This window comes from Pseudomonas sp. TNT3, from assembly GCF_010095445.2.
GTDB lineage: Bacteria > Pseudomonadota > Gammaproteobacteria > Pseudomonadales > Pseudomonadaceae > Aquipseudomonas.
Map to the genome: position 1 here is coordinate 1 of NZ_WFGV02000021.1, position 57077 is coordinate 57077.

The following is a 57077-nucleotide window of genomic DNA, read 5'->3' on the forward strand; positions in this document are numbered from 1 at the left end:
CGTTTGGCCGACGCTGACGCCGGAGCCGACACTGCGCACCCGACCCTCGAAGACCTCGCCCGGCAAGGCATCCAGCACGATCGAGACCGGTGTATCGGGTTTGAGCAGGCCGAGGTTGTTCTCGGTCATGTCCGCGCTGATCCACACGTCGTGGATGGCGATCAGGGTCATCACTGGCGCGCCGGCCGCCGCGAACTGCCCGACGTCGGTGCGCAAATCGGTGACCAGTCCATTGGAGCGTGCGCGAATTTGCGTGTTGGCCTGGTCGAGCTCGGCCTTGGCCAGCGCTGTGGCGGCGCTGCGCAGCAAGGCGTTGTCTTGTTCATTGCCACCTTCCTGTTCGCGCGCCCGTTGAACTTCGGCCCGTGCGGCGGCTACCTGGCTGACGGCTTTTTCACGATCGGCCCTTGAGACCTCGAGCAGGCGTACCGAGATGGTGCCAGGGTCATCGCGATACAAGCCTTCAAGACGCTGATTCTCCTGACGAGCCTTGAGCTCATTGGCCTGGGCGGCACGCAGGTTGGCTTGCGCGGCGGCAATCCCGGCGGTGCTGGCGCCGACTTGGCGGCGGGTCGATTCAAGGTCCGCACGGGCGCGGTCGGCAGCTATCTGATAGGGCTGCGGGTCGACTTCGAACAGCACATCACCGGCCTTGACGTCCTGATTGTTGCGCACGTTGACCCGAATCACCCGGCCCGCCACTTCGGAAGCCACCGGAATCACAAAGGCGCCCACGCGTGCCTGTTGGGTATAGGGCGTGAAGCGATCCGCCAACAGGTACCAGGCGAGGCTCAGGATGATCAGCAGCAGGACCCACTTGATGCCTTTTTTTGCCGGATCGGCAGGCGGTTTGGCAATCTCGGGGGAGGGCGCGGGCGCTTCACTCATGATTATTCACCTTTTCCGGTTGCGCAGGCGCGGGCTCATCGAGCAAGTCGCCCCAGTCCGTGCGTTGTTTCATCTGTTGACGGGTGGCGTCGTCGACCCTTGGGAGAGCGCTGTACCAGCCACCGCCCAGGGCCTTGTAGAGGGCAATCACGTTGCTCACGGCATTGCTGCGGCTGACCAGGTAATTGTCCTGTTGTTCGAGCAATGCGCGTTGCGCATCCAGCACGCGCTGGAAGTCGGAATACCCTTCGCGGTATTGCGAGCTGGCCAGCACCAGAGACCGCTTGGCAGCGGTTTCTGCCTGGCTCAGGATCTGCTCGCGTTCCAGGGATTTGATCAGGCCGACGGCAGCATCATCGGCCTCCCGCGCGGCCTGGCGAACCTTGTCGCGGTAAGCCTCGATCAGTTCCTGCAATCGCGCATCCTGGAGCCGTACGTTGTTGCTGATCTGGCCATGGTCGAACAGGTTCCAGCGCAGGCTGGGCCCCCCCACCAGGTCCAGGCTTCGCGACGTCCCGCTCAAGGTGTCAGCCGACCAGACGATACTGCCGAGCAAGGTCAGCGAAGGGTAGAAGTCGGTTTCAGCCACGCCGATCAGGGCTGACTGCGCGGCGACGTCAAGCTCGGCTGCACGTACATCGGGCCGGCGCAGCAACAGGCTGGCCGGGACATCCTGGAGCACCGCACGGTCGACCAGGGGGATCAGGCCTTCATGGTTCGCCAGTGGCGGCAGCGCGCCGGGAGGACGCCCGATCAGGACGGCCAGGGCGTTGCGGGTTCGCGCGAGCTGGTCTTCGAAACCGGGAATGGTGCTCAGCGTGCCAAGGTACTGGGACTTGGCTTGTTGCAGGTCGAGCTCGGCGTTCTGCCCGCTCTTGAACAGTTTTTCGGTGATTTCAAAATTGCGCTTTTGCTGGCTCGCGTTGGCTTGGGCGACGCGCAGACGGGCTTCGGTGGTACGCAGCGAATAGTAGGTGTCGGCCACTTGTGCCCGCAGCAATACGAGCACGTCTTCATAGTTGGCTTGTGCGGCGAAGTAGCTGGCGTCGGAAGATTCGATGGCACGACTGAAGCGCCCCCAAAAATCCAGTTCCCAACCGACATCGAAGCCGGCGCTGTGCTGCCAGAAATGGTTGTCCTGCGGATTATTGCCACCCGATTGCCGGCGATTGACGTACAGGCTGTCGGCGCTGGCCTGCTGCAGTTGCGGATAGCGCCCGCTCTGGGCAATGCCCAACTGGGCGCGGGCTTGCATCACCCGCAATCCGGCGATTTTCAGGTCTGAGTTGTGCGCATCGGATTCGGCAATCAACTGGTCGAGCAGCGGATCATTGAACACGTGCCACCACTGACGGATATCCGGGTTCGGTCCCCGCTGGCTGGATTGCTCGATAGCCGCAGAGCTCCAGTGATCGACCCACGGCTCAGCCGGCGACTGGAAATTGGGGCCCAACTGCACGCAGCCACCCAGCGCTAAAGCACCGACCCACAGGACATGTTCCGGACGAATCAGCAGGGGGCTTTTTGCTTGCATCGAATGTTTTCCAGCGGCCGGATTCCAAGGGAGCATAGACGTCCATTCGCGCCTCGTCCGGTGTTACCCAATCGGCTCCGCTTTACAGCTCATTTGCCCGGCTCCCGGCTTTTGGAATAGCACGTCATCGGCGCTTTGCCAGAAACTGTAAAAACCCGTGCCGTCCTTGCCGCTGTATCGAATCCCCGAGCCACCGGGTTCCTGACTCAGGGTCATCGAGGTGCTCGCCCACCGGAGGTAGACAACGCCGGGATCGGCGTTGAAGAAAGTGGCGGAGATCAACACATTCAACCCGGCACATTTGAAGGCGAAGGGGCCCTCGGTGAGCCTGTCGGGGTCGCGGGTTCTGACAATGGCCGAGCCCTGGCGCAACTGGTAGGCGCGTTCGGCATAACGACCCACGGCGCAGGCTTTGGGATTTGCCTCGCTCGCACACTGATTGCGTAACAGGGTCCAGAATTGCTGATCGGTGATGACCTTTTCGGGAGGCGGAACCGAACGCTCGTCCGTCAGCGCCAGGCGATACAGACGATTCAATTCCAGGTCCATCCGCGCCAGCTGAGCATCGCGGCAGATCAACTTTTCAACCGGCGCTGTTGCTGTGGCGCAGTCGAAACTGGTCTTGAACATCGGCGCAGAAGTCGCCGCACTCGAACCGGTGACCATCGCCGCACAGATGACAAAATAACCTGTGCACTTGCCCGTAAGCATTTTCATGATCGATCCAGGTTGATTGGAAATCGGTACCACCAGGGTGAGCCACGTATTCCAGCCGTCCTGTCATCGAGGTTGCTCTTTGCATGGCAGGAAGGTTGCTGGCGCAGAATTGTATAGTAGCCACAGATGTGAAAAGCCAACGTGCAGGTGCTGGACGGCTTGCAGAATGGCCACCACTTTAGTCGTCTGTTTAAGCTGATAACACCAACGACGGTGAGTCTTATTCTATTTAATGGCTATCACCGTTAATATTAACCGCACGTGTTCAGTCTGATAATGCGTGGTATGGTTAGCCTTAAGATAGATAACGCTCATCGTGGTGCGCTTTATGAACGAATTTTTTCCGGTGTCCTGCGCCGATACGCTCAGCAAAATAGGCCTATTGGTCAAATCGAGACGTCTGGCATTGGGCCTGCGCCAAGCTGACTTCAAGGCGAGCCTGGGCATTTCCGAACACACGCTGCGCAAAATCGAGAACGGATCGGCGCTGGTCGACCTGCGATCGTTCATGCTCGTCCTGTGGCGCCTGGGCATCAACGAGACCGTATTCCACTCGCTGGAAGGCATCGAAACCACTTCGCAGGTCGCCCGTTACGTGACGGATGAGGACGCCTACCAGAGCATCGCCTCCAAGCGCGTGCGGTTGCCGAAACCCAAAGCGGAGGACTTCTGATGTCCCGTGCCTACATCTACATGGAGCACCCGGACACCGCAGAGATGCTGACCCTTGGCAGGCTGACACTGCAGGGGAAGTCTGGCGAATTCATTTATGCCCCTGACTATGTAGAGCGAGGTGGCTGGGTTCCGGATCCGGTCAACTATCCGTTGCGCGCCGAAGCCTACAAGGGCATTACCAAGAACCGCGGCATACCCGGGTTTATCAACGATGCCATGCCGGACGGGTGGGGCGAGCGCTTGCTCCAGCGCGCGTTCGGTCAAGTGCTGGCGCCGATCGAGTTTCTGCTCAAGTCCCCCAACAACGACCGCGTCGGCAACCTGCTGGCCGGGACAGCGACGGTTCCCGCACCCGGTCTGGGCGACGGTCCGGTACCCACGCTGAAAGGGTTGGCGAAATTCATTGAAGCGTGCGAAGCGGTGTATGACGGCCAACTGGACGATCAGTCGGTCGCGATGCTCAACATCCGCCACCAGCGTTCTGCGCTGGGCGGTGCGCGACCCAAGCGCACGTTGCAGGATAACGGGATGTTGATTCTGGCCAAGCCGCGAGACCGGTTCGATCAGTACGATTTCCCCTCGATCGAATACGCCTGCATGACGTTTGCCGCCTCGAAGGGAATGAACGTCGCCAAGACTGCGCTGCACGCCGAAACGCCCTCGACCCTGTTGATCGAGCGTTTCGACCGTACACCGTTGGCCGACGGCGCCAGGCGCATCCCGATGCTCAGTGCGCTCACCTTGCTCGACTCGGAGTGGAACGAGCAGTACCACCGCGACTGGCGTTATGCGGCAGTGGCCGATGAAATGCGCCGGCGCGGTGTCCCGGATGGCGATCTGCACGAGCTGTTCAAACGCATGTGCTACAACGCCTTGGTGGGTAACAGCGACGACCATCCGCGTAACCACTCGATCATCTGGCTTGCCGGACAATGGCGGCTCTCGCCGATGTACGACGTGTTGCCGATTGTCGATGAGGGGCCTGCGCAGACCCTTTCGATGGCCGTTGGCCGCGACGGTAATCAGATCAATCGCGCCAACCTGCTCAGCCATCACACACACTTTGCGCTGACCCGCGACCACGCGGAACACGTGCTGGACGAGGTCATCGGCTGGGAAGAAGAGCTGCAAGACTATTACTCGCGGTGGGTGCGCGGCGAGGAGCTGGAGAGGGTTCGGGATACGGTGAGCGCAGCGCGAATGCGGTAACTTGCTCCCCCCGAGTCAGCCGTCATTGATCATTGAGGGAGAAGGGCGCACGCGGTCTTCCCCGTGCGCTCTCGATAAATGGCCTCGATTCAGTACGGGCTTACTCCAGGCGCTCAATGTCGACGGAGTCACCCGATTTCATATCCAACTGAGAACGCACGTCTTCGAACATTTCGTCGTAGGGCTTGTGGATCGAAGCAATGCTGCTTTTGTCCTTCGGAATACCGTACTTCTCCGCAATTTTCGTGACGTTGCTGGCGAAGTTGTAGGCCTGATCCTTGGGCAGAAAAAACGTCTCAGTCATTTCCTTGCCCTGAATGGTGCCGTGCATAGTGAACTGCATGCCCTTGCCCTCCTTGGGATCCGTTGCGAGTTCATAGTCGATGCACAGGTTGTAGCTGACATCCTCCTTGTTCAGCGCGTGTCGCTCGATGTGCAAGTGACCTTGCTCAAACGTTGCCATGGACGTCTCTCCTTATAAGTAGGTAATGCCCGGTGTCGCCGTGCTGATACGCGTGCCGGCTGTGCCCTGGACGATCGCTTCAATGTCCGACAGTGAGCCGATCACCGCGACTTTTCCAGTATGGCGCGCGAATTCGCAGGCTGCCTGCACTTTCGGTCCCATGGAACCGGCAGCGAAGCCGAGTTTCTCTATGTCGTCCGGGTGCGCCTGGGCGATGCTTTTCTGCGTCGGTTTGCCGAAGTCGATAAATGCAGCGCTGACGTCAGTGGCGATCACCAGCAGATCGGCGTCAAGCTGTTCGGCCAGCAGCGCCGAACACAGGTCTTTATCGATCACCGCTTCGACGCCTTCCAGTTTGCCGGGTGAGGTGTACATCGTCGGAATGCCGCCACCCCCGGCGCAGATCACGATGCTGCTTTTTTCCAGTAACCATTTGATCGGGCGGATTTCGAAGATGCGTTTGGGTTTGGGACTGGCGACCACTCGCCGGTATTTATCGCCGTCAGGGGCAATGGCCCAGCCTTTCTCGGCAGCGAGTTTTTCCGCCTCGTCCTTGGTGTAGACCGGGCCGATGGGTTTGGTGGGGTTCTTGAAAGCCGGGTCGTTGGCGTCCACTTCGACCTGGGTCAGCAACGTGGCAAACGGCACTTCGAAATCCAGCAGGTTGCCCAGTTCCTGCTCGATGATGTAGCCGATCATGCCTTCGGTTTCTGCGCCGAGTACGTCCAGCGGGTAAGGCGATACCGAGGTGTAAGCGGCTGCCTGCAACGACAGCAGGCCGACTTGGGGGCCGTTGCCGTGGGCAATGACCAGTTGATTGCCGGGATGGATCTTGGCGATCTGCTCGGTGGCGATCCGGATGTTGGCGCGCTGATTGTCAGCGGTCATGGGCTCGCCCCGACGGAGCAGGGCGTTACCGCCCAGGGCAACGACGATAAGCATGGTGCATGTCCTTCTAGAAGAGAAAGCGGGCCTGTGGGAGCTGGCTTGCCAGCGATGGCATCAGCGCGGTGTCTCTGAAACACCGAGGTGCGGCCATCGCTGGCAAGTCAGCTCCCACAAGGAGCCGAGCCGGCCGTTAGAGATCCGCGAGGGTCGACACCAGAATCGCCTTGATCGTGTGCATGCGATTCTCCGCTTGCTCGAAGGCGATGCAGGCCGGGGACTCGAACACGTCGTCGGTGACTTCGATGCCGTTGCTCAGGTGCGGATACTGCTCGGCAATCTGTTTGCCAACCTTGGTGTCGCAGTTGTGGAAGGCCGGCAGGCAGTGCATGAATTTCGTGCGCGGGTTGCCGGTGGCTTTCATGAGTTCGGCGTTGACTTGATACGGCAGCAATTGCTGGATGCGCTCGGCCCAGGCTTCGACCGGTTCGCCCATCGACACCCAAACGTCGGTGTGGATGAAATCGACGTCCTTGACTGCCGCTTTCGGGTCTTCGGTGAGGGTGATACGCGCACCGCTTTCTTCACCGTATTGTTTGCAGCGAGCCACCAGATCGTCTGCCGGCCACAGCGCTTTCGGCGCGCAGATCCGCACGTCCATGCCCAGTTTGGCGCCGATCAGCAGCAACGAGTTACCCATGTTGTTGCGGGCATCGCCCAGGTAGGCGTAGCTGATCTCGTGGATCGGTTTGTCGGCGTGTTCGCGCATGGTCAGCACATCGGCGATCATCTGCGTCGGGTGGTATTCATCGGTCAGGCCGTTGAACACGGGCACGCCGGCAAACTTGGCCAGTTCCTCGACAATCTCCTGTTTGAAACCACGGTACTCGATAGCGTCGTACATGCGTCCGAGCACCCGGGCGGTATCCTTCATGCTTTCCTTGTGGCCGATTTGCGAGGAGTTCGGATCGATGTAGGTGACGTTGGCGCCCTGGTCATAGGCGGCAACTTCGAAGGCGCAACGGGTGCGGGTCGAGGTCTTTTCAAAGATCAGCGCGATGTTGTTGCCCTTGAGATGCTGCTGCTCGGTCCCGGTGTACTTGGCACGCTTGAGGTCGCGGGACAGGTCGAGCAGGTAGCGCAATTCTCTGGGCGTGTGGTGTTCCAGGCTCAGCAGGTTGCGGTTGTGAATGTTGAAAGCCATTTTGGATCTCCTCGAGTCGGGTAATCCCCTTGGCGACGCCCGACAAGCTCGCACCAAGGTTTATCAGGTTAGTAGTCGATCGGGTCGCGGATAATCGGGCAGGTCATGCAATGGCCGCCGCCACGTCCGCGTCCGAGTTCTCCGGCGCTGATGGTGATGACTTCCACACCGGCCTTGCGCAGCAGGGTGTTGGTGTAGGTATTGCGGTCGTAGCCAATGACCACGCCCGGCTCCACGGCAACCACGTTATTGCCGTCGTCCCATTGCTCGCGTTCGGCGGCAAAGCTGTTGCCGCCGGTTTCAACCACGCGCAGGGACTTGAGATTCAGCGCGGCGGCGACGGTGTCGAGAAAGCTGGCTTCTTCCAGATGAATATCGATGCCGCCGGATTTGCTCTCGTCGGGGCGCAGGGTAAAGGCGACAATCTGGTTCACCACTTCGGGGAAGATGGTCACTACATCGCGGTCGCAGAAACTGAATACGGTATCCAGGTGCATCGCGGCGCGGGACTTTGGCAAGCCAGCGACGATCACTTTTTCAACGGCTTTGTGCTTGAACAGGTTCACCGCCAGTTGGCCGATGGCCTGACGGGACGTGCGTTCGCCCATGCCAATCAGCACGACGCCGTTACCGATCGGCATCACATCACCGCCCTCGAGGGTGGAGTTGCCGTGCTCCTGGTCCGGATCGCCGTACCAGATCTGGAAATCGGCGTTGGTGAATTCGGGGTGGAATTTGTAGATGGCGGTGGTCAACAGGGTTTCCTGGCGGCGTGCCGGCCAGTACATCGGGTTCAATGTCACGCCACCGTAGATCCAGCAGGTGGTGTCGCGGGTGAACTGAGTGTTGGGCAGGGGCGGCAGTATGAAGCTGGAGCGGCCGAGGAACTCGCGGAACATCTCGATGGTTTTGCCGCCGAACGTGGTCGGCAGGTCATCCGCCGACACACCGCCGATCAGGAACTCGGCGGTCTTGCGCGGCTCCAGGCTGCGCAACCAGGAGCCCACTTCATTGATCAGACCCACGCCCACCGAGTTGGCGGTGATCTTGCGCTGCAGAATCCAGTCGAGGGCTTCGGGGATGGCAACGGTGTCGGTCAGCAGGTTGTGCATTTCCAGCACGTTGATATTGCGTTCGCGCATTTTGGTGACGAAATCAAAGTGATCGCGCTTGGCCTGCGCCACCCACAGCACATCATCGAACAGCAATTCGTCGCAGTTGTTAGGGGTCAACCGCTGGTGCGCAAGGCCAGGGGAACACACCATAACTTTTCTCAGTTTTCCCGCTTCAGAATGGACGCCGTATTTCGTTTTTTCCGCGGTCATTTCCGTGATCCTCCGGATAACAAAAAAACACCTGTCGTGGTCAATGCTCAGCCATATTTCATTGTTGTTCTAAAGACTTTTATGTTGCCGGGTGGCAAAACGTCATTGCAGTGAAGTGCCGTACTCACCCATGGGTTAAAGCAAAATTCAAGCGTAGCCGACGAAGCTTAGTCGCTGGTTTGTTTTTTGTGCTTTGTAAGTCACCAGTACTTTCAACATGCCGCTCGACGGCGTATTACAGGCATAAACGCTATTTCTGAGTTGTCGCACTAGAGTGGATGGTTATAAAAGAAAAGTAATTACGTTGATCGGACAAGCAGGTTTTGACTTTATGCATTAACTTAATTAAGTCGCGTAATGGTCACGCTCGGTAGTTGCGCTGGGCAGGGAGGAACAGCAATGCCACAACCGGTGCAAAAACTGCGACTTAGTGCATTGATTGCCTTGGTAGTGGGGTCGATGATCGGCGGTGGGATCTTTTCCTTGCCACAGAACATGGCAGAGCGCGCTGAAGTGGGGGCTGTGATCATCGGCTGGGCGATCACGGCGGTGGGCATGCTGACGCTGGCTTTCGTTTTCCAGACCCTGGCCAATCGCAAACCGGAACTGAATGCCGGAGTGTATGCCTACGCCAAGGCAGGGTTCGGCGACTACATGGGTTTCTCGTCCGCCTGGGGTTACTGGATGAGTGCCTGGCTGGGCAATGTCGGCTATTTCATTCTGCTGTTCAGCACCCTGGGTTTTCTATTTCCCGTCTTTGGCCAGGGCAACACACCCACGGCCATCGCCAGCGCATCGGTGCTGTTGTGGACCGTGCATTTTCTGGTGATGCGCGGGATCAAAGAGGCGGCGTTCATCAACCTGGTGACCACCGTGGCCAAGATTGTGCCGCTGATCATGTTCGTCGTGATTGCCGCCGTAGCTTTCAAGGCCGATATCTTTACCCGTGACATCTGGGGGCGGAGCAACCCGAGTTTTGGCAGCGTGATGGATCAGGTGCGCCACATGATGCTGGTCACGGTGTTCGTGTTTATCGGCATCGAAGGCGCCAGCGTCTATTCGGCCCGGGCGGAAAAACGGGAGGACGTGGGCCGGGCGACAGTCATTGGTTTTCTCGGGGTGTTGGCGTTGTTGGTGCTGGTCAACCTGCTGTCGCTCGGGATCATGGCCCAGCCGGAACTGGCCACCTTGCAGAACCCGTCGCTGGCCGCGGTCCTGGAACATATTGTTGGCCCGTGGGGGGCGGTGCTGATCAGCGTTGGCCTGGTGATTTCACTGTTGGGCGCCTTGTTGTCGTGGGCATTGCTGTGTGCCGAAATCCTCTTTTCCACGGCGAAAGACAAGACCATGCCGGCGTTCCTGACCAAGGAAAATGCCAACCACGTGCCGGTCAACGCGTTGTGGATGACCAACGTGATGATTCAACTATTCCTGCTGATCACGCTGATTTCCGCCGGCACCTATACCAAGCTGATCTACCTGGCTTCATCAATGATTCTAGTGCCGTACCTGTGGTCGGCGGCTTATGCCGTGTTGTTGAGCAGCCGAGGTGAAACCTACGAAAACGCACCGGCAGAACGAATCAAGGACTTGTTGATCGGCGGCATCGCCTTGGGGTATGCGGTGTGGTTGCTGTACGCCGGCGGGTTGAAGTATTTGCTGCTCTCGGCGTTGCTTTATGCACCGGGGGTGATTCTGTTTGCCTTGGCCAGACATGAGCAAAAACAGCCGTTGTTCACCCCGATCGAGAAGGCAGTATTTACCCTCGTGATCATCGGTGCCGGGGTGGCGGCCTATGGTCTTTACAGTCGTCTACTGACGCTGTGACGGGGCGCTTACACGCCATTTTTGGTGCGGCGTTGTTGTCTGCAAGCCTGGTCTACACTCTGTCGACTGACACATCGCAAGGGAGGCAACCATGCTCGATTACTTTGCTCTCGGCATTTTGATATTCGTGGGGCTTGTGTTGTTCTACGGGATCATCGTGCTGCATGACATCCCTTACGATATTGCTAAACACCGTAATCATCCTCATCAGGACGCGATCCATGCCACAGGCTGGGTCAGTCTGTTTACCTTGCACGCCTTGTGGCCATTTCTGTGGATCTGGGCGATGGCGTATCGCGAGGATCGGGGCTGGGGTTTCGGTGACGGGAAGTCACCACAAAGCCACGTCGTGCATCTGGAGCAACAGGTCGCCGAACTGCAACAACGCGTTGAGCAACTGGAGTCGTCAGCAGGAAGGTCGCGGGTCATTCCCACGCCGGACAATCTTGGCGGGGGGATTTGAACCATGGATCTACTGCTCATCCTGACCTACGCCGCCTTTTGCGTCGCGCTGTTCAAGATTTTCCGCATACCGCTGAACAAATGGACGGTTCCCACGGCCGTACTGGGCGGGATCATTATGATCGGCGCGTTGATCTTCACGATGAACTACAACCATCCGTACTCTGAAGTTGCGCGCTCTTATTTTGTCTCTGTGCCAGTGATTCCCGTGATCAGTGGCCAGGTGATCGATGTTCCGGTTCAGACCAACCAGCCACTGGAGAAGGGCGATGTACTGTTTCGCATCGATCCCACACCCTTTGAGGCCCGGTTGAAATCCGTCAAGGCTCAACTGGTCGCGGCGAAAGGCGATCGTTTTCGGATCACTGAGTTGATGAAGCGCAATTTCGGTACCCAGCGCGAGCTCGATACGGCCATCGCCAGAACCGATGATTTGCAGGCGCAATTGGACAATGCGCAGTTCGAACTCGACAACACCACCGTTCGCGCGCCGAGCAAAGGCTTCGTGACGCATGTTTCCCTGCGTCCCGGCATGATGGCAAGCAGGCTGCCCTTGCGCCCCTCGATGGTATTCATTCCGGAGGAGGGGCAGTACTTCGCTGCGTGGATGCGGCAAAACAGCTTGCTGCGACTGTCACCCGGCGATGAAGCCGAAGTTGCCTTCGACGGCATTCCCGGCAAGGTGTTCCAGGGCAGGGTCAAGAGCGTCATCTCCGTCATTGCGGAGGGGCAGGTGCAGCCTTCGGGCACGCTGATCAGCTTTACCGGCTCGCCTCCCCCGGGCCGGGTTCCGGTCATCATCGAAATAACAGATCCCGAATTTGCCCCTTACCGCAGCCTGATGCCGGGTGGCGCCTATGGGCAGGCGGCACTCTATAGCCAACACTTCCACCACATCGCAATGATGCGCAAGATCCTGCTGCGCATGTCGGCCTGGATGAACTACATCTTCCCGTTTCATTGATGTCCGTGCTTGATCTTTCAGGCGGCAAGGAGCATGGCGAAGTAACCGAAGACGGTGAGCAGGATGCCCGACACGGCGAACGCCACCGGGAACCCCACCCACGGCACACTGCTGCCAATCTCTGCAGCCGCCTCGCTGCAAGGGCCGGAGTGGCTGCGAGCACCCGCCATGCCGCCCATCAAGACGGCCGGATTGATCTTCATCAGGTGATAGCCGACGACCCACACCGCAAAGGGTGGCAGCAGGCAGACGACGAAACCCACGGCGAAGATCTGTACGGCGAGGGTGCCCGTGAGCTGGCTCAACAGGGTTGCGCCGGCATTGACCCCGACGATGGCGACGAACACCAGCAGGCCCATGTCTTCGAGGATGTTCCGTGCCGCGTTGGGCGTGTTGCCGAAAAAACGCAAGCGTGAGGACAGCGATGAAACGATGATCCCTGACACCATCAGGCCGCCGGCGTTACCCAGGCCTACGGCAGCGCCAAAGGCCGGGAACTGGATAAGGCCGATCAACAGGCCCAGGGTCATGCCGACGAACAAGGTCAACAAGTCGGTCACGGTGCTGGGGCGGGCGATGACGCCGAACAGTTTGCCAGCCTGCCGCACGGCGCTGGTCAGGCCGGTGACAAATAACACATCGCGACGCTGCAATTGGGTTTCCGGGCCGATCGGCAGAGGGACGCCCCCGCGCTCGAGGCGAGTCAGTTGCAGCTGGCCGGCGAGGCTTTCTCCTCGGAATTCCACAAGCTTCCTGCCGATGACCGCTTTCTCGGTGACCAGAATCTCCGCCTGATCCAGTTGCACGCCTAATGCCTTGGGGTCATGGACTTCCGGGCCGATGACCCCGATGTTGGCAGTGAGGTCCTTGTGCGAGCCGCCCAGGGCGATGACGTCTCCAATTTGCAACTCAATCAGTGGATCGGCCCCGATGGATTCATCTGCACGGCACACATTGACAACGCGGTACTCAGGGAAGCGAGCGCGAAACTCGTTGATGGTCAGGCCGGCTGTTGCGGGATTCTCCAGGCGGTAGGCGCGCAAGCCGAAAGCCACATATCCGGTCAGGCCCATGTCGTCGACTTGAAGAATTCCGTGTTCGGCTTCATAGCGACGCGCCGCTGCCTTGGCATCGACGCCCCACCAGCGAGGCATGTATTTGCACATCAGCACGATGCCGATCGTGCCCCACAAATAGGTGATGCCGTAGCACAGGGTAATCATTGCCGAGACGTCCGCAGCCGTAGTGCCAGGCGGGAGCTGGATGGCGCCCGAGGCCACCGCCTGCTCAGCCGAGCCGATGGCCGAGGACATGGTGGTGGCCCCCGCAAGAATGCCGCCGGCGGCGCCGATCGGTAACTGGAACAGCTTCGTACCGGCCACGACCACCAGCAGGCTCAGCACACTGCAGATGACTGCCAGCAGAGTGAACTTCAGCCCGTCGCCCCTGAGGCTATTGAGGAACGAGGGACCTACCCGCAGGCCAACGCCGTACATGAACAGGTAGTAGAAAAGGTTCATGGTGAACGTGTCGATCTTGAAGGTGACGCCATACAGGGAACCTGCAATGGCCACCGCGCATCCGACCAGGATGGCGCCGGCAACCATGCCTAATCCATAGCCCTTGATTGTGATGCGCCCGACCAGCACCGCCAGGCTGACCACCCCGAATAACAGCATGTAAGGGTTGGCATTGAGAAACGTGAAGAGTGCTTGCACGTATCGATCTCCTTGGGCGGTCCTTCAATGGATCGCTGTGCAGTTGGGTCGGGAGTTGGGTGAGCGGCGCCAGTTCCTCAATATGGAACAGGCGAGTGGCGAGGGGATTGTGCTCGCTGGAAGCTCTTCTTAAGTGAAGCATTACACCCGGAGGCGGCCCGCCGGGTGCAGCCGCTAAGGCAAGGCGTAGGCGCTGAAGAGTTTTTTCGCCGAATCGCTGATGCCTCCCAGGTACTTGTCGTAAGCCTGTTCGATCTCGCCCGAGCGATACATCTCACTCAATACCGTATCGACCAGCAGGCGGAAGTCTTCATCGCCGCGCTCGACCATCATCGACGCCGGCGCGTACTCATAGATACGGCCCAGCACCACCAGCTCGCCGTTGGGGTAGTCCCTCGCGATACGGCTTTTCAGCAGTATGCGATCGGCGAAGAACGCATCGGCTTTTCCGTCGGCGACCAGCTTGATCCCGTCATCGTTATTCTTCACCGTGACCAAGGTGGCGATCACGCCGAGTAAACGCATCTGCTGGCGTACCCACTGCTCCGTGACGCCACCTTCGGCGGTGGCGTAGGTTTGCCTGGCCAGGCCGTTGTTGATTGTCGCTCGCCAGGTTGGGCCGTCATTCGCCACCTCGCCGTTGAGTACCTTGATCAAGGCTTCGGGTGAGTGTTTGTGGACCACGGCAGAGAGTCCCGCCGTGTAGACCGGTATCGAGTAGCTCACTGATTTGCGTCGCTCCAGCGTAGCGGCCGTCGGCGTACAGAGGATGTCGATTCTGCCGGAGCTGACGGCGCTCACCTCTTCGGCAATCTTTATCGCCTCGAGGCGCACCTGCAACGACGGCAGTCCCAGTTCGGTCTTGACCTGGTCAGCGATTTTCAGGCACAGATCCATGGCGTAACCATTGGCCTTGTCACCAACGCGGGTGCTGAACGGAGCGAAGTCCGGTAGGTAGCCCAACGTCAGGGTGTTGCTGGCGCGCACACGCTCCAGGGTATCGGCACCGGCTATCACCGGCAGCATCGAGAGCACGCAAGCGAGCAGCATGCTCAACGGTTTGGTCGATAACAGGTTCATAGGCTGTTCCCCCTATTCAGATCAGCTACCGGTTCGTTGACAAATCGCTTGGCGAGGAAGCCATAGAGCAAGTAGCCGAAGGCCAGGACCAGCGTGCCGCCCATCACCGCATCCTTGCCGCAGGCGTACAAGGCATACAACGAGTAGGCCACCGCAATCAGCAACACCACCAGGTTGCGCGTGTACACCGCAGACCCGACGTTGGCTTTGTGCATGATCACCAGCAGGCCGGTGAGCGCTGTTATGTACGGAATCAAGTTGGTCACTGCCGCCAGACTGACCAGTTTGCTGAACTGCGCAGCGGCATCGGGGGAGATGGTCGACAGGGCCATCAGGGTCTGCAGCACGCCGCAGGCAATCATGCCGACGACAGGCGCGTTCATGGAATTAACCTTGCTGAACAGTTTGAGAAACAGGTTCTGGTCGGCCGTCATCTTGGCGGTTTGCGCCAGCGTAAATTGCCAACCCAACAGCGAACCCACACAGGCCATCACCGCCAGCGCCATGATGATGTTGCCCACCATTGGGTTGAAAATTTTTGCGTAGACCAGCGCGAACGGCGCCGAGGAATTGGCCAGCTCGGCGTTAGGAATGATGCCCTGGATGACGGTGGTCGAAAGGACGTAAACCACCGCTGCGCCGAGCGTCCCGAACAGACAAGCCAGCGGCACATTGCGCTTGGGATTCTCCACCGCATCGGTGGCTTGAGCGGCCGACTCCATGCCCAGGAAGGCCCAGAGGGTCAGCGGGATGGCTTTGGAGATGGCTTCGGAAATGGGCAGGCTATTGGGGTTCCAGGCGGCCACCAGTACATCGGGCTTGAACCAGAACCAGCCAATGATGCTCAAGCCGGCCACCGGTATGATCACGCCCCAGACCGTGAAAGCCCCGATCTTGCCGGTGATGCCGGGTCCCCCGAAGTTGGCGACGATGGTCAGCCAGATCAACCCGACCGTGCCGACGAACAGGGGAATGGCACCGCTGCTTAGCCAGGGAAAAAAAGCGGACATATAACCGACCGCGGAAATGGCCACCGCCACGTTGGCGATCGCCAGCGACAGAAAATACAGGTACGAACACAGGAAAAAGCCTGATTTGGAGTGGGCTTCTTCGGTGTACGCGGACAAACCGCCAGATCGCGGACAGAACACGCCGCACTGAGCGAAGCAATACGCAATGGCCATCGAACCAATTGCAGTAAAGACCCACGACAACAGTGAAACGGCACCCAGTTGAGCCATGTTGGTGGGCAACATGATAATGCCAGACCCCATCATGTTGACCGTGACCAACGTCGTGAGCCCCATCAGGCTCATTTTCTTGCTTGAATCAGCCATCGCACACTCCTTGCTCGGATGAACAGCCGGTGACGCTGGGGCCTGCGGGTTACTGCGCCGCGAGGGGGAAGGGTTGAAACTTATTAGTTGAAACTTTTTTCGTCACGCTCTCAACATGGAGTGGCAAGTAACCCGCCCTCCGAACTCGACATTCAACTCGTGACACCTCACCGTCAGGTGACGAAGATGCCGGGGTTGTACTTACGCAGGTTCAACAGCAGAAGAGGGTAGTCGTTCTTCCTCGGGATGAACTGTTCGTCGTTCAGCGTCGTCGTCGAAGAAATCTCAGGGTGTGCTCGCGAAAGAATTGGCGAGAAGCCGGGAAGGTGATCAGAACCGTATCAAGGGCAACGACTTTCAAAGCACTCATTGAAAAGTTCTCCCAGTCGGCAGTCACGCCGGGGCGTTTCAGGGTAGATGCCTGGCTGTTTACAACGATGAGTTTGAAACCGGAAGATTTGACATATTGTGTATAGATCAAATCAGAGAATCTGATTCCTGATTTACGACGCCCTGACGTCCAGACGCACGTTCAGCGGTCTTACATGCGACCGAAACCATGACACGCGTTCGTCAACTTGATGACATGACAGTCTCGAAACGGACTGCTCTTTCTCGCTAGATCGCTGATTAAACTAAAAAATGCGCAACGCGATGACGCCCTTGTTGAAGACGGTTGCTGTAGTTGAAATGGGAGTGAGGGGGCGTCAGACCGATTGTCGGATCGTCGTAGAAGCAGGCAGTTTTGATAGAGGAGGGTGGCCGCTCACAACATCAGAGGCCGTACGACACAAGATGGAAACCCAGCCAAAAAAAGCTAGGGCGTAAAGCCCTAGCCGATAGCAGTTGTCACTTTTTCTTCTTCGCTGGCTTGTCTGCCTTCTCTGATTTCTTCGCCTTTTCTGGCTTGCTATCAGCTTTTTTTGCAGACTTCTTCGGTTCGGCATCTTTTTTCTTGTCTTTCTTTTCAGAAGATTTCGAAAGAGCCGAGGCCGCTGCTGATTTTTTTTCCGGTGATGCCTTCTTGTCTTTCAATTCCTTGCTGGCTTTAGAAGCTTCACCTTTGGATTTCTTATCGTCTTTAGCCACGTTGACCACCTCTCGGATTATGCCGTTGTTGGCAAATTGCCTATGGGATTTTTCCACAAGCTGATCATTAGGCGAGCGCGTCGAAAAGCGGTTCAACTTTTTTGATGTGTGGCATCACGACCATCGCCGGCGAAAGGACTCCGCGACCTGAACGGTAAGGGGAGTGCGCTAATGGCTATCGGGAGACGAGTTTATTAAATCGCTCACGCGCGATCTGAGGTCATTCAGACTAAAAGGCTTGGTTAAAATCCCGGTGGTCGCATCGACCGTGACCAATCTCGCGCCACCCGCGAAGCCGGTGATAAAAAGCACTTTGAGTTTCGGATACCTGGTCCTGAGTTCGGCCGATAAACCGATTCCGTTCATTGATCCAGGAAGGCCTATATCGGTTAAGAGTAAATCCAGATGCTCGATATTTTCCGCTTGCTTCATTGCTGACACGCTATCGACTGCTTCAATGACGTGATAACCGATTTCGGATAAAAGCTCCGATGTTGTCTGCCGAACGACCGCTTCGTCGTCCACCAGCAAAACAGTTTCATTATTGCCGAATGGCTCTGGCTGATGAGATTTGTCCGAGGCTTTCTGAGCGTCATCAGGAGGCGAATTGTCGACTGGAAAATACAGGGTCACCGTTGTTCCAACACCCACACTGCTGTGAACTTTTACCTGTCCACCCGATTGCTGGGTAAATCCGTAGATCATCGAAAGACCTAATCCTGTTCCTTCACCAATCTTCTTGGTCGTAAAAAACGGGTCGAATATGCGCGACAAGATGTCTGGATTGATGCCAGTACCTGTATCGGTGACGGAGATGCTCACATAAGCCCCAGGTGGCAACATTTTGTCGGAGGAGGACGCTTCATCCATGACGCATCGGTCGACCTCCAGATCAATCGCGCCTCCTTCCGGCATTGCGTCTCTGGCGTTGATCGCAAGATTGAGCAGGGCATTTTCCAGCTGGTTGAGGTCGCACCGGATACGATCGTTTGCACGGAACGAGCACTCGACAATGATGCTGGGCCCGACTGTACGACGAATGAGGTCTTCAAGGCCGGCCACAACTTGGCGAGGTTCCAACAGTTCGGGCTCGAGTGATTGCTGACGAGAAAACGTCAAGAGACGTTGCGTTAGCGCCGCCGCCCGAGAAGCAGAGGTCATCGCCAAGGCGTTAAAGCGAGCCAGGTCGGAGAAACGGCCAGCGTCTATGCGTCGCTGCATCAGCTCCAGACTACCCATGACGCCCGCCAACAGATTATTGAAGTCATGGGCTATGCCGCCTGTCAGTTGCCCGACAGCTTCCATTTTCTGACTTTGCCGAAGCTTGGATTCCATCACGGCGCGCTCATGCTGTTCGTCCTCAAGTTGCTGAGTACGTTGCGCGATACGGTCTTCGAGCAAGTCATTCCATTCGCGCAGTGCGCTTTCCAGCTGTACCCGTTCGTCGATGTCCTCGAAGGTGCCATACCATTGCTCGCATTGTCCGGCTGCATCGAAACTGCATAGCGCCCGAACTCTAAACCAACGGTAATCGCCACCCTGTTTTCGCAAGCGTATTTGTAAATCGAAGGGCTGCAGCGTGCCCAGTGACTGAGTCCACAGTGCGGCGATTGACACCTGATCCGCTGGGTAAGCGGCGTTGGCCCATTCGCGTTCCAATGTTTGCGCAGGTGACAATCCGGTGTACTCATACCAGCGTGGGTCAATAGAGAGAAGGTTGCCGTCCTTGTCAGCAGACCAGGGCCATAGCGGATTCAACTCGGCTGCGATGCGGTAATGTCGCTCGCTTTCACGCAATCTTTGTTCCGTAAATCGCATGGTTTCCTGGGTGTTGGAACGCTTCAACACTGCGCCCAGCAAGTTGCTGTAACCCCGGAGGAAGTCGATATCGCTGTCTGTAAACTCACGGGGAGTGCGACTATCAACCTCGAAGATTCCAAAGGGGCGTTCACCCTTGGCGCCATGGACTAAAACATTGACGAAGGCTTTTACCCCGTTGTCTTTCTGAAAGTCGTGATAACGGAAACGGGTTTCCGTCGCAATATCTGTCGAGACAACGGGCGCATGGGTATTGAGGGAGTACAACTCCGGACTGTCTTCAGATGCTTTTACTCGAACTTTCCCAACGACATCGGGCGCCCAACCCACGCCATTCCTCACGAAGAATGTGATGCCGTCTCCTTCGAGCAGCATAAATTTGGCGAGATTGGTTTCGAGGGCGTCGCCGACTAATCGACAGGCCTCATCGAGGATGTGTTCCAGGTCATCTGACGCCAAGGCAAGCTCGCCAAATTTGGCAAGCACTTTGCGCTGGCGAAGTAGCGTGTCCTCGATTGTCATAGGTTCACCAATGAGGGGTTTTAGTATCCGAGGCCTGAGCGCAGCCCAGGTTCAATTTCCATGATCGGTACGCCCTCCGCTAAAGAACAACGCTTTAGTTGCCGCTTATCAAGTCTAGTAAACATCGAGGCTTTGGTATGGAGATCGGCGTAAGGCTGCGTCGATGGACGTCTATGAACCGTCAGTCGTATGCGCGTGTTCTCAATAGAACCATCCGCGTGAATCCACTCGTCGCGAGCGCTGTAGTTTCATTGTTTCAGGCGGGCACCAACAATCCCGTGATAGTGATCGCATGTCCGGAGGCGGACAGGGGACGAATCGGGGAGGGGAGTTCGCCGACGATAAACAGGACATGTCCAAACCAGGCCAGAAAGGTGGCCAGGCTTCAGGCGGACAACAGTCCCGCAAGCCAGATCAATCGTCCAGCGGTGGACGCGATAGCAATGTTGCTGATGACGATTCATCCGATATGGGGCGCAAAGACGGCGGGATGAGTGGCGGTGGAGGACACAACCCCTAATGCGCGCTGACATGATCAAGCCCCGAACCTTTCGGGCCTTGATTTAGATTTGTAGATCAAACGGCAAACGCGTAACCCGAGGATGTCGACGGTATTGGTGTGCACTGGATGGTGAGCGAGGGTAGGAAGATCCATCATTAAAAAGTCGCCGATGGATTATCAGAGTCGAGATACCTTGAAGGGCGGGTATTTCCAAACAAACATAACTCTACTAAATAGCCGTTTAGTGTAGTTAGCTAACGATCTTCATATATAGGGGCAGGGTGCATCTAACTGATGATTGCAGTCGTGGCTGACAGAATAATGAAAAAGATGATAAACGCTGAAGTTTCAGTCCGCAATTCCTGATGATTAAGCAGCGATACGGAGCGTTTTAGACCCTTGGTACGCCAGGCGGACCGGGTTAACACCGAGGTTCAGAAACTGGATTTTTTTGATTTGTTAAGTAGCGTTAGGAGTAAGTCAGATTGCTGATCAGACATCCACACACTGTAGCCGGCCTACAAGGTGTTGGCTGGCAGGAAATGCTCTCTAGCCGCTGATCGCAGGTACGCGCCTGAACATTCCACACCTGCGTGAAGATTACCCAGCATTGTCTTTCCTGCGTATGGCAGTACTTGAAATCTGCGCACGAGCGCCATGCTGAGTGCCGCAGATTTCACACAGCGACGTGCATGCTGTGCGTATGCCGTTAGTAGATTTGTAAACAACAGGCTGTCCATCAATAGCTGCGTCAAACCAAACGACTCTGTGAATCTAAACACGGGGCACGCATTGCCAGACTCGGAAAAGCTTTTTCGGGATAACTACGCGGAACATCAGCAAATCCATGAGCGTGAAAGAGGTCTGCTGATCACCAGCCAGAAATGTCACGGTGAATGCTTTCCATGCTAAAAACGCCTATATGCGAAATCCGGTCCTGGAGGAGAAAAGCGGGCTTTCAGATCTGCGTGCAACCGGGCTAATCTTGTAACCTGGTATTGCGTGTAATGTATATTATGTTAAATCATGTGTCTGCATTGCTTCTGAGTAGCCTGCTCTTGCTTGCGACTTCGAGAATTGAAACCAATTTCTCCAATCCGCTTCTGAGATCCCCATCTCGCGAGTAAATTGGCGTTTTGAGCCGATGTACCGAACGCTTGAGGAACATCAACAAACAGTCAATCGGCATGGGTTACCTTGGTTTGACGCTCGTATCCTGAGGATTCGCCATGCCTTCTATCCCCACCGAAGTGGATGTCGCCATTATCGGCGGCGGCCAGTCCGCACTCGCCGTGGCTTACTTCCTGCGCAGAACCAAGCGCTCCTTCGTGATCATCGATGCCGAACAAGGGCCTGGCGGCGCCTGGCGGCACGGCTGGAATTCGCTGCGACTGTTTTCACCTTCAACCTGGAGCTCCATCCCCGGCTGGATGATGCCGCCGGTCACGGACGGCTACCCGAGCCGCGACAACGTACTCGATTACCTGCGCCAGTATGAACAGCGCTACCATTTCCCCATCGAACGCCCCTATTGGGTAGATGCTATTGAGCGCCGGGACAATCGCCTGCACGTCAAGGCCCAGGGCCGCAGCTGGCTGGCGCGCACGGTGGTCAGTGCAACCGGTACCTGGCGCCATCCCTTCGTGCCGCGTTACCCCTGCAGCGAAACCTTTACCGGAGAGCAATTGCATTCGGCCCACTACGTCGACGCCAAGCCGTTTGCCGGGAAAAAAGTCCTGGTGGTGGGAGGCGGCAACTCCGGCGCGCAGATCCTCGCTGAAGTCTCCCAAGTGGCCGATGCCATATGGATCACCCCGCAGCCGCCGCAATTTCTCGCAGATGACGTCGATGGGCGAGTGCTGTTCGAACGCGCCACCGAACGCTGGAAAGCCCAACTCGCCGGCATCGTCGTTGAGCAACCGATCGGCGGGTTGGGCGATATCGTGATGGTGCCGCCGGTGCTCGACGCCCGCGAGCGTGGTGTGCTGCACGCAGTTCGACCTTTCCAGCGCTTCACCGAAACCGGTGTGGCGTGGGTCGATGGCTCGCAAACACCGGTCGATGCGGTGATCTGGTGCACCGGTTTCCGCCCCGCCCTCGGCTATCTGGAATCACTGGGCGTGTGCACCGCCGATGGACGTGTCGCCGTCGAAGGCACGCATTCGATTCGCGAGCCGCGCTTGTGGTTGGTGGGTTATGGAGACTGGACAGGCGCCGCTTCCGCAACACTGATCGGCGTCACCCGCACGGCGCGCAGTACCGTTGAGGAGATTGAGCAGTTTTTAACGGCGCAGTGAGTCGGCCAGCCCCGGGTCAGGAGCGCGGGATGGACGCGTTGTTCGTGCTGTCGGTGGCCGTTATAGAACTGGTTTCCATTTTCGGCGTTGCTGCAAACTCGGCAGCCAGGCGCTTGCGGTGGACGGTCGCCATTGCGTTTTCCATCGCAGCATTGACGATACTCCAAACCCTGGAACAACAATTTGCGCTGGAGAAGCTTCATGAATGTCGATTGGCTTAACTTCACTCCCTGGTCATCGCTGGCCGGTGGCGCATTGATTGGTCTGGCTGCCAGTCTCTTCGTCGTTGCCAACGGGCGCATCGCAGGCATCAGCGGTCTGATCGGCAGTCTTTTACAGCATCGCAGCGAGGGAGCCATTGAGAAAGCGCTGTTCCTCCTGGGCCTGCTCATCGCTCCGCTTTTATGGGGACTGTTTGCCACCCTGCCCCATATTGAATTCCAGAGCGGTTGGTTCGGACTAACCATCGCCGGAGTATTGGTGGGCATCGGCACCCGCTACGGTTCGGGCTGCACGAGTGGACATGGGGTATGCGGCCTATCACGCCTGTCGCTGCGCTCTATGGTCGCCACGGTGTGTTTCATGTTCAGTGGTTTCGCTACGGTGTTTGTCTTGCGTCATTTGCTGGGAGGTTGAACTTGATCAAACTGAGTGCATTCATTGCCGGCCTGCTGTTCGGCTTGGGCCTACTTCTGGCAGGCATGGCCAACCCGGGAAAAGTACTGGCTTTCCTGGACTTAGCCGGTGCCTGGGACCCTTCCCTGGCGTTCGTCATGGTTGGGGCAATTGGCGTAGCGATCAGCCCGCTCACCTGGGCACGCCAGCAATCGAGTTCGCTACTCGGAAAACCCATGCAGATACCGATCAAACGTGAGTTGGACTCGCGCCTGATTGGCGGCAGTCTGTTATTTGGCATTGGCTGGGGAATAGCAGGCATCTGTCCTGGTCCCGCAGTGGCCATCCTGTTAACTGGACACTGGCAAGCCTTCGTATTCATGTTAGCCATGCTGGCTGGCATGTTGTTGTTCACTGCGCTGGAGCGCCGGCGCAGCCATTGATAGGGCGATCGCCATGAACGTCGCCTTTGGCTTGAGTGAGTATGCCGTGAGAGCCTCCTGACGCCACCTGTTGTGGGCCTCCCTATGGCACGACGCTGCCCCACTACTCGCTCTGACCACCCGTTCAGGGAACGGCGGCGTCATCTGTCGGTTTGTCAGTAGTGATGAGCCTCTCGATGCCCCAGTCACCAGGCTCGCCAATCCTCGCCGAATAGTTCGGCCGGATGCATCGTCCGGTCGGAGCCATTGCCGCAGACCAGAGATTTCGCCGGACAATACCGGTCGCACCCCCAACAGATCCGTTCGGGGTGCTTGGGGTTGATGGGGAAGTTCTTGGTCATGCCGATCTCCGGTCGTTGAAGTCCATCTGGGTGCCCCCCCGTCGAACCGTTATTCTTACCGGATGCTCATTGGTCTTACTCATGTCAGCCCCTTTTGCCGGACTTGTTTTTCTAGCGCCAATCCAGATAACGAAACAGTTCCTCCTCCTGATCAAAATGCAGTCGCACGAGGGTATCCAGACGAATCAATTGATGCTGGATCTCATCAGTCGGTTGCGTTGCGGGGGCGGCGCTGAAGTCGCTACTCATGCGCGCCAGTAAATGGATAAGTCGAAAGATCTCCCGGTGAACGTGACTCATGGCAGACATCGGGTCCTCGCCTGGCAGGCTTCGCGTCAGCAGGGGGTACAGTGTGTCTTCATCTTCGTGTTCATGCTGCGCCAGTGATGTTTGCAGCTTGTTGACCAGCGCCACCAGGTCGGCTTGTGCTTGCGCAAGTGGGCGCTGGGCGAAGTCGTTGGCCAGTTGGTGCAAATCGCTCAGTACGGTGGAGAGTTGCTGGTGTTCAGCTTGCAGGCGATCAATATTCTCAGCGGTAAGCTTTCGTTTTCTCAGCCCCCGCAACGGCCCCAGTGCCCGCAAGGCGTTAATGATGATCACCACGTCGATGCCCTCCTGCACTACGGCGCCAATCAGCGGCGGCAGGTAACCGAGGGCCGCCACCACCATGGCCAGTAACGACATTCCCATGCCGACCAGCACGCCCTGGCGGGCGATGTCGCGGGTGCGTCGGGCAATGTCCAGCGCCTCGACCAGACGATCCAGACGATCCACCAGCAGCACAACACCAGCGGCTTGTGCAGAAGCAGTGGCACCGCTGGCCCCCATGGCTACACCGACATTGGCCGCCGCAAGCGCGGGGGCGTCGTTGATGCCATCGCCGACCATCAATGTGCTAGTGCGCAGGCTCGCTTGCTGTACCGCACGCACTTTATCCTCAGGGGTCAACCCGGCATGCAGCTCGTCAATCCCGGCGGACAGCGCAATCATCTCGGCGGTTTCCAGGCGGTCCCCGGTTAGCATGACGATCTTTTCGATACCTCTATTGCGCAGTCGACGCAAAGTCTGCGGCGTTTCGCGCCGAACGTTGTCCGAGAAAATCAGCAGGCCCGCGAGTTTCCCATCCACGTCGATGAAGCTACCACTGCACGCCAGGTAATCCATGTGCCGTAGCATGGCGTCGACCCAGTCAGTTCCAGGGGCGTCTTTGTGAGCAAAAGACAACGTGCCGAAACGCACCTGCACGCCATCGACATGCCCAGAAAGTCCAGAGCCCGGGCTTTCTTCTACGTCCTGCGGGACGCTGAGAGGCAATTGACGCTGATGCGCCGCTTCAACAATTGCCTGCGAGACAGGATGCGTCGAGGCCTGCGCCAGTGAAGCGGCCAGGCCAAGCAGGCGCTGCGGATCGGCCAGTCCGTTGACCTCTATCGACTGCAGACGGGCGTGGCCGCTGGTCAGCGTGCCGGTCTTGTCGAGGAACACCTGCTTGATTGCGGCCAACGCTTCCAGGGTCACGCCGTCCTTGATCAGGATTCCGCGCCGCGCGGCCCTCGAAATACCCGACATGATGGCAATCGGTACAGCCAGAATCAAAGGGCAAGGTGTGGCCACCACCAGCACTGCCAGCGCTCGCAAAGGATCTCCACTCAAATACCAAGCCAATCCGGCAAGCAGCAACGTCAGTGGGATGAAGAACAATGCATAGCGGTCGGCCAGGCGAACGAAGGGTGCGCGTGAACGGCGTGCCGCCTCGGCCAGCCGCACTATGCCTGCATAGGTACTCTGCGCGGCCGTTCGCGTGGTGATTAGCAGAATGGGCGCACCGACATTGGACACGCCACTGGACAGTTGCTCGCCCTCTCGACGGGTTACGGGCAACGACTCACCACTGAGCGCCGATTCATCCAGAATCGCCGCAGGACTCAGCAGCCGACCGTCGACCGGTATCACCTCCCCCAGTCGCACCAACAATGTTTGATGCAGTTGGACCTGCTCAACGGGGATCTTGCGCAAGCCACCCTCCTCCTGTAACCAGGCAAAACGTGGCGCCCGATCGATAAGCGCACGAAGCTCGCGCTCGGCGCGTTGCTTGGTGAAAAACTCCAGGGTCCGCCCGGACGCCAGCATTAAGGCGATCACCGCGGCCACCAGTGTCTGCTCGAAGACCAGAGCGGCGGTGATCGACAGCAGCGCGATCAGGTCCACACCAGCCTCGCGCCGGGCCAGACGCCTGACGATTTCAACGAGCAGTACCGCAGACATCACCAGACTGCCTGCTGCCCAGCACATCGATGCCCAATCAGGTTTCTGCGTAATATGCGCGACGCCCCCGGCCAGCAGCGTCAGTGCGGTGAGCAGCAATAGTAGGGGGTCCAGCCACTTACTGAGCATCGAAGTGAGTTCCTCAAAAAAGCGATTCGCATGCCTCGCTGTAAAAACATCTGCCGCTCATCGAGATAGAGCTTAGGACTCGAATGTCTTTCGTGTCCGCCGGTGCGCAGCAATTGAGGCGTTGGACACAAAACATGTCATGGCTGCGCCCGGATGAATCGGCTGCTTTCCCTCTTACTGATCTAGATCAAACCGACGTTGCACGTTCACGCAGAAATTGGGGTCAGCATTCGCACCATCGCCTTCGATGAGTGCAGAAACTCTCGTTTCGTGGAGACTCCCATGGCTACGCAGCTGCAAGGCACCCAACCGGTCGTCCCGCCGACTGCCACCCACCCCCTTGCAGGCAGTTTGCAAAAGGTGGAACCCAAGCGGCTGTCCTTGAGCCTGCTGATTGCCCTGGTGGTCGGTTCGATGATCGGCAGCGGCATTTTCAGCCTGCCGCAAAACATGGCGACCAGTGCCGGGGGCGGGGCGATTCTGATTGGCTGGCTGATCACCGGCGTCGGCATGCTGTCGCTGGCGCTGGTCTATCAGACCTTGTCCAACCGCCAACCGGCGCTGGACAACGGCGTGTTCGCCTACGCCCGCGCCTTGGGTGGCGAATACCTCAGTTTCAACTCAGCCTGGGGCTACTGGATCAGTGCCTGGATCGGCAACGTCAGCTACCTGGTGATTTTGTTCGCTGCGCTGAGTTATTTCTTCCCCCTGTTCGGTGAAGGCAATAACAAAGCTGCGATTGCCGGGGCGTCCGTGGTGCTGTGGTCATTGCACTGGATGATTCTGCGGGGCATGCACACGGCAGCGCGGGCCAACGCGTTGACGACGGTGGCCAAGATCGTGCCGTTGCTGCTGTTTATCGGTGTGGTGATAGCGGCTTTCCAGCGTGAAACCTTCAGTGTCGACTTCTGGGGGGCGCCCGCACTGGGCAGCACCCTCGATCAAGTCAAAAGCACCATGTTGGTGACTGTCTGGGTGTTCATCGGTATCGAGGGCGCCAATGTGTTCTCTGCCCGCGCAGCGGAGCGGGCCAATGTCGGCCGCGCCACGGTCATCGGCTTTGTCATTACCCTGTTGCTGTTGATTGCAGTGTCGTTACTCTCGCTGGGCATTCTCAGACAACCTGAACTGGCCGCACTGAAAAATCCTTCGATGGCCGGCGTGCTTCAGGCCGCAGCCGGGCCATGGGGCGCGGTGCTGATCAGCATTGGCTTGATCATTTCGGTGGGTGGCGCCCTGCTCGCCTGGACGCTGCTGGCGGCGGAATCGGTGTTCACACCGGCCAAGGAAAAGGTCATGCCGGGCGCGCTGGCCGTGGAAAACACCCAGGGTGTACCGGTCAATGCGCTGTGGATCACCAACGGCTGCATTCAACTGTTCCTGTTACTGACGCTGTACTCGAGCGCCAGTTACCTCGCGCTGATTTCCCTGGCCACCTCGATGATTCTGCTGCCGTACCTGTTCAGCGGGCTGTATGCGCTGAAGCTGACCTGGCAGGGCCAGAGCTATGCCGGCCACCGCGCACTGCAACTACGCGACATGGCTATCGCCTCGGTCGCCTCGCTGTATTGCCTGTGGCTGCTGTATGCCGCCGGGCCTAAATACATGTTGCTCAGCGCTTTGCTCTACGCCCCCGGTTCGTTGATTTACCTGGGCACCATGAAGGCTCGTCAGGGGCAACCGCTCAGCGGCCCGGAGACGGGACTGTTGATCATTATCTGGACGGCGGCAGCCTTCGCCGGCTGGATGCTGTGGTCCGGGACGCTGTCGTTGTAGGGGCAGCACCACAGGAAGCCGCCAGCGTCGAGGCCAGGTCGAGTTTCGCTCAGTTCCGCCAGCTCATCTTTGATTTTCTCGAACCTGGGTCGCTGTTCAAGGCGGCCATGGTTTGCCTAAGGATATCCGCACAACCCGCGCACGCATGCCGTTTAAGTTTCCCGACCCTGTAAGCCCTCGTTGTGTAGAGGGAATGAGTTGTCATCTGGAGAATCACTGCAATGACCACGGAAAAAGTTAAGTACGGCGTACATTCCGAAGCCGGAAAACTGCGCAAAGTCATGGTTTGCTCTCCCGGCCTGGCCCATCAGCGGCTGACCCCGAACAACTGCGACGAGCTTCTTTTCGATGATGTGCTGTGGGTCGCCCAAGCCAAGCGCGACCATTTCGACTTCGTCACCAAAATGCGCGAGCGCAATGTCGACGTACTGGAAATGCACAACCTGCTGACCGACATCGTCGCCATCCCTGAAGCCCTGAACTGGATCCTGGAGCGCAAGATCACCGCCAATTCAGTGGGCTTGGGCCTGGTCAACGAAGTCAGCTCGTGGCTGCGCAGCCTGGAGTCGCGCAAGATTGCCGAGTTCCTGATTGGCGGCGTGTCGGCGGATGATCTGCCGGACAGCTTCGGCGGCAAGACCATTCAGATGTTCCGCGATTTCCTCGGCCACTCGAGCTTCATTCTGCCGCCGTTACCCAACACCCAGTTCACCCGCGACACCACCTGCTGGATTTTCGGTGGCGTGACGCTGAATCCGATGCACTGGCCGGCGCGCCGTCAGGAAACGTTGCTGGCCAGCGCCATCTACAAATTCCACCCGGAGTTCACCAACGCTGACTTCCAGATCTGGTATGGCGATCCGGATCAGGAACACGGCAACGCCACACTCGAAGGCGGCGACGTGATGCCCATCGGTAACGGTGTTGTGTTGATCGGCATGGGCGAACGGTCCTCGCGCCAGGCTATCGGCCAGCTGGCGGTGAACCTGTTCAAGCACAACGTCGTAGAGCGCGTAATCGTCGCAGGCCTGCCGAAATCCCGCGCAGCGATGCACCTGGACACCGTGTTCAGCTTCTGCGACCGCGACCTGGTGACGATTTTTCCGGAAGTGGTCAGCCAGATCGTCGCCTTCACCCTGCGCCCTGACGACAGCAAACCGGGCGGTATCGACATTCGTCGCGAAGAAACCAACTTCCTCGACACCGTGGCCAAGGCGCTCAACCTGAAAACGTTGCGCGTGGTGGAAACCGGTGGCAACAGCTTCGCCGCCGAGCGCGAGCAGTGGGACGACGGCAACAACGTGGTGGCCGTGGAACCGGGCGTGGTGATCGGCTACGACCGCAACACCTACACCAATACGCTGCTGCGCAAGGCCGGTGTGGAAGTCATCACCATCAGCGCCGGCGAACTCGGTCGCGGGCGTGGTGGTGGCCATTGCATGACCTGCCCGATCATCCGCGATCCTATCGACTATTGATTCCTGTGCCCTGCTTCGCGCTCATCAAGCGGGGGGCAGGTGGATAACCCAAACTCAAGGAGATCCCATCATGGCCTTCAACATGCGCAACCGCAGCCTGCTCTCGCTGATGCACCACACGACTCGCGAGCTGCACTACCTGCTGGACTTGTCCCGTGACCTCAAACGCGCCAAGTACACCGGCACCGAGCGTCCACACCTGCAAGGCAAGAACATCGCGCTGATCTTCGAAAAAACCTCGACCCGCACCCGTTGCGCCTTCGAAGTCGCGGCCCACGACCAAGGCGCTCACGTCACCTACATCGACCCGGTGTCGTCGCAGATCGGCCACAAGGAAAGCATGAAGGACACCGCCCGCGTGCTGGGGCGGATGTTCGACGCCATTGAATACCGCGGCTTCGAACAGGAAATCGTCGAAGAGCTGGCCAAGTTCGCCGGCGTGCCGGTGTTCAACGGACTGACCGCTGAATTCCATCCGACGCAAATGATCGCCGACACCCTGACCATGCGTGAACACAGCGACAAGCCGCTGCACGACATCAGCTACGCTTACCTCGGCGACGCCCGCTACAACATGGGTAATTCGCTGCTGATGATCGGCGCCAAACTGGGCATGGACGTGCGCATCGCCGCACCGAAAGCCTTGTGGCCGCGCGCTGATTTCATTGCTCAATGCGAAGCCTTCGCCGAAGACAGTGGCGCACGCATCACCATCACCGAAGACCCGAAAGAAGCGGTCAAAGGCGTGGACTTCATCCACACCGACATCTGGGTGTCGATGGGTGAACCGGTGGAAGCGTGGGACGAGCGCATCGAGCAACTGATGCCGTATCAGGTCAACGCCTCCATGATGAAGGCTTCGGGCAACCCGCGCGTGAAATTCATGCACTGTTTGCCCGCGTTCCACAACAGCGAAACCAAGATCGGCAAAGACATTGCCGCGCGCTATCCGCACTTGGCCAATGGCGTTGAGGTGACTGAAGAGGTCTTCGAATCGCCGGCCAACATCGCCTTTGAGCAAGCGGAAAACCGCATGCACACCATCAAGGCGATTCTGGTGTCGGCGTTGGCAGATCTCTAACGGCCACCCTGGCTCCTTGTGGGAGCTGGCTTGCCAGCGATGGCCACACCTCGGTGTTTCAGAGACACCGCGGTGATGCCATCGCTGGCAAGCCAGCTCCCACAGGCCCGCTTTCTCTTCCAGAAGGACATGCACCATGCGTATCGTCGTTGCTTTGGGCGGTAACGCCCTGCTCCGCCGGGGTGAACCCATGACCGCGGACAACCAGCGCGCCAACATCCGGGTCGCCGCTGAGCAGATCGCAAAGATCCACCCTGGCAACCAACTGATCATCGCCCACGGCAATGGTCCACAAGTGGGCCTGCTGTCACTGCAAGCGGCGGCCTACACCTCGGTGTCCCCTTACCCGTTGGACGTGCTTGGCGCCGAAACCGACGGCATGATCGGCTACATCATCGAGCAGGAACTGGGCAACCTGCTGGACTTCGAAGTGCCGTTTGCCACGCTGCTGACTCAGGTCGAAGTCGACGCCAACGACCCGGCGTTCCAGCACCCGAGCAAACCCATCGGCCCGGTCTACACCAAGGCCGAAGCGGAAAAACTCGCCGCCGATAAAGGCTGGGCCATTGCCCCGGACGGCGACAAATACCGCCGTGTGGTCGCCAGTCCGATACCGAAACGTATCTTCGAAATCCGCCCGATAAAATGGTTGCTGGAAAAAGGCAGCATCGTGATTTGTGCCGGCGGTGGCGGCATTCCGACGGTGTACGGCGCCGATGGCAAACTCCAGGGTGTAGAAGCGGTGATCGACAAGGACCTGTGCTCGGCGCTGCTGGCCGAACAGCTGAACAGTGATCTGTTGGTGATCGCCACCGACGTCAACGCCGCTTTCATCGACTTCGGCAAACCCACCCAGAAAACTATCGCCCATGCTCATCCTGATGAACTGGAAAAACTCGCCTTCGCGGCCGGCTCCATGGGGCCAAAGGTGCAGGCAGCCTGCCAGTTCGCTCGCAACACCGGCAAAGTGGCAGCCATCGGGTCACTGGCCGACATTGAAGATATCGTCAACGGCGCAGCAGGCACTCAAATCAGTACAACCGAGGAAGGTATCCGCTTCCGTTGACATTGCTTTGGGGTACTGAAGGGCACCCGCTGATGAGGCTACTCTCGTCAGCGTAATGACCTTCAAGGCTGATCAATTTGGGTTAGTTCGACGCTGTCGCGATGTGCCAGCAGGTATTTGCTGCCGGTGACCGTGCCTGCTGCACCGAGAAATGTCATACGCATGACCGTCTCCTTGAACATTCATGGGAGCGCTATTGATCGCTCCTTTTGGCGCAAGAGCAGTTGATTTTTATCAACAGCGGGCGCGACCGAGTCATCGTTTCAGTCAAACCAAGGCAATGAATTGACGATCGTCAAGCTGCACGGGGCCCTGTTCAGTACGCTCTCGGCAGTACTGCCGATTAACCTGTCGATCCCGTGGTGATAGACCGTGCCCAGCACCACCATGTCGAATGCATTCTGTTGGGCGAAAAGTCCGATCACCTTGTGGGGAATGCCGGTCCGTAGATGTTGGCATTTTTTTTCGATGCCATAACGTTCGACAAGTACCTCAAAGGCCTCCTCCTGGGCATCGTTGACGGCGTCTCTCAAACTGTCATCCAGACTCAGTGTTGGCACACTCCTCGTTGCGTCGCCCATCACCGACCAGTTATTGACATTCAACACGTGCAAGGCAGCGCCACAGGAGGCCGCCAACGTTGAGGCCAGGTCGAGAATCCGGTCATTGAGCCCTTGGGTCAGCTCCTCCAGATGGGACAGATCGATGGTCGCTAGGATTTTCACCGGTTTGGGATTTTTAGCTTCAGTAACCAGATGCAAGGGGGCCGGACAGTTGCGCAGCAACAGCCAGTCCAGGGGCCGATGGAACGCGCGATCGAGTGCCGGTACATGCTGGGTGTCCTTGATCACCAGATCCGCATGGAAGTCATTGATGTACTCAAGCATATGCGCCGGGGTGGATTTGGCCCAGACCACCTCGGTGGTTACCTGCAACCCGGTGCATCGCTGAAACCGGGCTTGCTGCTCCAGCCAGTGTCGATGCACCTGCAAGTAGCCCTCCCGTGCCTGCGCCATCGCATCGTGATCAAACAGCCCGGCCACCGCCAGCGCTTGCACATAGTCGAACGCGACGATGTGCAACAAGGCTCCGGTGGAACAGGCCAGTGCGTGCGCCCGGTCAAACGCCGGCGTGCGGGTCATTTCGCTGGGGGCAATCAATAGAATACGTTTAAGTTTCAGCATCATAGACCTCGTCCCTGGAACGCGTTACCTGCCTGACTGCAAACCGGCTTCCTGTCCGGGACTTCTGGCCGTTGCCTGCGCCTGTTCCGCCTTCATGTCGGCTTATTCATGACTTTTCCCTTTGGTTTATCTCAACCGGAAAAGCTACAGTTCGTTGACCCAAGTATCTGACGTCATCGCCTGCACACTCTGATTTTTGTCAACTAATGGCCCGCTGGCGATTAGTGAGAAACTCACTGAAGCCTTGTTGATTTAGCTCAATGTCTTGGCGCCACTCAGGCGTAAAAAAAGAACCGGGCGCTGTGTCCCGTCAATGGCGGATTACTGGCGCTACGCTACCGCTACCGCCGGAGGTTCGCCATGCTGGCCGTCACGTTGATCAATACGCTGGTGGTCATCCTCGTCGTGGTGATCCACTACGAATGCCTGTTGCGCCTGAACGATTGGCTGCCGCGGCTCAAGCTTTGGAGTCGTTTCAGGATTGTCGTCGGGGTATTCGGCGCGCTGGTAGCTCATGCGCTCGAAGTCTGGTGCTTCGCACTGGTCTATTACCTAATGGTGCGTTCCGGCGAATGGGGCGGCCTGACAGGCAACTTCGATGGTTCGATGCTGGACTGTGTCTATTTTTCCTTCACTACCTATACGACGATCGGTTTCGGCGATATTTCACCCGTCGGTAAACTCAAGTACCTGACCGGCCTGCAGGCGTTGACCGGTCTGGTGCTCATTTCCTGGACGGCCTCGTTTCTATTTCTCGAAATGCAGAAATACTGGAAGAGCAAATAACACGCGCAGGTATACGCTTTGCCAAATCCATCTGTCGGTCTGGCATAAACAGTCTGTGTCTCTTCAGGCTCAGACCGCCAGGACGCTGCAAGGCACTTGATACAAAATATGCTCGGTCGTACTGCCCAACAGCTTGTCCAGCCCATGGGATTGGACTCTACCCATCACGATCACATCCACTTGATGCTCGTTAGCGAACTCGCTCAGCGCCGTGACGACAACCGTTGATACTGGCTCATGATCTGCCTCCAGTCAGGTGGGTATTCGATGTCGCGCGGCCCTGTCGGACCTCAGCGACCCGCCACTGGCGTCCATTGCCAGTTCAGTACCTCGGGCATGTCTTGCCCGTGTTCAATGAGGTAAAGCTTGTGTTTCTCCATGATCGACCAATAGCGCGACCGCGCGGTTTGTAACTGATCGTGCAGCCGGGGCACGCGCTCGATGACATCCAGCGCCAATTGATAGCGATCCAGATTGTTGATCACCGCCATGTCGAACGGTGTGGTGGTCGCGCCCTCCTCCTTGAAGCCACGAACGTGGAAATTCTCGTGATTGTTGCGTTTGTACAACAGTCGGTGGATCAGCGCAGGGTAGCCATGGAAGGCGAAGATCACTGGCTTGTCGACAGTAAACAATTCATCGAACGCACTGTCCGACAAGCCGTGGGGATGCTGGAACGACGGCTGCAGCACCATCAAGTCCACGACATTGACCACCCTCACCCGCAGATCCGGCACGTACTCGCGCAACAGGGTCACGGCGGCCAGGGTCTCCAGGGTCGGGACGTCACCGGCGCAGGCCATGACCACGTCCGGGTCTTGATCATCCCTGCACGCCCAGTCCCATCGACCAATGCCGGTCTGGCAATGACCGATGGCGGCATCGATATCCAGCCACTGCCATTCCGGTTGCTTGCCGGCGACGATGACATTGATGTAGTTGCGGCTTCTCAGGCAGTGGTCAGCCACCGACAACAGACAATTGGCATCGGGCGGCAGGTAAATTCGCGCCACGTCCGACTTTTTATTCGCCACCAGATCGATGAACCCCGGGTCCTGGTGAGAGAAACCGTTATGGTCCTGACGCCAGACGTGGGACGTCAGCAAAAAATTGAGCGAAGCAACGGGTTTGCGCCACGGCACCTCGGCGGCGGTTTTCAGCCATTTCGCATGCTGATTGACCATCGAATCGACGATATGGATGAACGCCTCGTAACAGGACAACACGCCATGACGGCCCGTCAGCAGATAGCCTTCGAGCCAACCCTCGCATACCTGTTCGCTGAGGATTTCCATCACCCGGCCGTCGGCGGCCAGGTTGAGATCATCGGGCTCCAGCGGTTCCATCCATGCCTTGGCACTGACCTCGTAGACCGCATCCAGTCGGTTCGAAGCGGTTTCATCCGGGCCGAACAGACGAAAGTTGCTCGCGCCCAGACTGTTTTTCATCACGTCGCGCAGAAACGAGCCCATGACTCGTGTGGCCTCCGCGCGCAAGCTGCCAGGCACTTCGAACTTCACGGCATAGTCGCTAAAACGCGGCAAATCCAGAGGTCGCAACTGCAGTCCACCGTTGGCATGGGGATTAGCGCTCATGCGCCGGTGCCCGGTGGGTGCCAGTGCAGCGATCTCCGGCAGCAAGGTGCCATTGGCATCAAACAGTTCACCGGGACGATAACTTTCGAGCCATTCCTCCAGTTGCCGCAGGTGAATCGGCTGCTGGAAGTCGGCCAGCGGCACTTGATGCGCGCGCCAGGTGCCTTCAACGCGATGGCCATCGACGAATTTCGGCCCGGTCCAGCCTTTGGGCGTGCGCAATATCAGCATTGGCCAAAGCGGTCGCTCTGGTGGTCCGGATGGCCCAGGCCGACGCGCCGCAAGCTGGATTTCACGAATTTTCAGCACCATCGTGTCCAGCGTTTGAGCCATCGCCTGATGCACCTGCACCGGGTCATCACCTTCGACGAAATACGGGTCGTAACCATAGCCATACATCAGGGCTGACAGTTCCTCCTCACTGATTCTGGACAGCACCGTGGGGTTGGCGATTTTGTAGCCGTTGAGGTGCAGGATCGGCAACACAGCCCCGTCACGTGCCGGGTTGAGGAATTTGTTGGAGTGCCAACTGGCGGCCAGCGTCCCCGTTTCGGCCTCACCGTCACCGATCACGCAGGCGACGATCAGGTCAGGATTGTCAAACGCGGCGCCATAGGCATGGGCCAGGCTATAGCCCAGTTCGCCGCCTTCATGGATCGACCCAGGAATCTGCGCCGAGACATGGCTGGAGATTCCGTAAGGCCATGAAAACTGCCGAAACAGGCGAACCAGACCGTTAGTGTTGCGTTCCACCGAGGGATAAAACTCGGTATACGTCCCTTCCAGATAAGTCTGCGCGACAACCGCTGGCCCACCATGACCGGGGCCGGCAACGAAGAGCATGTTCAGGTCGTACTGATTGATCAACCGATTGAGGTGGGTGTAGATCAGGTTCAGCCCCGGTGTCGTGCCCCAGTGCCCCAACAAGCGCGGCTTGATGTGCGCCAGGGCCAGCGGTTGCGCCAGCAGCGGGTTGTCCTTGAGGTAGATCTGCCCGACGGCCAGATAATTGGAGGCCCGCCAATAGGCATCCAGTCCCTCCAGTTGCTTGTCACTCAGAAAATCGTTCATGTACTTCTCCGCCAACGGCTCGACCTACCGATAGTCATTGGTGGATTCTGGGAGTCTGAAACGTCCAGGACTTGATTTACATCAAGTCTCGCCGTCGGTGATCACGTTGAATGGCGTGGGACTGCTCTGAACATCGGCCCGTAAGACGCGAGTTTTCCCCGTTCGTCGATTACCCCGGCGAACGCCCGAATGAGCTGCGCGCCCAAAGACTCACCATCTATGCTTAGCACACCCCCGGATGGCGTCCCTCCCATGCCTGAAACACGTCCCCTTCAAGTTCATTACCTCAAGGCCGCCTGTTCCAATTGCAGTGTGTTGGAGTTGTGCCTGCCGATTGGCTTGAGCGGCGCGGAAGTCGAGCGACTGGATACGCTGATCGTGCAACGCTTCAAGGTCAAAAAGGGTGCCGCGTTGTACCGCACGGGCGACCCGTTGCGTTCGCTTTACGCAGTCCGTATCGGCTCATTCAAGACCAGCATGTTGTCAGTCGATGGTCGTGAACAGGTCACGGGTTTTCACATACCCGGCGAGATGCTCGGTCTGGACGCCATCAGCGCCGATGAGCACGCCTGCAACGCGTTTGCCCTCGAGGACAGCGAAGTCTGCCCCATCCACTTCGTGCAACTGGAGAAACTCGCCCAAAACCTGCCGTCGCTGCAGCACAACCTTAACAGGCTCCTGAGTCGTGAAATCGTGCGTGATCACAGCATGTTGATGCTCATGGGCAATATGAACTCGGATGAGCGACTGGCGGCTTTTCTGCTGAACCTGTCGCAACGTTTCAGTATCCGCGGCTATTCATCCAGAGACTTCGTGCTGAAAATGCGTCGCGAAGAAATCGGCTCCTACCTGGGGCTGCGACTGGAAACCATCTGCCGGGGCATTGCGCACCTGCGGGATCAGGGACTGGTAGAAATATCGGGCCGAGACGTCAAAATCCAGAACATGGAAGGGCTCAAGCAGCTGGTCGCGGGCTGTCATCGCTCCCCACGCTGACATCCGCACGTCTGGAGGATTGTCATGCGTGCCATGTTGCACTGGACGATGCTAATCAGGCTTTCGCGTGCTCAGGGCCGGGCAGTTCAAGAGAGCGATCGTGCTCACCCCCTGATGTTCGACTTGACGACCAGAATGCTGCCCGGCACCGAGTACAACGCTCGCTCGGTATTACTGCCGATCAACCGGTCAATCCCCACTCGGTGCACCGTGCCCATCACCACCACATCGGCCAGGTATTGCTCGACAAACTCGCTAATCACCGGCACTGGCAGACCCATGACGAAATGCCGCCGCTCCGGCGGAACGCCGTAACGATCGGCCAGGGTGACAAACGCCAGGTGCAGGGATTCACGCAGTTCCTCAACGTAGTCCACGCTCCAGCCACCGCCGACCAGCGGCGCATCGCTATTGAAGGCCGGCGACAAGTCATAGGCGTAAAGCAGGTGCAGCGGCGCATCGCATTGCAAGGCCAGTGCGTTGGCGTTCTGAATGATGGTGTCGTTCAGATCGCCGATTTGTGTCGACGGATCAAACGGGTCCACCGCGGCGACGACCCGATGCGGCAAACCGTAACGGGCGTGATTGACCAAGTGCACGGGGATCGGGCATTCGCGCAGCAAGTGACAATCAATCGGCGTGATGAACACCCGCTTGAGTACAGGCTCCAAGGTGACATCCTTGATCAGCAAGTCAGGCTTGAGATCTTCGACCGCGTTCAATATATCCAGTAGCGGATGGGTCGTGAACACGACTTTGACGGTCACCTCCAGTCCCAGGCCGCTGAGCCGCTCGGCCTCTTCGACCTCCCAGCGGCGATAGCGGCGCAGATAGCGCTGATACCCTGCGTCGTCGATTTTCTCTTCCCACACATGCACGATCGGTGCGGGCTCGACAAAGGTCCGCACATCCAGCACAGCCCCACTCGCCTTGGCCAACGCGACGGCACGCAGCAGGGCGGGAGACTGATGCAGGGTTTGGTCGGCGATCAGCAACAAACGTTGATATAGACCCATCACACACCTCGACTCGACACCGGTCGTTAAACGCCGGAGGTTTCACCATGCGCTTGTTGCCCCCTCCCCCAGGTTGATTTACATCAAACACGCGTAAATGAATGCTCACGTTACGTCTCTCTGATCCAGATCAGATTCTGGCGGTGCCGGCGGCGTAGAAAGGAATGAACCGCGGGGCCCATCATCACGCGCCAATTTTTCAAACCCATGGAGGATTACCCCATGCTCACCGTCAAAGACCACAATGATCGTGCCGCTGCCGCCTACGCCGCGATCACCGGACAACACTGGATCGAAGCGCTCAAGGATGGTCGTCACGTGCTGATCCGGCCGCTGGCGGAAAAAGACCGCGAGCGTGAATACGCCTTTATCAAACGGCTGTCTCCCGAGTCCCGGCACATGCGTTTTCTTGCGCAGATCAACGAACCTGGCACCGCCATGCTTAACCAGTTGATGGACACCGATAACAAACAGCGCACAGCCTACATCGCGCTGGTCCACGAAAACGGCCAATTGATTGAGATCGGCGTCAGCCGCTACGCCGCCACGGGCGAGCATGAATGTGAATGCGCCGTGACAGTCGCCGATGAATGGAAACACCTGGGGCTGGGTACGTTACTGATGGAGCATCTGATCAAGGCCGCCCGCAGAAACGGTTTTCGGCAGATGTATTCGGTGGATGCCTCCAGCAATGCGCCGATGCGCGACCTGGCCAAGGCGCTGGGGTTCGAGACGCACAATGATCCCGATGACAGCCGTCAGGTCATCCATCGCCTTTACCTGTAAACAATCGCCCCGCGATGTGCCGGCCAACGGTGCATTGCGGGGCTGTCCACGTCTCAGGATTGCAACATCTCGCTTGGTTTGATCGCCAGTACACTGCAAGGCGCCCGGTGCAAGAGTTGTTCGGCTGTGGTCCCCAGCAGCTTGTTCAACCCCTTGTGCTGCACCGTTCCCATTACGATGACATCGGTGCGGTGGTCAACGGAAAATTCACAAATACTGGACACCGGTGCGCCCTCGATGAAGTGCCGACATTCCGATGGCACGCCGTGACGCTCTGCCAGGGCCGCAAACGCCCCGTGCTGAGCCACGCCCAACGCTTCATAAATTCCGACGGCCAGCGGCAGCGCACCAAATCCCATGTCCTGCGCATACACGGTCGTCCAGTCAAAGACATACAGCAGCTCAAGCCGGGCATCACATTGTTCAGCCAGTTTGGTCGCAGCGTCGATAATCTGGTCGTTGAACACGTGGTCCTGCTCTTCGCTGCGCAGCACATCGACGATGGCCAGCACGTTGCGGGGTCGTGGATTGAGGGCATTGGTCACCAGATGCACCGGCACCGGACAATCGCGCAGCAACTGCCAGTCCAGCGGCGTGAAAAACACCCGTCTCAACGCCGACTCTTCCTGGGCATCCTTGATGATCAGCACCAGTGGCATTTCGTTGACGAAGTGCAGAATCTCCTCGTAAGGATGCTGTACCCACACCACCTCACTGGTGACCTCGACGCCGTGTTGACTCAACAACGCGGCTTGCTCCGCGAGCCATTGTCGATGGGTTTGTAAATAACCGTCCCGTGCCAGGCTCATCTGCTCATGGGCGAACAGGCCAGCCACCGCCAGAGCCTGCAAATAGTCGAACGCCACGATGTGCAACGGTAATTGCATAACGAGTGCCAACGCGGCGGCACGGTCGAACGCCGGCGTGCGGGTCATGGCTGAGGGGGCTATTAACAGTAAACGCGGAGTCTGCGACATGGGACACCTCGGCACGCGGCCATCTGGATGGAGTGAGTAGAACTCCAGATTGAGCGTTGCCGCCAGAGGCGACTTGACCTTTATCAGCAACGACGCTCGGTTTAACGTTAATGAAGACAGATAAAGTTGATCTTGATCAACCGATCGCCTCCCCGGCCAGCGGCAAGATGAGCCTAAGGGTTCACTACCCAAAAGCACCGTTGCCATTGCGCACAGGCGTCGCTGGATTACCCACGGGAGATTTGTCATGTCTGAGCAATCACGTTTGATGCTGGTCGTCTCGCCCCTGATGGAAAACAGCCCCGCGTTCGACCGGGCCGCGGCGTTGGCCAAGGCTTCGGGTGCGGCATTGCATATTGTGGCGTTCGATTACCTGGAAGGACTGGCGACAGCCGGGATGGTCAACGAACAAGCGCTGGAGCAGATGCGACTCGGGTATGTCGAGCGCCATCGCCAATGGCTCGAAGAGCAGGCCCGTCCCTTACGCAAAATCGGCGTGCACGTCACCACCGAAGTGGTCTGGGTGGAAAGACCCTTGCAGGAAATCCTCATTCACCTCAAAGAACAGCCGATGACCGCACTGATCAAAGCACTCGAATACGAGTCACTGCTGTCGCGCCTGATGTTCACACCGCTCGATATCCATCTACTGCGCGAATGCCCCGTGCCTTTGCATTTTGTCAGTCACGTGCAGCACGCCCTGCCACGCAAGATTGTCGCCGCAGTTGATCCTTTCCATCGCGATAGCCAATACGGAGGTTTCAACGACAGGATTTTGCGCGAGGCCTCAAAACTGGCGAGCACCTGTAATGCGACGCTCGATGTGATCTATGCCCATGACCTGTCATCCATCAGCACCGACGAATTCGGCTTCGAAAACGCTTCTGCATTTTTTTCCTCGGGTACTGCCAAGACGCTGTTCGATGCACAGGGCGATGCCTTCCGCGAGCTGGCCGAGCGCAACGGGATTCCGCCGGAGCGCCAGCACATGATCATGGGCAACCCGACCAAGGTTCTCTCCAGTTACGCGGATGCCTATGGCATCGACGTCATCGTCATGGGCCGGGTCGGCCATCGGGGCATAGGTCGATTGGTCGGCAGTACGGTGGAACATCTGCTGTACAAAATGCCCTGCAGCGTGTGGGTGGTTTCTCCAGAAGAACTGGCTGACTGAAAGACGCCCACGAATCAGAGAGAGGGAGGATGGGGTGTCAGCGCACCGCTGAACAATGCCGCCAACCTAATGCCTGCGAGCAGTGGGATTGGGTGGCGGCATCAACAGGATCACCTGATCGCGGCACCGGTACTGGCGGTTTCCATCAGTGACCGGCGCTTTGACCTCCATCGACGTGCAGGATTTCCCCAGTGACGAAGTTGGCGCTGTCCAGGTACAGCACCGCCCCGACAATGTCTTGCACCTCGCCCATGTGGCCGACCGGATGCAGGCTGCCCAGAGCGGCGTGGCTTTCCTCACCATGCATCGGGGTCTTGATGATGCCCGGCGATACAGCGTTAACGCGGATGCCGCGCTTGGCGTACTCGATCGCCAGGGATTTGGTCGCGGCGTTCATGCCGCCTTTGGTCAGCGACGCGAGCACCGATGGCACGCCATCGATGGCGTGATCGACCAGCGTTGTGGTGATACTGACCACATGTCCACCCTCACCTTGTTTCTCCATCTGGGCAATCGCCTGCTGCGACATGTGGAAGAAGCTGCCCATGTTGGTGGCCACGGTGTTCACGTAATCTTCGCGGGTATAGGCCGTGAACGGCTTGGCCAGGAAGATCCCGGCGTTGTTCACCAGAGTGTCAATACGCCCGAAACGCGCTACGCCTTCGCGGATGATTTTCTCGGCAGTCGCCGGATCGGCAATGTCACCTGCGACGGTCAGGATGTCCGGATCGGATGACGGTTTGATAGAGCGCGAAGTCGCAACCACTTGATAGCCGAGTTTACGAAAACCTTCGACGATCCCTGCGCCAAGACCCTGGGATGCGCCAGTAACCACGACGACTTTTTTTGAATGGCTCATGATAATTCCTCGATAGATTATGAAAGTAGTTTCAATGGAACAGTCGGGCCATCAGGCTGCCGCGGACTCGCGCGCCATTTGCCTGAGGACCTGTTCGTATTCCGCGACTGATTGTGATCCGGACACTAGATGACCACCGTTCATCACCATGGCCGGGACCGAGTTGATGCCGCGTTGCAGGTAAAAATCTTCCAGCTCTCTGATTTCCGTGGCGAACTCGCCGGTGTCCAGTATCTGCCGGGCGCGAGCGGCGCAAAGTCCCGCTTCACCGGCCAGGCGCACCAGGGTTTCAGGGTCGCTGGGGTTCTGGCCGTCGGTGAAATACGCCTTTAGCAGGATGTTCTTCAGCGCGATCTGTCGACCGTCTTGCGCCGCCCAGAACAACAGCCTGTGAGCATCGAAGGTGTTGTAGAAATGGCTGCGTTTTGCCAGGTCAAACTCAAAACCGATGGCCTTGCCGCGGGCGATCACGCTGTCATTACGCGAGGCAACTTCACCGGCACTGCGACCATATTTGCGCATCATGTGACTGACTGCGTGTTCACCCTCGGCCGGCATATCCGGATTGAGTTCGAAGGGTTTAAACGTCAGCTCGACGACAACTTCGCCGGCAAGATTGGCGATGGCCTGTTGCAAGGCCGTGGCGCCAAGCGCACACCAGGGGCACACGACATCCGACACAAAATCAACTCTGACGGGCTTCATGACGTGGGTTCCGCCAGCGACTTGCGGTACTCGGTGGTGGTTATTCCAGCGTAGCCCCAGTTATCGGTATCCACTTCCTCGATCACGATATGCGTCAGGTGCGGATCCTTGTTGAGCACGGTCTCCATGGTTTTGGTGATCTCGGCGATGACCTGAGCTTTCTGTTCTTTGGTAACGCCGTCGCGGGTAATACGAACACTGATGAAAGGCATGGGAGTGTCTCCAGTTCGCTCCCCATCGGCATGATGAGGCGGCAAGTGGAATGAACTGTAGAAGGTTGCCTGGAATGGATAAATGCGAGGCTGGGTACATCATTTGTGACGCGATGTAATGAATCGAGCGTAGCCAACCTTTGCAGGGCCATGGCTCAACGTTATGCTTTCGCGCACTTCGCCGATTACTCAGTGTGATTAATATGAAGCGCCATTTTGATGACCTGCAGCTTGGAAGCATCGAGCTATTCTGCCTCGCCTCGGAAACGGGCAGTTTTACGGCAGCTGCGCAGGTAGCCGGTGTTACGCCTGCGGCAGTAAGCCGCTCGATTTTACGTCTTGAAGAGCGCTTGGGATCACGCCTGTTCGTGAGAACCACGCGCAGCATCCGGATGACTGAACCGGGACGGGTGTTCTACGAACAGTGCCGACAAGCCCTGACTCAACTGGTGGAAGCGCAACAAGAAGTCATGGGCGCTCAATCGAAGCCTTCAGGACAGCTGCGCATCAGTCTTCCTACCACGTACGGGCACCACCGGATCTTGCCGCTTCTGCCGAAATTTCGAGCGCTTTATCCAGACGTCACCGTTGATATCCACTTGGGTAACCGAAATATCGACTTTGTGGCGGAGGGCTATGATCTGGCGATTCGGGTCCGGGCTCAACCGGACTCTAACCTGATTGCCCGCTTGCTCGAAGACGCAAAACTGGTGGTGGTCGCGACACCTGAATACCTGGCCAAGGCAGGCACGCCAACGACGCTGGATGACCTTGTCGCTCACGAGTGCATTCAATTTGAACTGCCCAGCAGCGGTCGACGCATCTCATGGCTGTTCAACGTCGAGGGCAAACAACGTGAGGTCTTCGCTGAGGGCGGATATTGCTGTTCGGATGATGTGCTGGGCGGCGTAACCCTGGCCAAACACAGTGCCGGTCTCTTCCAGACTTACCAATTCATTGTCGAGCGAGAACTGGCCGATGGGACCCTCGTCGAGGTGCTCCAACCCTACAATGGCCGCTCCAGGCCCTACACCCTTCTCTACCCCCATGGCCGCTACGTTCCTCAGCGGGTAAGAGCATTCGTCGACTTTCTGTTGCAGTATCGAACCGACTGGGCGGCGATCTGAGCGAGGGGGATTAGTCTGCGCTGCCCCTTGCGCACCGACCGGCTCATGGAAGAATCGAGCGGTGGCAGCTGTACGCAGGTTAGTCGACCGTGGAGACACGAAACCGGCGGATTCTGGCGTAAGCGTAGGCTGCGGCGCAAGGTTTTGTGGCTTTCATCTGGTAACTGCAATAGCCGTTAAACAAGCGCCAACAGGACATGTTTAACGAGCGACCTGCGCTTCCCATACTGACTGACTCAGCCTCAACCCGCTGGCACCGCCTCAGAGAAATGCCAGCGGTCATCCAGTACATTTTCATACGGCTTATACAGCCGAACCTTGTAGTTCCACCTCAGACAAGATTTGGTATTGACGGACAGCGGGGCAAATATTCCGGGGCTGGCCGAGGAAATGGAGCGAAGCGCTCTTTCCATTGAGCGTCACTTCGCAGGCGACAGCGATCAAACCGAGGGACTGCGCCCTTGTGAATCTCGCTGGCGAAATGATCGGCATTACACGCCGGCATTACGCAGTAAATCCCACGACGAGCAATTCATCTCACCACCGGCGCATGCTCGGCCATCAATTCCATGACCCAATCGATAAATACCCGCACCTTCGCGCTGACATGGCGATTCGGCGGGAATGCCAGGTACATCGGCATGGGCGCCATGTGCCAGTCCTCGAACAGCGGCAGCAGCTCGCCGCTGGCCAGGTGCGGTTTGGCCATGTATTCCGGTAGCCACAGCATGCCCAGACCCGCCAGGCCGGCGGCGAGGTATGCGTTGCCGTCGTCGACCGTCAGTTGCGGGCGGCCCTGAGCCTCGACGCGTTCCTCACCCCGTTGCATCGCGTAGGGCAAGGATTTGCCCGTACGAAACCAGAGGAAGCCAACAGTACTGTGCCTGCCTTCCTCCAGCTCACGGGGGTGCTCCGGCGTACCAAAGCGCTGCAGATAGCCGGGCGCGGCGTAGATGCCAAGCTTCAGATCGCCCACATGCTTTGCGATCAGGGATTGATCGGTGATCTCGCCGCCACGCACCACGCAGTCGACGTTTTCACCAATGATGTCGACCATGCGATCGCTCACGCCCAAGGTCAGCTGGATTTCCGGATAGCGTGCAAAGAACCCCGGCAAGGCGGGTATCAGCAGCATTCGCGCCAGCGGACTGGGTACATCCACCCGCAGCCGCCCGCGCGGGGTCATCGACGCGCTGGACAGGCTGGTCTCGGCGTCGTCCATATCGACCAGCAGCCGGATGACGCGCTCGTAGTAGGCCGCGCCATCAGCGGTGACGTTGACCTTGCGTGTGGTGCGGTTGAGCAGGCGCACCCGCAGCCGCGCTTCCAGTTGCTGAACGAGCTGCGTCACGGTGGTCTTGCTCATGTGCAGGGTGGCTGCCGCCTTGGTGAAGCTGCCGGTTTCCACCACTCGGGCAAAGGCCTGCATTGCATCGAACCGGTCCATTTCATGCCTCGCTCGGGTCTGGATAGTTTGGATTCTACAAACAGTCATGACCAGCGTTGCCTGTTTATTCCGGTGGGCCATCTTTCTACAGTGGCTCCATCGTAAACAGCGGGCCGCGATGGCCCCGAAGGAAGTCTGCAATGACCAGCAAACGTGACGTCGTTTTCCCGCCTGACCGGCATGCACTGTACGAGCTCCACCGCTACTCGCCGGCGATTCGCTCCAACGGTTTTCTGTTCGTATCCGGTCAGGTCGGCAGCCGCAAGGACGGCTCGGCCGAACCGGACCTCGCAGCACAGGTTCGCCTGGCCTTCGAAAACCTCAACGCGATCCTGGCCGAGGCCGGCGGGAGTTTCGAGGATGTGGTCGACACGACCATCTTCATGGTCGACCCCGGCTCGACATTCGAAACGATCTGGGCAGTAGCGGCCGATTACTGGGGTGAAGCGCCCTACCCGACGGTGACCGCTATTGGCGTGACCTGGTTGTCCGGCTTCGACTTCGAGATCAAGGTGATCGCCAAGCTCCCCCAATAGACCTGGTTCAGCCCTCCTCCGAGGGCTGCTGGCAATGGTCCAAATCGAGGTAGCCTTTTTGCGTTCTGCTTAATGCTGCCCCATACCAGAACCAGGTCGTGAAATACCGTGGTGGCGCAGTTTGCGATAGAGCGTATTTCGGCTGATCCCCAGGCGCGCGGCAACACGGGCGATATGCCAGTGTTCCGCCTCAATCAGGGTCAGCAGGGTCTGACGCTCGGAAACGCCCAGTGGATTTTCGGCCGCCGCAACTGCCTCTGTTGGCAACAACTCCGCCACATCGTCCAGCGTGATACGCCCCTCCACTGCTAACGCGACCAGGGTGCGCAGACACGTACGCAGCTGCCGGACGTTTCCCGGCCAAGGCTGCGTCAGCAGGCGTTCTCTAACACCCGCATCCAGCCGAACCCGGGCACCCGCCGCCTCTTCGCGCAGCAGCAGGTCGAGCAAACTGCCTTTGTCCGAACGATCCCGCAGCGCTGGAAGCTCCACGGCAAATCCGGCAACCCGATAGAACAGATCCTCGCGAAAACGCTTATCCGCGACACACGCCTGCAGATCCTGGTGGCTGGCACTGATGAGGCGCACGTCGAGGGGTTTTGCCGTCGCACCTCCCAGCGGCACGACCTGGCGTTCCTCCAGCACGCGCAGCAAGCGGGTCTGTAACGCCAGTGGCATATCGGCGATCTCATCCAGGAACAGAATGCCGCCATGGGCCTGCTCCAGCTTCCCGATCATCCCGTCCTTGCGGGCGCCAGTGAAGCTCCCGCCGCGATAACCGAACAGCTCGCTTTCGATCAGCGATTCGGGAATGGCTGCGCAATTGATCGCCACAAAAGGCTGGTTCGCGCGAGTGCTGGCGCGATGCAGTGCCGCTGCAAAGGCTTCTTTGCCGGTTCCTGTCTCCCCTTTCAGGAACACCGGAACGTCACGCTCCAGAACCCTGAGCGCACGCGCAAAACCGCGTTGCAAGCGCGGGTCTTCCAGGCAGACGCGCACGTCGTCGATTTTGGGGATAGCAGGAATGACTGAAGGCGCTTGGCGCAAGGGTTCACGCAACTGTCCATAAAATAAGCGCCCGTCCACCAGGCGCACAGGCCAGCAGACACTCGGCTGTGCGCTGGCCTGACTCAGCACCTGTTCGATAGGCGTTTCCAGAAGCGTTGTCAGCGATTGCCCGAGCAAGTGATCGCGGCTGAGTCCCAACAGGTCCATCGCCGCCTGATTGACTGAACAGATACGGGCACTCTCGTCGAAACTGAGCAGGCCTTCACCCAACAGCCCAACGAAGCCGGCCTCAGGGTGGAAACGCAGCAAGTAGCGCTGAGGATCATGCCCCAGGAAAAAACAACTCTCGATCAACTTGGCGGACAGGTTGGTCAGCGCCATGGCCTGGAAGTGTTTCTGAAGACTGTGCTCCTCTCGCACCGAAGAGAGGTTCAGCACCGCGAGCAACTCGCCGCTCGCATCGAATATCGGGCTGGCTGAACAGGTCAAGCCGACGTGCTTGCCACGAAAATGTTCGTCACGCCGGATGGTGACGTGCTGCCTCTCGACCAGGCAGGTGCCAACACCATTGGTCCCTTCGTAGTCCTCGCTCCAGACGGAGCCCAGCCACAATCCGGAACGCTGCACCTCGGTGCGCTCGGACTCGTTGAACACACTGTCGATCGCCACGCCGCGAGCATCGGTGAGCAGCACCACATGGCCGTCACGCCCGAGCTGCTGGTGCAAACTGCTCATCTGCCAATGCGCCTCGGCAATGATGTGTTCCAGCGGCGCACGGTGATCCTGCAAACGGGGTTGTTCGACCACGTTAGGCGCGCGGCGGCTGGCGGGATCGAGCTGGTACTGATCCAGGCAACGGCGCCAGGATCGTGTGATCGCCAGGTCAGCAGCAGCGCTGTGGCTGGCAATACTGCCCTGCACGGCTTGGAGCACTTGTTGTGCATGGGCGTTGATCAAGGCCGGCTTCATTGTTCTTGTTCTCCGCTACGGTGAGGACACGGGGGCTGATCGAAGCTTATATGAAAAGCCCGCCACGAGTGCTCATTGCGCCGAGTGACACTCTGTCATCCCCCGTTCCCGAATTCGTGACAGTGTTTCGAGCCAATCCCTCGATCAAACGTCGGCAGCCGCTCTGCAATAGGGCTTTCGCGAAGATGGCCCGGGACTTGCCATGGTGTCAGTCGTTACAAAAACAACAAGAACGGGAGAGCTCATGAACATTGCTATCGAATCACCTGTGCAAACGCCAACTGAACAGCTCGCGGCGTGGGTCGAAAAGCTCGGCCAGCGCCTCGCCCAACGTGATGTGGACGGCGCACTCGAACTGTTTGCCGACGAGTGTTACTGGCGCGACCTGCTGCTGTTCAGCTGGAACCTGGTGACCCTGGAAGGCAAGCCTGCCCTGCGCGACATGCTTGAAACACGCCTCGACCAGACTCGCCCTCAAGGGTGGAAAGTGGAAGGTGAGGCGACGCTGAAAGACGGCGTGCTCGAAGGCTGGATCAGCCTGGAGACCGACGCGGCGCGAGGCAAAGGTTACGTGCGTCTGAAAGAAGGCCTGTGCTGGACGCTGCTGACCACCATGCGCGAGCTCAAAGGCTTTGAAGAACCCAGCGGCCGCCGTCGTCCGATGGGGGCCAATCATGGTCACGCCCATGCCGACAAGCGCAACTGGCTGGAGCGCCGACGGGATGAAGAAGCGTCGCTGGGCATCACCACCCAACCCTATTGCCTGATCGTCGGCGGTGGCCAAGGCGGGCTGGGCCTCGCTGCGCGGCTCAAGCGAATGGGCGTGCCCACCCTGATCGTCGACAAGGCTGAGCGTCCCGGCGATCAGTGGCGCGGTCGCTACAAGTCGCTGTGCCTGCACGACCCGGTCTGGTATGACCACATGCCTTACCTGCCCTTCCCCGATCACTGGCCCGTCTTCACCCCGAAAGACCAGATCGGTGACTGGCTGGAGATGTACACCAAAGTCATGGAGCTCAATTTTTGGCCGCGTACGGAATGCGTAAGCGCCAGCTTTGATAACCACAGCGGCACCTGGAAAGTAGAAGTGCTGCGCGATGGCGAGCCCGTCACCTTGCAGCCGACCCAGTTGATCCTCGCCACCGGCATGTCCGGCGTGCCCAACATCCCTGCGTATCCGGGTGCCGAGGTTTTCGAGGGTCAGCAACATCACTCCAGTCGCCATCCTGGTGGAGACGCCTGGCGTGGCAAGCGTGCGGTGGTCATCGGTGCGAACAATTCGGCTCACGACATCTGTGCCGACCTGGTGGAGAACGGCGCCGAGGTGACCATGGTGCAACGTTCGAGCACCCACATCGTGCGCTCCGACAGTTTGATGGACCTCGTCTTCGGCGGGCTCTACTCAGAAGATGCCTTGGAGACGGGGTTGACCACGGACAAGGCCGATATGCTGTTCGCATCGATCCCGTACAAGGTCATGCCGAGCTTTCATCAACCGGTCTTTGACGCCATCAAGGAGCGCGACAAGGTGTTCTACGAGCGTCTGGCCAAGGCCGGGTTCATGCTCGACTTCGGTGACGACGATTCGGGGCTTTTCATGAAGTACGTACGCCGCGGATCGGGTTATTACATCGACGTCGGCGCTTCAGAACTGATCGCTAACGGCACAATCAAGCTCAAGAGCGCGCGAGGCCTGGGTGTCGAACGCATCGAAAAAGACGCCGTCCTGCTCAACGATGGCAGCCGACTGCCGGCTGATCTGATCGTCTACGCCACCGGCTACGGTTCCATGAATGGTTGGGCGGCGAAGCTGATTTCCCAGGAAGTCGCTGACAAGGTTGGTCGCTGCTGGGGCCTGGGTTCGGGAACCACGAACGATCCTGGCCCGTACGAGGGCGAATTGCGCAACATGTGGAAGCCGACACAGCAGGCAAACCTCTGGTTCCACGGTGGCAACCTGCATCAGTCACGGCATTACTCGCTGTACCTGGCGCTGCAGCTGAAAGCGCGCTTCGAAGGCATCGACACCGCCGTCTACAACCTTGCAGAGAGTCACCACAAGGGCTGAGCCCAATGGCGCCCAGCCGTGTGGTTGGGCGCCCCAAGACCTTCTCCACCGGGCCCTAACCGTTAAAGATGGTGTCCATACCGCTAAGCGAAGCTTCTCTGTGTTCGGGGCCATTTGGCGCCAGTCGCAGGGTGTTACGCCCCAACCCCTTAGCCTCGTACAACGCCTCATCCGCCCGGGCAATCAGGCTGGCTGTCGTATCGTCTTCGTCTGGAATGACACAGCACACACCGATACTGATGCGCAGCGGGATGCTTGAATCACCATACTGCGCCGGTGCCTCCGCCAGAGAAGCGCGCAGCTCATTGAGGACGGTCATGGCGCCTTCAGGGCTGGTGTCAGGCAGCAAAAGCAGAAACTCTTCGCCACCATAGCGCCCCATGCTGTCGGAATGACGCAGGCGCTGACTGAGATGGTTAACGCAGTGGCAAATCACTTCATCACCGGCCAGGTGACCGTGCACATCATTAATCTGTTTGAAGTGATCGATATCGATCATGGCCACGGCCAGGTAAGCATTGTCGCGGCGTGAGCGTTCCAGCTCTGTGGAGAATTGCTCAAGGATGGCACGACGATTGAGAATGCCTGTCAACACATCCCGCAGTGCCAGATGCTTAAGCAAGGACTCACTGCGTTCTTTGGACAGCAGCACCAGCCCGAGAGAAATCATCATCGCGGTAAAAGTGCCGATGCTGACCGAGATGGTTTGCTTGAGGTTGCTGACGTCATAGCGCATCTCGGCAGCACCTCCGCCGAACACCGCCACCACCCGCATGCCCAAGCCAATCAGGCTGATACTCGCCCCGATGATCAACAGCACACGTGCACGTCCCTGGGCCGGGATGTAGCGGCGAGTCCAGTAGATTATCAATGCACACTGCACCATCAACACAATCGTGGCAGCAAGCATTCGCGGTTCCAGGGTATCGATCAGACTGACCATCAACACCAGCATCAAGGCCGCCGGAGCGAATACCCGCCACCAGGAGACTGGCAACTCGACAATCCGGAACACGCTGGCCCCATAAAACGCCAGCGCCACCGCCAGCAGTGTGTTGGCAGCGCCATAGGTAAACCATAACGGCGCATGACCGTAGAAGGTGTAGCCCACATAGGCCAAGGCATGCGCCAACAAACCGAAGCCAATGGTGAGCAAACCATCACGCTGGTTGAACTGTCCGACCAGAATCAGACAAAACGCCATGATCGTCGCCACTAACGCGACACAGGCAAACAGCGTGGGGGTATGGGCGATCATGACGTCTCACAGGGCGCAGGTGGAAGTAGCGCTGATCGCAAGTCTAGCTGAGCTGGCCGACAGCCAGTATTGATAAATCGGCATGCACTCTAAAAAACAACCTTCCCCGCCTCTCGCATGAAAGAGACAGCGACCCGCACAATCAAGGCACGAGCAACGCTTCATGGACCTCGATTGAAGGAATGAACCCGTCAATACGCTGGCTAGCCAGCCAGCTTCTGGTTTTACTCACGTCGAAAATCTGTCCCTGCTCCATCAGCGTCAAGATGAGCTCATCCGAAACCCGGTAGCGCCCGCAGTCGGGACAGTCTCTTTCTTCCCATGGGCCTGCGCATTGAATGCGCTGCGCAACACCTACACAGATAAGACAATTCATCTTCATCACCTTTTTTATAGAGGTACCCGACACTTCGTGTGTCGATTGCAACAGCCCACGAACCGACACCTGTCGGTTGCTCTGATGAAGCTCGTGTTTGATCGACTAAAAACAACGGATGAAGTTCGTTGCGCTGACGCTTTCAGTACAAACAGGTCGTATCCATGCGGCATGGGCATGATTGTGCGGTGAACTCGATGCCTACGTCCCAGGGTGATAGTCCTCCCCCGCCACCGCTCGCAAATAAGCTTGATCGGCCTCCAGTCGCAAGTCCCGCCACTCCTGCCAGCTAATCATGCGTTGCCTATCCATTTCGTCCGCCAAACGAAGTAATTCTTCATGGTAGGCGTCAGGACATTCCATGCGAAGGGCGCAGTTTTCCAGCGCGCGATGCCACGAACCCAGGGTGCGAAATTTTTGCTCCTGATGCGGTGTGAGCATGTTTTTAAATGAGTTCATGGCGTCGGGATTCCGCGGATATTTCTAGATGGAGATCAGGACCCCGGATTAGGTTCACAAGGGATGACCAGAGGTTCAAATCTTGCACAAAGAAGACGTTTGCTGATGACAAAAAACAGGAAAGGCCAAAAAACTCAGGCGCCTGCGATTACCCCGAAAACGTTTTGAATTTTTTTTGACGCACTCACTCTTTTGTCCATGAGCATAAGGAGGACCTCATGAACACTGATCTTTTCGTCATTGAATACAAGCTCCACGGCGAGCCGAAGTCCTTCATCATCCGGACGAAGACGATGCGCAATGTGGACGCCTGGCATTGGGCGAGTTGTGATGCAGGGTTAGCGCCCATACCCAAACCGGGACGACCGCCGCTGAAGGTCGTGTCTAAACCCATGGCTGAAAAATATGGGGTGACTGACGTCAGGTGGCGCGCATCCGCGACGCTGGACTGGACGGAGGTTTCAACGTCATGAGTGCGTACATAGCAAACGACATTGGTGGCCTGGACGGCAGCACTGGGGCAGTTCATTAGACTGCGCGTTACGTTGAGGCGAATCGACGGGATGCGTTCGCCTCAACCCAATGCCGTGTCCAGAAACATCATGACCCCGAACCCCAACATCAGTCCCAGCGTCGCATAGGTTTCGTGCCCGTTACGGTGCGTCTCGGGAATCACCTCATGGGAGACCACAAAGATCATTGCCCCCGCGGCGAGCCCTAACGCAACGGGATAACCCAGCGCAAAACCTGAAGAAATGCCAAGGCCTACGACTGCGCCAAGCGGCTCCATCAATCCTGACGCGATAGCGATTAACGCGGCGCGCAGTGCGGAGATGCCGGTCACTCGCAACGCCAACGCAACAGCAAGGCCTTCCGGAATGTCCTGAATGGCAATCGCCGTGGTCAACGGCAAGCCCACCTTCATATCCCCATTGGCGAAACTGACCCCGATGGCCATGCCCTCGGGCAGGTTATGCAGCGTGATGGCCAGGACGAAAAGCCATACGCGATTGAAGCGCTGAGCGTCCGGGCCTTTGCGTCCGCTCTCCAGATGCTCGTGGGGGACAAACCGCTCCAATCCAATCATCAGTGCGACACCCAACCCCAATCCGGCCACTACGACACACGCGGCCAACAGCTTGTTATCGCAAATAGCCCGGGCCGCTTCGATACCTGGAAGGATGAGTGAGAAGGAGCTCGCAGCCAGCATCATGCCGGCCGCAAAGCCCAGCATGGTGTCTTGAGTCCGTGCGGTGATATCACGCAGGACCACCGCTACCACGGCACCGAGTGCCGTTGCGCCAAAACCGGACAAGCCCCCCAGAACGGCGTAGTGCAGGTTGACCCGATTTGCCCCGGTAAAGGCGCTGTATCCGCTGATCAGCAATAGCACGCTGACGCCGACCAGCGTTGACCAGAAAACGATACCCATCCACCCGCCGCTTTTTTCCAGGTCAAACCCGGAGTTCCACGATGCTTTGTCAGGCGTTGATGGTTCAGACATGTGGCCTCCTACTTGCCATTGAAACGCTTGCGAGAACTGCTCGACGTCGCCGTCAGGATTTGCTTCGACAGGCGTTTGGCTTCTCGCTCAAAGGACATTGCCGTGCTGCTGAACAGCATGGCAAAACCCTCTGCCGAATCCGAAGAAACGCCCTTGGAATGCCCATTCATTTTCATTCACCTCGTTGTTTGAAAAACGCAAACACCGCACGCCTTCGTGGCGTGCGGTGCACTTCATCACGCGTCTTCACGCCCTTGGGCACCTGCGCCCAGATCGGCCCCGGTGATGGGATTGCTTCCGGGATCAGAGATCGTTCGAGCTTTCATCGCCATCAGCAGTTCTTCATCTTCTGCGCTCAACTCGACACTGGCAGTGCCATCCCCACCGTCGACTGCGGCGGCTGGCTCTTCCACATAATCCCAGTCATCACCTTCGTTCCATGGCCCACGCATGCTTTCAGCACCTTGGGACATGTTGAAATAGACGTTGGTGAATTCAGGCATGCCTGGCAGCTTGCCTTGGGGGAAGTTGGGCTTAATGGAGTGCAGGGCTTTTTCGAAGGACAGTTGGTGCGCGATTTCTCTGGTCATCAGAAACCCGAGCGCCTCTTTTACGCCTGGATCATCGGTGACGTTCATCAGCCGCTCGTAAACAATCTTGGCCCGTGCTTCGGCGGCAATATTGGAGCGCATGTCAGCGGTAGGCTCGCCAATGGTGTCAACGTAAGCGGCAGACCATGGCACCCCGGCGGAGTTGGTGAGCGGCGCGCCGGCGCCGTACAACAGGCTGGTGATGTGCGAGTCATTACCCGCACCATTAATTGCGCGGTACAGCTCGCCTTCCTCTTCAACGCCTTCGGCCAATCGACCTTTGGCGCCCTTGTTGAGCATCACGATGATCGACCCGACGATCTCAAGATGACTGAGCTCTTCAGTAGCAATGTCCATCAGCAGATCCTTTCTGCCTGGATCATCCTCGGCCAACGCTTGGGTGAAGTACCTCGACGCAGCCGCCAGTTCACCCTGAGCCCCGCCAAACTGCTCGAGTAAAAGATTGGCCAACCCCGGGTTAGGTTGGGCCACGCGCACGGTGTATTGAAGTCGCTTGTTATGTAGGAACATGACGAATCTCCTCAGGCCTGAAAGGCGTCGATACTCACTCGGTGATTGACCGAATGCGGCGCCCACAGTCATCTGAAGGTGCTGCCCTTTCGAAAATTTTATAAAGATCGGTAACTCGCGACAGACGGCATTTGCTATTGTCGTTCGGGCTGATTGACCCCCAGTCGTCGGCTATTGGGCCCCTGACTTAAAACTTTTACAGGCTCGTTCATCTCAACCGCTGTCTCGCCAAAATCCTTACGGGAAACCGGCCAGTTGATCAGCATTTTTTCGATAGGCAGACGCTTTCGCGCTGCGTGGAAATCGTCCGATGGCAGCGCAATCGTCGAGAAGCCCTACCTGCCCCTTGCGGCATCGCTGGACGACAGTCTGACTTTTTTGACCTCCGTTAAATTCCTCAGTTCGAACGTTACACACTCGGGCAATGAACTGCCAAACTCGAACTAAGAAGTCGCGCATGATGATTGAACGTCGTATCGCTATCTATTTAGTACATTTTTAATTTGCAAACTATGCAGAGTGCTAGTTAAGAATTACTTGCATTGTAGAACAATTATTTTCCGAAGATTTTTTGAACCTTTTAAACAGCGTTTTGCCTGATCGTGCACAAGGGGCAACAGCACCTTTTTAATCCAGAACTTAAACCAATACGAACAGACAACATGAAAAAAATAGTGACTGCTGCACTGCTACTTTCCTGTGTGACATTGGGCGTACAGGCCGCTGAATTGTCAGGTGCCATTGGCGCAACCAGTCAAGGCGGCATGACGGCCAGAGCGGGCCTGGGTTTCGACTGGGATAAATCCTGGATGCAAAGTTCTACTGGCAAGTTAACCGGTTACTGGGACTTGGGTTACACCTACTGGGAATCGGGAGAGGAAGCTGGCGGCCGTCACTCCTTGTCTTTCGCGCCGGTGTTTGTATACGAGTTCGGCCAGGGCAATATCAAACCGTTTATTGAAGCCGGTATAGGTGTCGCCCTGTTCTCCGGAACGAGTGCGGGTGATCAGCAGTTTGGATCTTCCTTCAACTTTGAAGATCGGCTCGGCGCAGGTTTGAAGATTGGCGATACACAGCGCGTCGGTGTAAGAGCCATTCACTATTCCAATGCCGGTATTAAACAACCAAACGATGGTATTGAATCCTACTCGTTGTTTTACAGCCATTCGATTTAAGTGACTCGTGGCGAGGTGATTCATCCCCGTTCGGGCAGCAGTCGTTGAACCATCACACGCGGTGTATCTGATACACCTCAGTTGCAGGTTTTACGACTGCTTCGCAGCCGATCGGGGTGGTGCGGCATTCCGATAAATCCCCCTCGCCACAGTGTTTGCTCACTCAATGCGTAAGCGCATAACGACGTCAATGCTCAAGACGAATTGCAACCCATGGATCGATAAGCCCGAAGGTCGCGATCCAGGAAGATGCCGCGTCGAGTACGCAGCACAAGCCCTGAAAATATCCTGAACTGTTACGCACCCCGAGCTTCTATGGTTAGACCGCGTTGGTCATTCATCCAACCTAATTCTTCTTCGGAGTGCTTGATCATGTCTGATCAAACAGCGAGCGACAGTGCATCAAGCCAGGAACGTCCCGCCAGCCGCGTCAGCGAGGGCCTGCCCTATCCGCTCGGCGCGACGTGGGACGGGTCAGGTGTCAACTTTGCCATTTTTTCCGCCAATGCCACAAAGGTCGAACTGTGCCTGTTCGACGCGGACGGCCAGGAAGAAATCGAGCGCATCGTGCTGCCGGAATTCACCAACGAAATCTGGCATGGGTACTTGCCTGACGCCCGCCCAGGGACGCTGTATGGCTACAGAGTGCATGGCCCTTACGAGCCGGCCAATGGGCATCGTTTCAACCACAACAAATTGTTGATCGACCCGTACGCCAAGCAGATCTCGGGTGAGCTGAAATGGGACGATGCCTTGTTCGGCTATACCGTCGGCCATGAGGACGGCGATTTGTCATTTGATGAACGTGACAGCGCACCGTTCATGCCTCGCTGCAGAGTCATCGACCCTGCGTTCACCTGGGGCAATACGGCAAAGCCGAACGTGCCATGGGAAAACACGGTTTTTTATGAAACCCATGTCCGCGGCTTCACCATGCGACACCCCTCGGTGCCGGAAT

At 57.9% G+C, this 57077-nt stretch carries 51 protein-coding genes and 2 pseudogenes (1 of these 53 running past the window's edge); 23 read left to right on the forward strand and 30 right to left on the reverse strand.

Going from position 1 to position 57077, the window contains the following annotated elements; translation table 11 throughout:
- From GBC55_RS14375 to GBC55_RS14385, 3 genes are all read right to left on the reverse strand, one after another.
- Positions 1-888 (reverse strand): HlyD family secretion protein (locus tag GBC55_RS14375; protein ID WP_247266909.1); only part of this gene is annotated, 888 nt, incomplete at its 3' end.
- Positions 881-2422, reverse strand: a complete 1542-nt coding sequence (locus GBC55_RS14380) for a TolC family protein (RefSeq protein ID WP_162438009.1) — start codon at positions 2420-2422, stop codon at positions 881-883. The genes GBC55_RS14375 and GBC55_RS14380, both read right to left, overlap by 8 nt.
- A 63-nt stretch (positions 2423-2485) precedes the next feature.
- Positions 2486-3088 carry an MliC family protein gene (locus GBC55_RS14385; RefSeq protein ID WP_247266912.1) on the reverse strand — a complete coding sequence of 201 codons (603 nt, stop codon included), beginning with the start codon at positions 3086-3088 and terminating at the stop codon, positions 2486-2488.
- A gap of 379 nt (positions 3089-3467) precedes the next feature.
- On the opposite strand from GBC55_RS14385, the gene GBC55_RS14390 reads away from it, so the two are divergent.
- Positions 3468-3812 (forward strand): helix-turn-helix domain-containing protein, encoded by a 345-nt coding sequence (locus tag GBC55_RS14390; RefSeq protein WP_162438010.1) that lies wholly within the window; start codon positions 3468-3470, stop codon positions 3810-3812.
- Positions 3812-5023, forward strand: a complete 1212-nt coding sequence (locus tag GBC55_RS14395; protein WP_162438011.1) for a type II toxin-antitoxin system HipA family toxin — start codon at positions 3812-3814, stop codon at positions 5021-5023. Before GBC55_RS14390 ends, GBC55_RS14395 begins: the two co-directional genes overlap by 1 nt.
- Positions 5024-5123: 100 nt before the next feature.
- Here the strand turns inward: GBC55_RS14395 and GBC55_RS14400 are convergent, their stop codons facing one another.
- From GBC55_RS14400 to arcA (GBC55_RS14415), 4 genes are all read right to left on the reverse strand, one after another.
- The gene (locus tag GBC55_RS14400; protein WP_162438012.1) at positions 5124-5486 is read right to left on the reverse strand and encodes a DUF5064 family protein; all 363 of its coding nucleotides are present in this window, start codon (positions 5484-5486) and stop codon (positions 5124-5126) included.
- 12 nt (positions 5487-5498) lie between these two features.
- The gene (gene arcC / locus GBC55_RS14405) at positions 5499-6428 is read right to left on the reverse strand and encodes a carbamate kinase (RefSeq protein WP_162438013.1); all 930 of its coding nucleotides are present in this window, start codon (positions 6426-6428) and stop codon (positions 5499-5501) included.
- Between the two features lie 136 nt (positions 6429-6564).
- Entirely contained in the window at positions 6565-7575 is a 1011-nt protein-coding gene (locus tag GBC55_RS14410) for an ornithine carbamoyltransferase (protein ID WP_162438014.1), read from the reverse strand.
- A 68-nt stretch (positions 7576-7643) separates the two neighbouring features.
- Positions 7644-8900 carry an arginine deiminase gene (arcA, locus tag GBC55_RS14415; protein WP_162438015.1) on the reverse strand — a complete coding sequence of 419 codons (1257 nt, stop codon included), beginning with the start codon at positions 8898-8900 and terminating at the stop codon, positions 7644-7646.
- 399 nt (positions 8901-9299) lie between these two features.
- Between arcA (GBC55_RS14415) and arcD (GBC55_RS14420) the strand changes: the two genes are divergently transcribed.
- The 3 genes from arcD (GBC55_RS14420) to GBC55_RS14430 all read left to right on the forward strand — a co-directional run bounded on the left by arcD (GBC55_RS14420) (position 9300) and on the right by GBC55_RS14430 (position 12153).
- Positions 9300-10727, forward strand: a complete 1428-nt coding sequence (arcD, locus tag GBC55_RS14420; RefSeq protein WP_162438016.1) for an arginine-ornithine antiporter — start codon at positions 9300-9302, stop codon at positions 10725-10727.
- 91 nt (positions 10728-10818) lie between these two features.
- Positions 10819-11190 carry a DUF3302 domain-containing protein gene (locus GBC55_RS14425; protein ID WP_162438017.1) on the forward strand — a complete coding sequence of 124 codons (372 nt, stop codon included), beginning with the start codon at positions 10819-10821 and terminating at the stop codon, positions 11188-11190.
- Between the two features lie 3 nt (positions 11191-11193).
- Complete coding sequence (locus GBC55_RS14430; protein ID WP_162438018.1) at positions 11194-12153, forward strand: HlyD family secretion protein; 960 nt, start codon at positions 11194-11196, stop codon at positions 12151-12153.
- A gap of 17 nt (positions 12154-12170) precedes the next feature.
- On the opposite strand, the gene GBC55_RS14435 is transcribed toward GBC55_RS14430, so the two are convergent.
- The 5 genes from GBC55_RS14435 to GBC55_RS14455 form a co-directional block, all read right to left on the reverse strand.
- Entirely contained in the window at positions 12171-13871 is a 1701-nt protein-coding gene (locus GBC55_RS14435) for a TrkA C-terminal domain-containing protein (RefSeq protein WP_162438019.1), read from the reverse strand.
- A gap of 174 nt (positions 13872-14045) precedes the next feature.
- Positions 14046-14951 (reverse strand): amino acid ABC transporter substrate-binding protein, encoded by a 906-nt coding sequence (locus tag GBC55_RS14440; RefSeq protein ID WP_162438020.1) that lies wholly within the window; start codon positions 14949-14951, stop codon positions 14046-14048.
- Positions 14948-16288 carry a putrescine-ornithine antiporter gene (gene potE, locus GBC55_RS14445; RefSeq protein WP_162438021.1) on the reverse strand — a complete coding sequence of 447 codons (1341 nt, stop codon included), beginning with the start codon at positions 16286-16288 and terminating at the stop codon, positions 14948-14950. The genes GBC55_RS14440 and potE overlap by 4 nt, the downstream gene beginning before the upstream one ends.
- A gap of 849 nt (positions 16289-17137) precedes the next feature.
- Positions 17138-17386, reverse strand: coding sequence for a hypothetical protein (locus tag GBC55_RS14450; RefSeq protein ID WP_162438081.1), 249 nt, complete (start codon positions 17384-17386; stop codon positions 17138-17140).
- Positions 17387-17545: 159 nt separating this feature from the next.
- Entirely contained in the window at positions 17546-19717 is a 2172-nt protein-coding gene (locus tag GBC55_RS14455) for an ATP-binding protein (protein ID WP_162438022.1), read from the reverse strand.
- A gap of 1731 nt (positions 19718-21448) precedes the next feature.
- Between GBC55_RS14455 and GBC55_RS14460 the strand changes: the two genes are divergently transcribed.
- Genes GBC55_RS14460 through GBC55_RS14475 form a run of 4 tightly spaced genes read left to right on the forward strand, consistent with a single transcriptional unit; the run spans position 21449 to position 23574 of the window.
- The gene (locus GBC55_RS14460) at positions 21449-22516 is read left to right on the forward strand and encodes an ArsO family NAD(P)H-dependent flavin-containing monooxygenase (RefSeq protein ID WP_178114304.1); all 1068 of its coding nucleotides are present in this window, start codon (positions 21449-21451) and stop codon (positions 22514-22516) included.
- Between the two features lie 29 nt (positions 22517-22545).
- A complete protein-coding gene (locus tag GBC55_RS14465) occupies positions 22546-22737 on the forward strand; it encodes a hypothetical protein (RefSeq protein WP_162438023.1) in 192 nt (63 codons plus the stop codon).
- Positions 22718-23152 (forward strand): YeeE/YedE family protein, encoded by a 435-nt coding sequence (locus GBC55_RS14470; RefSeq protein ID WP_162438024.1) that lies wholly within the window; start codon positions 22718-22720, stop codon positions 23150-23152. Before GBC55_RS14465 ends, GBC55_RS14470 begins: the two co-directional genes overlap by 20 nt.
- Positions 23153-23154: 2 nt before the next feature.
- Positions 23155-23574 carry a DUF6691 family protein gene (locus GBC55_RS14475; RefSeq protein WP_162438025.1) on the forward strand — a complete coding sequence of 140 codons (420 nt, stop codon included), beginning with the start codon at positions 23155-23157 and terminating at the stop codon, positions 23572-23574.
- A gap of 124 nt (positions 23575-23698) precedes the next feature.
- Here the strand turns inward: GBC55_RS14475 and GBC55_RS14480 are convergent.
- Positions 23699-23915: pseudogene (locus GBC55_RS14480) on the reverse strand (DUF3079 domain-containing protein).
- A gap of 111 nt (positions 23916-24026) precedes the next feature.
- Positions 24027-26309: a heavy metal translocating P-type ATPase gene (locus GBC55_RS14485; protein ID WP_162438027.1), complete on the reverse strand. Its 2283-nt coding sequence runs from the start codon at positions 26307-26309 to the stop codon at positions 24027-24029.
- A 282-nt stretch (positions 26310-26591) separates the two neighbouring features.
- Here GBC55_RS14485 and arcD (GBC55_RS14490) point away from each other — a divergent pair, with 282 nt between their 5' ends.
- From arcD (GBC55_RS14490) to arcC (GBC55_RS14505), 4 genes are all read left to right on the forward strand, one after another.
- Positions 26592-28085: an arginine-ornithine antiporter gene (gene arcD, locus GBC55_RS14490; RefSeq protein WP_162438028.1), complete on the forward strand. Its 1494-nt coding sequence runs from the start codon at positions 26592-26594 to the stop codon at positions 28083-28085.
- A gap of 221 nt (positions 28086-28306) precedes the next feature.
- Positions 28307-29563 (forward strand): arginine deiminase, encoded by a 1257-nt coding sequence (arcA, locus tag GBC55_RS14495; protein ID WP_162438029.1) that lies wholly within the window; start codon positions 28307-28309, stop codon positions 29561-29563.
- A gap of 70 nt (positions 29564-29633) precedes the next feature.
- The gene (locus tag GBC55_RS14500) at positions 29634-30644 is read left to right on the forward strand and encodes an ornithine carbamoyltransferase (RefSeq protein WP_162438030.1); all 1011 of its coding nucleotides are present in this window, start codon (positions 29634-29636) and stop codon (positions 30642-30644) included.
- Positions 30645-30780: 136 nt separating this feature from the next.
- Positions 30781-31710: a carbamate kinase gene (arcC, locus tag GBC55_RS14505; RefSeq protein ID WP_162438031.1), complete on the forward strand. Its 930-nt coding sequence runs from the start codon at positions 30781-30783 to the stop codon at positions 31708-31710.
- A 263-nt stretch (positions 31711-31973) separates the two neighbouring features.
- On the opposite strand, the gene GBC55_RS14510 is transcribed toward arcC (GBC55_RS14505), so the two are convergent.
- Complete coding sequence (locus tag GBC55_RS14510; RefSeq protein WP_162438083.1) at positions 31974-32894, reverse strand: universal stress protein; 921 nt, start codon at positions 32892-32894, stop codon at positions 31974-31976.
- Positions 32895-33254: 360 nt separating this feature from the next.
- On the opposite strand from GBC55_RS14510, the gene GBC55_RS14515 reads away from it, so the two are divergent.
- A complete protein-coding gene (locus tag GBC55_RS14515; RefSeq protein ID WP_162438032.1) occupies positions 33255-33680 on the forward strand; it encodes a potassium channel family protein in 426 nt (141 codons plus the stop codon).
- Positions 33681-33749: 69 nt separating this feature from the next.
- Here GBC55_RS14515 and GBC55_RS14520 read toward each other — a convergent pair.
- Positions 33750-33896: pseudogene (locus GBC55_RS14520) on the reverse strand (universal stress protein); the annotation flags it as partial.
- 74 nt (positions 33897-33970) lie between these two features.
- Positions 33971-36346 (reverse strand): phosphoketolase family protein, encoded by a 2376-nt coding sequence (locus GBC55_RS14525; protein ID WP_162438033.1) that lies wholly within the window; start codon positions 36344-36346, stop codon positions 33971-33973.
- Positions 36347-36598: 252 nt separating this feature from the next.
- Here GBC55_RS14525 and fnr point away from each other — a divergent pair, with 252 nt between their 5' ends.
- Positions 36599-37342: a fumarate/nitrate reduction transcriptional regulator Fnr gene (gene fnr, locus GBC55_RS14530; protein WP_162438034.1), complete on the forward strand. Its 744-nt coding sequence runs from the start codon at positions 36599-36601 to the stop codon at positions 37340-37342.
- Between the two features lie 104 nt (positions 37343-37446).
- Here fnr and GBC55_RS14535 read toward each other — a convergent pair whose 3' ends face one another.
- Complete coding sequence (locus tag GBC55_RS14535; RefSeq protein WP_162438035.1) at positions 37447-38358, reverse strand: universal stress protein; 912 nt, start codon at positions 38356-38358, stop codon at positions 37447-37449.
- A gap of 222 nt (positions 38359-38580) precedes the next feature.
- Between GBC55_RS14535 and GBC55_RS14540 the strand changes: the two genes are divergently transcribed.
- Positions 38581-39144, forward strand: coding sequence for a GNAT family N-acetyltransferase (locus GBC55_RS14540; protein WP_162438036.1), 564 nt, complete (start codon positions 38581-38583; stop codon positions 39142-39144).
- A 53-nt stretch (positions 39145-39197) separates the two neighbouring features.
- On the opposite strand, the gene GBC55_RS14545 is transcribed toward GBC55_RS14540, so the two are convergent.
- Positions 39198-40121 carry a universal stress protein gene (locus tag GBC55_RS14545; RefSeq protein ID WP_162438037.1) on the reverse strand — a complete coding sequence of 308 codons (924 nt, stop codon included), beginning with the start codon at positions 40119-40121 and terminating at the stop codon, positions 39198-39200.
- Between the two features lie 247 nt (positions 40122-40368).
- On the opposite strand from GBC55_RS14545, the gene GBC55_RS14550 reads away from it, so the two are divergent.
- Positions 40369-41295: a universal stress protein gene (locus GBC55_RS14550; RefSeq protein WP_162438038.1), complete on the forward strand. Its 927-nt coding sequence runs from the start codon at positions 40369-40371 to the stop codon at positions 41293-41295.
- A gap of 145 nt (positions 41296-41440) precedes the next feature.
- On the opposite strand, the gene GBC55_RS14555 is transcribed toward GBC55_RS14550, so the two are convergent.
- From GBC55_RS14555 to GBC55_RS14565, 3 genes are read right to left on the reverse strand one after another with little or no spacing between them, the layout of a single operon-like run.
- Positions 41441-42154, reverse strand: a complete 714-nt coding sequence (locus GBC55_RS14555; RefSeq protein WP_162438039.1) for an SDR family NAD(P)-dependent oxidoreductase — start codon at positions 42152-42154, stop codon at positions 41441-41443.
- A 51-nt stretch (positions 42155-42205) separates the two neighbouring features.
- On the reverse strand, positions 42206-42859 hold the full coding sequence (locus tag GBC55_RS14560; RefSeq protein ID WP_162438040.1) for a DsbA family oxidoreductase: 654 nt from the start codon (positions 42857-42859) through the stop codon (positions 42206-42208).
- Positions 42856-43071, reverse strand: coding sequence for a 4-oxalocrotonate tautomerase family protein (locus GBC55_RS14565; RefSeq protein ID WP_162438041.1), 216 nt, complete (start codon positions 43069-43071; stop codon positions 42856-42858). Before GBC55_RS14565 ends, GBC55_RS14560 begins: the two co-directional genes overlap by 4 nt.
- Before the next feature lie 203 nt (positions 43072-43274).
- On the opposite strand from GBC55_RS14565, the gene GBC55_RS14570 reads away from it, so the two are divergent.
- Positions 43275-44198 (forward strand): LysR family transcriptional regulator, encoded by a 924-nt coding sequence (locus GBC55_RS14570; protein ID WP_162438042.1) that lies wholly within the window; start codon positions 43275-43277, stop codon positions 44196-44198.
- A gap of 532 nt (positions 44199-44730) precedes the next feature.
- Here GBC55_RS14570 and GBC55_RS14575 read toward each other — a convergent pair.
- On the reverse strand, positions 44731-45645 hold the full coding sequence (locus GBC55_RS14575) for a LysR family transcriptional regulator (protein WP_162438043.1): 915 nt from the start codon (positions 45643-45645) through the stop codon (positions 44731-44733).
- 140 nt (positions 45646-45785) lie between these two features.
- Here GBC55_RS14575 and GBC55_RS14580 point away from each other — a divergent pair, with 140 nt between their 5' ends.
- Positions 45786-46181, forward strand: a complete 396-nt coding sequence (locus GBC55_RS14580; protein ID WP_162438044.1) for a RidA family protein — start codon at positions 45786-45788, stop codon at positions 46179-46181.
- 69 nt (positions 46182-46250) lie between these two features.
- Here the strand turns inward: GBC55_RS14580 and GBC55_RS14585 are convergent, their stop codons facing one another.
- A complete protein-coding gene (locus GBC55_RS14585) occupies positions 46251-48158 on the reverse strand; it encodes a sigma-54-dependent Fis family transcriptional regulator (RefSeq protein ID WP_162438045.1) in 1908 nt (635 codons plus the stop codon).
- 244 nt (positions 48159-48402) lie between these two features.
- On the opposite strand from GBC55_RS14585, the gene GBC55_RS14590 reads away from it, so the two are divergent.
- Positions 48403-50226: an NAD(P)/FAD-dependent oxidoreductase gene (locus tag GBC55_RS14590; protein WP_162438046.1), complete on the forward strand. Its 1824-nt coding sequence runs from the start codon at positions 48403-48405 to the stop codon at positions 50224-50226.
- A 55-nt stretch (positions 50227-50281) separates the two neighbouring features.
- On the opposite strand, the gene GBC55_RS14595 is transcribed toward GBC55_RS14590, so the two are convergent.
- From GBC55_RS14595 to GBC55_RS14605, 3 genes are all read right to left on the reverse strand, one after another.
- The gene (locus GBC55_RS14595) at positions 50282-51484 is read right to left on the reverse strand and encodes a GGDEF domain-containing protein (protein ID WP_162438047.1); all 1203 of its coding nucleotides are present in this window, start codon (positions 51482-51484) and stop codon (positions 50282-50284) included.
- Positions 51485-51626: 142 nt separating this feature from the next.
- The gene (locus GBC55_RS14600) at positions 51627-51860 is read right to left on the reverse strand and encodes a hypothetical protein (protein WP_247266910.1); all 234 of its coding nucleotides are present in this window, start codon (positions 51858-51860) and stop codon (positions 51627-51629) included.
- Positions 51861-52061: 201 nt separating this feature from the next.
- Complete coding sequence (locus GBC55_RS14605; protein WP_162438048.1) at positions 52062-52319, reverse strand: hypothetical protein; 258 nt, start codon at positions 52317-52319, stop codon at positions 52062-52064.
- A 218-nt stretch (positions 52320-52537) separates the two neighbouring features.
- On the opposite strand from GBC55_RS14605, the gene GBC55_RS14610 reads away from it, so the two are divergent.
- The gene (locus GBC55_RS14610; protein ID WP_162438049.1) at positions 52538-52792 is read left to right on the forward strand and encodes a DUF6555 family protein; all 255 of its coding nucleotides are present in this window, start codon (positions 52538-52540) and stop codon (positions 52790-52792) included.
- Between the two features lie 101 nt (positions 52793-52893).
- On the opposite strand, the gene GBC55_RS14615 is transcribed toward GBC55_RS14610, so the two are convergent.
- From GBC55_RS14615 to GBC55_RS14625, 3 genes are all read right to left on the reverse strand, one after another.
- Positions 52894-53751, reverse strand: coding sequence for a ZIP family metal transporter (locus tag GBC55_RS14615; RefSeq protein WP_348650978.1), 858 nt, complete (start codon positions 53749-53751; stop codon positions 52894-52896).
- A gap of 80 nt (positions 53752-53831) precedes the next feature.
- Entirely contained in the window at positions 53832-53993 is a 162-nt protein-coding gene (locus GBC55_RS14620) for a hypothetical protein (RefSeq protein WP_162438051.1), read from the reverse strand.
- A gap of 66 nt (positions 53994-54059) precedes the next feature.
- On the reverse strand, positions 54060-54944 hold the full coding sequence (locus GBC55_RS14625) for a manganese catalase family protein (protein ID WP_162438052.1): 885 nt from the start codon (positions 54942-54944) through the stop codon (positions 54060-54062).
- 662 nt (positions 54945-55606) lie between these two features.
- On the opposite strand from GBC55_RS14625, the gene GBC55_RS14630 reads away from it, so the two are divergent.
- Positions 55607-56119 carry an acyloxyacyl hydrolase gene (locus GBC55_RS14630; RefSeq protein WP_162438053.1) on the forward strand — a complete coding sequence of 171 codons (513 nt, stop codon included), beginning with the start codon at positions 55607-55609 and terminating at the stop codon, positions 56117-56119.
- A gap of 372 nt (positions 56120-56491) precedes the next feature.
- Positions 56492-57077, forward strand: partial view of a glycogen debranching protein GlgX gene (gene glgX, locus GBC55_RS14635; protein WP_162438054.1) — the start only. 1589 nt of this gene lie beyond the right edge of the window; the window shows 586 of its 2175 coding nt (coding positions 1-586); it begins with the start codon at positions 56492-56494; its stop codon lies off the right edge, out of view.

Bases quoted from the DNA above. Each gene is read 5' to 3' on its own strand.
- GBC55_RS14380 (WP_162438009.1), bottom strand. From the start codon at position 2,422: ATGCAAGCAAAAAGCCCCCTGCTGATTCGTCCGGAACATGTCCTGTGG.
- GBC55_RS14385 (WP_247266912.1), bottom strand. From the start codon at position 3,088: ATGGTCACCGGTTCGAGTGCGGCGACTTCTGCGCCGATGTTCAAGACC.
- GBC55_RS14390 (WP_162438010.1), top strand. From the start codon at position 3,468: ATGAACGAATTTTTTCCGGTGTCCTGCGCCGATACGCTCAGCAAAATA.
- GBC55_RS14395 (WP_162438011.1), top strand. From the start codon at position 3,812: ATGTCCCGTGCCTACATCTACATGGAGCACCCGGACACCGCAGAGATG.
- GBC55_RS14400 (WP_162438012.1), bottom strand. From the start codon at position 5,486: ATGGCAACGTTTGAGCAAGGTCACTTGCACATCGAGCGACACGCGCTG.
- arcC (WP_162438013.1), bottom strand. From the start codon at position 6,428: ATGCTTATCGTCGTTGCCCTGGGCGGTAACGCCCTGCTCCGTCGGGGC.
- GBC55_RS14410 (WP_162438014.1), bottom strand. From the start codon at position 7,575: ATGGCTTTCAACATTCACAACCGCAACCTGCTGAGCCTGGAACACCAC.
- arcA (WP_162438015.1), bottom strand. From the start codon at position 8,900: ATGACCGCGGAAAAAACGAAATACGGCGTCCATTCTGAAGCGGGAAAA.
- arcD (WP_162438016.1), top strand. From the start codon at position 9,300: ATGCCACAACCGGTGCAAAAACTGCGACTTAGTGCATTGATTGCCTTG.
- GBC55_RS14425 (WP_162438017.1), top strand. From the start codon at position 10,819: ATGCTCGATTACTTTGCTCTCGGCATTTTGATATTCGTGGGGCTTGTG.
- GBC55_RS14430 (WP_162438018.1), top strand. From the start codon at position 11,194: ATGGATCTACTGCTCATCCTGACCTACGCCGCCTTTTGCGTCGCGCTG.
- GBC55_RS14440 (WP_162438020.1), bottom strand. From the start codon at position 14,951: ATGAACCTGTTATCGACCAAACCGTTGAGCATGCTGCTCGCTTGCGTG.
- potE (WP_162438021.1), bottom strand. From the start codon at position 16,288: ATGGCTGATTCAAGCAAGAAAATGAGCCTGATGGGGCTCACGACGTTG.
- GBC55_RS14455 (WP_162438022.1), bottom strand. From the start codon at position 19,717: ATGACAATCGAGGACACGCTACTTCGCCAGCGCAAAGTGCTTGCCAAA.
- GBC55_RS14460 (WP_178114304.1), top strand. From the start codon at position 21,449: ATGCCTTCTATCCCCACCGAAGTGGATGTCGCCATTATCGGCGGCGGC.
- GBC55_RS14465 (WP_162438023.1), top strand. From the start codon at position 22,546: ATGGACGCGTTGTTCGTGCTGTCGGTGGCCGTTATAGAACTGGTTTCC.
- GBC55_RS14470 (WP_162438024.1), top strand. From the start codon at position 22,718: ATGAATGTCGATTGGCTTAACTTCACTCCCTGGTCATCGCTGGCCGGT.
- GBC55_RS14485 (WP_162438027.1), bottom strand. From the start codon at position 26,309: ATGCTCAGTAAGTGGCTGGACCCCCTACTATTGCTGCTCACCGCACTG.
- arcD (WP_162438028.1), top strand. From the start codon at position 26,592: ATGGCTACGCAGCTGCAAGGCACCCAACCGGTCGTCCCGCCGACTGCC.
- arcA (WP_162438029.1), top strand. From the start codon at position 28,307: ATGACCACGGAAAAAGTTAAGTACGGCGTACATTCCGAAGCCGGAAAA.
- GBC55_RS14500 (WP_162438030.1), top strand. From the start codon at position 29,634: ATGGCCTTCAACATGCGCAACCGCAGCCTGCTCTCGCTGATGCACCAC.
- arcC (WP_162438031.1), top strand. From the start codon at position 30,781: ATGCGTATCGTCGTTGCTTTGGGCGGTAACGCCCTGCTCCGCCGGGGT.
- GBC55_RS14510 (WP_162438083.1), bottom strand. From the start codon at position 32,894: ATGCTGAAACTTAAACGTATTCTATTGATTGCCCCCAGCGAAATGACC.
- GBC55_RS14515 (WP_162438032.1), top strand. From the start codon at position 33,255: ATGCTGGCCGTCACGTTGATCAATACGCTGGTGGTCATCCTCGTCGTG.
- GBC55_RS14525 (WP_162438033.1), bottom strand. From the start codon at position 36,346: ATGAACGATTTTCTGAGTGACAAGCAACTGGAGGGACTGGATGCCTAT.
- fnr (WP_162438034.1), top strand. From the start codon at position 36,599: ATGCCTGAAACACGTCCCCTTCAAGTTCATTACCTCAAGGCCGCCTGT.
- GBC55_RS14535 (WP_162438035.1), bottom strand. From the start codon at position 38,358: ATGGGTCTATATCAACGTTTGTTGCTGATCGCCGACCAAACCCTGCAT.
- GBC55_RS14540 (WP_162438036.1), top strand. From the start codon at position 38,581: ATGCTCACCGTCAAAGACCACAATGATCGTGCCGCTGCCGCCTACGCC.
- GBC55_RS14545 (WP_162438037.1), bottom strand. From the start codon at position 40,121: ATGTCGCAGACTCCGCGTTTACTGTTAATAGCCCCCTCAGCCATGACC.
- GBC55_RS14550 (WP_162438038.1), top strand. From the start codon at position 40,369: ATGTCTGAGCAATCACGTTTGATGCTGGTCGTCTCGCCCCTGATGGAA.
- GBC55_RS14555 (WP_162438039.1), bottom strand. From the start codon at position 42,154: ATGAGCCATTCAAAAAAAGTCGTCGTGGTTACTGGCGCATCCCAGGGT.
- GBC55_RS14560 (WP_162438040.1), bottom strand. From the start codon at position 42,859: ATGAAGCCCGTCAGAGTTGATTTTGTGTCGGATGTCGTGTGCCCCTGG.
- GBC55_RS14565 (WP_162438041.1), bottom strand. From the start codon at position 43,071: ATGCCTTTCATCAGTGTTCGTATTACCCGCGACGGCGTTACCAAAGAA.
- GBC55_RS14570 (WP_162438042.1), top strand. From the start codon at position 43,275: ATGAAGCGCCATTTTGATGACCTGCAGCTTGGAAGCATCGAGCTATTC.
- GBC55_RS14575 (WP_162438043.1), bottom strand. From the start codon at position 45,645: ATGGACCGGTTCGATGCAATGCAGGCCTTTGCCCGAGTGGTGGAAACC.
- GBC55_RS14580 (WP_162438044.1), top strand. From the start codon at position 45,786: ATGACCAGCAAACGTGACGTCGTTTTCCCGCCTGACCGGCATGCACTG.
- GBC55_RS14585 (WP_162438045.1), bottom strand. From the start codon at position 48,158: ATGAAGCCGGCCTTGATCAACGCCCATGCACAACAAGTGCTCCAAGCC.
- GBC55_RS14590 (WP_162438046.1), top strand. From the start codon at position 48,403: ATGAACATTGCTATCGAATCACCTGTGCAAACGCCAACTGAACAGCTC.
- GBC55_RS14595 (WP_162438047.1), bottom strand. From the start codon at position 51,484: ATGATCGCCCATACCCCCACGCTGTTTGCCTGTGTCGCGTTAGTGGCG.
- GBC55_RS14600 (WP_247266910.1), bottom strand. From the start codon at position 51,860: ATGAATTGTCTTATCTGTGTAGGTGTTGCGCAGCGCATTCAATGCGCA.
- GBC55_RS14605 (WP_162438048.1), bottom strand. From the start codon at position 52,319: ATGAACTCATTTAAAAACATGCTCACACCGCATCAGGAGCAAAAATTT.
- GBC55_RS14610 (WP_162438049.1), top strand. From the start codon at position 52,538: ATGAACACTGATCTTTTCGTCATTGAATACAAGCTCCACGGCGAGCCG.
- GBC55_RS14615 (WP_348650978.1), bottom strand. From the start codon at position 53,751: ATGGGTATCGTTTTCTGGTCAACGCTGGTCGGCGTCAGCGTGCTATTG.
- GBC55_RS14620 (WP_162438051.1), bottom strand. From the start codon at position 53,993: ATGAATGGGCATTCCAAGGGCGTTTCTTCGGATTCGGCAGAGGGTTTT.
- GBC55_RS14625 (WP_162438052.1), bottom strand. From the start codon at position 54,944: ATGTTCCTACATAACAAGCGACTTCAATACACCGTGCGCGTGGCCCAA.
- GBC55_RS14630 (WP_162438053.1), top strand. From the start codon at position 55,607: ATGAAAAAAATAGTGACTGCTGCACTGCTACTTTCCTGTGTGACATTG.